Here is a 42,327-nt window from a genome sequence, read left to right as displayed (position 1 = left end):
GACGAGGCTGATCAAGCCTTCCAACAGTACCAGCCTGATCAATTACGGCGAGAGCTACCGGTCCGGAGATCGCATCAGCCCCTCTGTCGTCAAGAGAGCTGTTCTGCTTGACCCCAGCCATGGAGCTCAACGCCCCGCGTCGGAGCGCTCCCTGCTTCTGAAGGAAGCCACTAGGTCCGCTCGGGCTTGATCGGAGGCTTGGCTGATGGACGTCGTGGTTGCTTCGCTCAGTTGCCGCCCCATGGCGCGGCTTTGCGGATTATCAGTCCTCTGCCTCTTCGCCGGTCTCAACAGCGCTGTGTAATGTTCATTGTTTATGATGACGCCCCCGCTGTTCACGAGGTTGCTCCTGTCAAGTGTACTCGTCAGTCCGTCCTGGGCCTCGCGCTTCTTGCCCAAGTGCCGTTCAAACGGCGCTGGCGCGACTTGTTGAGCTCGAGAGATGGGTCCCTGCTCTCCTGCGTGGCCATGAGCTTGTGCCGCGGTCTGCGCAGCGGCGTCCCCAATGGCACGAGCCTCCATGCCGACTGCGTCTTCCGGACGAGCAGCAAGGGCAATTTCGCGCCCGAGTGCGAACTTCCGGACATGAGTTAGTGCACTGATTTCAGCGGTTTTCATATAGCGCTTGGCATCTTCATCCAGCGACCGCTCGTGAAGCCGATCCGCAATCCCCGGCTTTTTGTTTTCAACCAGGCATTGACTGAAACGTCTAAGAGCAGACCCATAGACCTCAACGGTACGGGGTTTCGGCCCGGTCGGCGCTGCCTCGTACGCTTTGATGAGAGCCGCTGTGTACTCTCTGATGAGCACGGCGTCGGCAGGGTGGGGATTCAGGGCAGGGCGGCCCACCACTGGCGCTCCGCCCGCCCACGTCTTGAGACGACCCAGTGACCCAGCCACGGCCGAGGGGCCGCCACCCCAGATCTCGTACTCCTTGCGATCCCGATCCAGCGACGAATCGTGAAGCCGATTCGCAATCCCCGGCTTGTTATTTTCAACGAGCCAATGACCAAAGCCGAAAAGAATATCTACATGGCGCTTGACCGTGATCTCCCCGACCTTACCGGCATAGAGTGCTGACCTCAGCCCTTCGACAAGGGTCGCATCGTTGGAATAAAGAGGACCCTTGTCGGGACCGGAGACCACTTTTGGGCGATCTGGCTGCACCGCCGCCGGCACAGAACGAGCATGGTCACGCAACTCGGACGGTGCGGGGGGATTCAGATCAACCACTGACGAATCCGGCGCATCATGATGGCGCGCCGTTGAGTGACCCGGCTGCAGCACCGAGGCACCCAGCATCGACCCACTGCCTCCGGCGTACGGCGCCGCGGCGTGTTCTTGTCCGCTCCCTTGCATCATGGGCTGCGCCTCCCATGGCAATGCACCCACTTGATGGGTGGGGGCCTGCATCAGCACGCGAGCGCCTGAATTGCCGATCTCGCTCAGCTGCGGCTCAGTGGCAACGTCCTGCAGACGACTGTTCGGGGTCCTTTGCCTCTTCGCTGGTCTCAACTCCGCTGTATCATGCTCACGGTTGATGAGGACCTCCTCGCTTGGTAGCTGGTTGCTCCTGTCCTGTGCAGCGATCCGCTCGTCCGGCGCGCGCTGGTCGCCGTCGCGCCAGCTCAGGGGACGAAAGGACCCTGCGGGATCCGAGGCTTGGTGATGGGGCCCAGTTGGCACGAAAGACGATGCCAGAACAGCGTCGTCTTCATTAGCTTTCCCAGGGGGGAGATACTCTGGCCAACTGTATTCCTCCTGCGGCCCGCTGTGCTGCGCAGCGGCGTCCCCCTTGCTCTCAAGACTTTGAGATTTAAATGGGTCCCCGGGAGCAACGTCTGGCGCTGACTGGCCGAGCCGCTTGATCTGCTGGTGAAACGTCCCAACGGCGCTTTCCTTAACCGCGTCTCGGGCCTGTCGGTCCATGAGTTCAAAGTTCGTGAGATTATTTGCCGTTCCGAATGTATTGTCACCCCTGAGGCGGGTTTGTAGTGCCTGCCGATTGACGACGAGGTTGTTGAGGTTCAGGTTATCTGGCTGCGATTGCAATCGCCCAACCAGCGCCCGCGTGCCGTCCACCACGTAGACTCCGCAATCCACCACGTTGCTCTGCTGGGCGATGCGGGATACGCCCACGCGGGTCTCCAGGCTGGCGCCCAGATTTTCTGCGAGCTCTTTTGCAAGCGTGTCATTGCATCCGTTGTAGGAGTCATAATGATAGGCAACCGGCCGCTCCCGGTCGCTGCGATCAACGAACAGCAGCGACCAATGGGTGCCGCGCTCCGCAAGAGTCTTACCGCCATCGCTCACTGGCACGAACAGGAAGTCGGCTGTGTCGTTACCGTTCTGATTATGGACGATGCGCTGGAATGCGCTTAGCTTGTCGCTCTCGGAGCCCAAGCGCAGATGATAATTGGCTACGAGGGGATCCACGAACCGCGTCCGGGCGGCGAGATCTGGATTGTTCCCCTGCAACTCCTGCTCCAGGAGCTGGTAATCCCTCTGGATATGTTCGTCGCCTAGCCATTCCAATGCGCGGAGCACCCGCCCGTCTTTAGCTTTCCCAGGGGGCCTCTCTGGCCGACCCAATGCCTCCTGCGTCCCGCTGCGCTGCGCAGCGGCGTCCCCAATGGCACGAGCCTCCATGCCGACTGCGTCTTCCGGACGAGCAGCAAGGGCAATTTCGCGCCCGGGTGCGAACTTCCGGAGATGAGCTAGTGCACTGATCCTCCGGTTACCACCGGAGTTCACATAGCGCTTGGCATCTTCATCCAGCGACCCCTCGTGAAGCCGATCCGCAATCCCCGGCTTTTTGTTTTCATGCAGGTATTCACTGAAACGTATAAGAGTAGATCCATAGACCTGAATGGTACCGCGATTCGGCCCGGTCGCAGGCGCTTCTTTGTACTCTTTGATGAGAGCCGCTGTGTAATCTCTGATGAGCGCGGCGTCGGCAGGGTAGGGATTCCGGACAGGGCGGTCGACCACTGGCGCTCCGCCCGCCAACGTCTTGAGACGACCCAGTGCTCTAGCCACGATCGAGGGGCCACCCCTGCTCTCGTACTCCGAGGGGCCACCCCTGCTCTCGTACTCCTTGCGATCCTGATCCAGCGACGATTCGTCAAGCCGAGCAGCAAATCCCGGCCTGTTATTGTCAAAGAGCCAACGACCAAAGCCGAGAAGAGAATTTACATGGCGCTTGACCGTGCTCTCCTTGACCTTACCCGCGTAAGCTGACCTCAGCCCTTCGACAACGGTCGCATCGTTGGAATAGAGGGGACCCTTGTCGCGACCGGAGACCCCTATTGGAGGATCTGGCTGCACCGCCGCCGGCACAGAACGAGCATGGTCACGCAACTCGGACGGTGCGGGGGGATTCAGATCAACCACTGACGAATCCGGCGCATGATGATGGCGCGCCGTTGAGTGACCCGGCTGCAGCACCGAGGCACCCAGCATCGACCCACTGCCTCCGGCATACGGCGCCGCGGCGTGTTCTTGTCCGCTCCCTTGCATCATGGGCTGCGCTTCCCATGGCAATGCACCCACTTGATGGGTGGGGGCCTGCATCAGCACGCGAGCGCCTGAATTGCCGATCTCGCTCAGCTGCGGCTCAGTGGCAACGTCCTGCAGACGACTGTTCAGGGGCCTTTGCCTCTTCGCTGGTCTCAACTCCGCTGTATCATGCTCACGGTTGATGAGGACCTCCTCGCTTGATAGCTGGTTGCTCCTGTCCTGTGCAGCGATCCGCTCGTCCGGCGCGCGCTGGTCGCCGTCGCGCCAGATCAGGGGACGAAAGGACCCTGCGGGATCCGAGGCTTGGTGATGGGGCCCAGTTGGCACGAAAGACAATGGCAGAACAGCGTCGTCTTCATTAGCTTTCCCAGGGAGCTCGCGCCCGAGTTCGGACTTCCGGAGATGAGCTAGTGCACTGATCCCACCGGAGTTGTTATAGCGCTTGGCATCTTCATCCAGCGACCCCTCGTGAAGCCGAGCCGCAATCCCCGGCTTTTTGTTTTCAACCAGGTATTCACTGAAACGTCTAGGAGCAGATCCATAGGTCTGAATGGTAGCGGGATTCGGCCCGGTCGGCGCTGCCTTGTACTCTTTGATGGGAGCCGCTGTGTAATCTCTGATGAGCGCGGCGTCGGCAGGGTCGGGATTATTCAGGACAGCGGCGCGGTCCAGCACTGGCGCTCCGCCCGCCCACGTCTTGAGATGACCCACTGCTCTAGCCACGTCCGAGGAGCCACTCTTGCTCTCGTACTCCTTGAGATCCGGATCCAGCGACTCCTCGTGAAGCCGAGCAGCAAATCCCGGCCTGTTATTATCAAAGAGCCAACGACCAAAGCCGAGAAGAGAATTTACATGGCGCTTGACCGTGCTCTCCAATGCTGACCTCAGCCCTTCGACAACGGTCGCATCGTTGGAATAAAGAGGACGCTTGTCGGGACCGGAGACCCCTATTGGAGGATCTGGCTGCACCGCCGCCGGCACAGAACGAGCAGGGTCACGCAACTCGGACGGTGCGGGGGGAGTCAGATCAACCACTGACGAATCCGGCGCATGATGATGGCGCGCCGTTGAGTGACCCGGCTGCAGCACCGAGGCACCCAGCATCGACCCACTGCCTCCGGCGTAGGGCGCCGCGGCGTGTTCTTGTCCGCTCCCTTGCATGAGTTGCGCCTCCCATGGCGATCGTAGAAGGTCCGCGTGCGGAATCGAGTCGAAATATCCCGACAAATCAGCGTCGACCATCTGCTTTTGCGACCGAGCCAGCGTTTCGGCCACCGCGGCCTCGCCAACCGCGGAGGGCGTCTCCTCAGCCCTGGCGAACGCTGGCCCGGCAGGCGCCGCCGGCACAGAACGAGCATGGTCACGCAACTCGAACGGTGCGGGGGGATTCAGATCAACCACTGACGAATCGCGCGCCGTTGAGTGACCCGGCTGCAGCACCGAGGCACTCAGCATCGACCCACTGCCTCCGGCGTAGGGCGCCGCGGCGTGTTCTTGTCCGCTCCCTTGCGTCATGAGTTGCGCCTCCCATGGCGATCGTAGAAGGTCCGCGTGCGGAATCGAGTCGAAATATCCCGACAAATCAGCGTCGACCTTCTGCTTTTGCAACCGAGCCCACCTTTCGGCCACCGCGGCCTCGCCAACCGCGGAGGGCGTCTCCCCAGCCCTGGCGAACGCTGGCCCGGCAGGCGCCGCCGGCACAGAACGAGCATGGTCACGCAACTCGAACGGTGCGAGGGGATTCAGATCAACCACTGACGAATCCGGCGCATCATGATGGCGCGCCCTTGAGTGACTCGGCTGCAGCACCGAGGCACCCAGCATCGACCCACTGCCTCCGGCGTAGGGCGCCGCGGCGTGTTCTTGTCCGCTCCCTTGCACCATGAGTTGCGCCTCCCATGGCGATGTATCCACTTGAGGGCCGGGATCATGCACTGGTTCGTCCATTTGCTTTTGCAACCGAGCCCACCTTTCGGCCACCGCGGCCTCGCCAACCGCGGAGGGCGTCTCCTCAGCCCTGGCGAACGCTGGCCCGGCAGGCGCCGCCGGCACAGAACGAGCATGGTCACGCAAATCGGACGGTGCGAGGGGATTCAGATCAACCACTGACGAATCCGGCGCATCATGATGGCGCGCCCTTGAGTGACCCGGCTGCAGCACCGAGGCACCCAGCATCGACCCACTGCCTCCGGTATGCGGTGCCAGGTGCTCGTCCCCCAGCATCATGGGCTGCGCCTCCCATGGCAATGCACCCACTTGATGGGTGGGGGCCTGCATCAGCACGCGAGCGCCTGAATTGCCGATCTCGCTCAGCTGCTTAGCTTTCCCAGGGAGCTTCTCTGGCCGACCCAATGCCTTCTGCGGCCCGCTGTGCTGCGCAGCGGCGTCCCCAATGGCACGAGCCTCCATGCCGACTGCGTCTTCCGGACGAGCAGCAAGGGCAATTTCGCGCCCGAGTGCGGCGTACGGCGGGAACTTCCGGAGATGAGCTAGTGCACTGATCCACCGGTTACCACTGGAGTCCAAATAACGCCTGGCATCTTCATCCAGCGACCCCTCGTAAAGCCGAGCCGCAATCCCCGGCCTGTTGTTTTCATGCAGGTATTGACTGAAACGTCTAAGAGTAGCCGCATAGTCCTGAGTGGTTTTGGGATTCGGCCCGGTCGCAGGCTCTGCCTCGTACTTTTTGATGAGAGCCGCTTTGTAATCTCTGATGAGCTCGGCGTCGACAGGGTCGGGATTCAGGGCAGCGCGGCCCACCATTGGCGCTCCGCCCGCCGACTCTTTGAGACGACCCAGTGCTCTAGCCACGTTCGAGGAGCCACTCTCGCGCTGGTACTCCTTGAGATCCTGATCCAGCAACGGATCGTCAAGCCGAGCAGCAAATCCCGGCTTGTTATTATCAAAGAGCCAACGACCAAAGCCGAGAAGAGAATTTACATGGTCCGTGACCGTGCGCTCCCCGACCTTACCGGCATAGAGTGCTGACCGCAGCCCTTCGACAACGGTCGCATCGTTGGAATAAAGAGGACGCTTGTCGCGACCGGAGACCACTACTGGAGGATCTGGCTGCACCGCCGCCGGCATAGAACGAGCATGGTCACGCAACTCGAACGGTGCGGGGGGATTCAGATCAACCACTGACGAATCCGGCGCATGATGATGGCGTGTTTCCCCGGGAACAACGTCCCGTACGAACACCGAGTCTGGGTTGCCTTGGTCCGGCGCGACTGGAGCCAGGGCTCTGTCGTGCAACGCTCGCGCTGACTGGCCGAGCCGCTTGATCCGCTGGTGAAACGTCCCAACGGGGCTTTCCTTAACCGCGTCTCGCGCCTGTCGGTCCATGAGTTCAAAGTTCGTGAGATAATTTGCCGTTCCAGATGTATCGTCACCCATGAGTCGGGTTTGTAGTGCCTGCCGATTGACGACGAGGTTGTTGAGGTTCAGGTCTGGCAGGTCTGGCAGGTCGGGCTGCCATCTTTGCAATCGCCCAACCAGCGCCCGCGTGCCGTCCACCACGTAGACTCCGCAATCCCACTCGTTGCTCTGCTGGGCGATGCGGGGTAAGTCCACGCGGGTCTCCAGGCTGGCGCCCAGCCTTTCTGCGAGGTGTTTTGCAAGCTTGTCATGCCATCCGCTGACGGAGTCATAATGATAGGCAACCGGCCGTTCCCGGTCGCTGCGATCAACGAACAGCAGCGACCAATGTTTGCCGCGCTCCGCAAGAGTCTTACCGCCATCGCTCACTGGCACGAACAGGAAGTCGGCTGTGTCGTTACCGTTCTGATTATGGACGATGCGCTGGAATGCGCTTAGCTTGTCGCTCTCGGAGCCCAAGCGCAGATGATAATTGGCTACGAGGGGATCCACGAACCGCGTCCGGGCGGCGAGTTCTGGATTGTTCCCCTGCAACTCCTGCTCCAGGAGCTGGTAATCCCTGTGGATATGTTCGTCGCCTAGCAATTGCAATGCGCCGAGCACCCGCCCGCTGGGGTCGCCGAAAACACCAAAAAACCCTTCGACCGCGGGGGACATCCCCTCAGGAAAGAGCTCTGGCGAGGCGGAATTGCCCGCCCGCAAGCTGGGCGGAGCGAATTCCGGTGGCCTCATTGGCACCTCCTCGCTTGGTAGCAGGTTGCTCCTGTCCTGTGCAGCGATCCGCTCGTCCGGCGCGCGCTGGTCGCCGTCGCGCCAGATCAGGGGACGAAAGGACTCTGCGGGATCCGAGGCTTGGTGATGGTGCCCAGTTGGTACGAAAGACGATGGCAGAACAGCGGCGTCTTCATTAGCTTCCCCAGGGAGCTTCTCTGGCCGACCCAATGCCTTCTGCGGCCCGCTGTGCTGCGCAGCAATGGCACGAGCCTCCATGCCGACTGCGTCTTCCGGACGAGCAGCAAGGGCAATTTCGCGCCCGAGTGCGGCGGACGGCAGGAACTTCCGGAGTTGAGCTAGTGCAATGATCCTCCGGTCACCACTGGAGTCCTTATAGCGCTTGGCATCTTCATCCAGCGACTCCTCGTGAAGCCGAGCCGCAATCCCCGGCTTGTTGTTTTCAACCAGGTATTCACTGAAACGTCTAAGAGTAGCTCCATAGTCGTGAATGGTTTGGCGATTCGGCCCGGTCGCAGGCGCTCCCTTGTACTCTTTGATGAGAGCCGCTTTGTACTCTTTGATGAGCACGGCGTCGGCAGGGTCGGGATTCAGGACAGCGCGGCCCACCATTGGCACTCCGCCCGCCGACTCTCTGAGACGACGCAGTGCCACAGCCACAGTCGAGGAGCCACCACTGCTCTCGTACTCCTTGAGATCTTCATCCAGCGACTCCTCATGAAGCCGAGCAGCAAATCCCGGCTTGTTATTTTTAAAGAGCCAACGACCAAAGCCGTAAAGAGAATTTACATGGCGCTTGACCGTGTCCTCCTTGGCCTTACCCGCGTAGAGTGACCTCAGCCCTTCGACAACGGTCGCATCGTTGGAATAAAGAGGACGCTTGCAGCCGCGACCGTCGGAGACCACTATTGGAGGATCTGGCTGCACCGCCGCCGGCACGGCGGAACGAGCATGGTCACGCAACTCGAACGGTGCGGAAGGATTCAGATCACCCACTGACGAATCCGGCGCATCATGATGGCGCGCCGTTGAGTGACCCGGCTGCAGCACCGAGGCACCTAGCATCGACCCACTGCCTCCGGCGTACGGCGCCGCGGCGTGTTCTTGTCCGCTCCCTTGCATCATGGGCTGCGCTTCCCATGGGGCCGCATCTTCGATGAGGCTCAGGTCTCCCTGAGACGGATGAGAATGGAACGGGTCTGGCAGAGCCGGAACGGCGGGGGCGGGAATTTGGGCAGCGGCTTGGCGCGCCTCGCCCGAGCGCTGCTCAAAGCCCTCTTGCCCGGCCTGTGCCGCTTGCTCTTGAGATGCCGGGGGCTGCACCTGCCGCCAACCTGTTACATTGGATAGGTCAAATTTGTGCCGGTTCACGCTAGCCTCACGTCCACAGATCAGCTGAGCAACCTACTCGGGCATACTTACGAGAAGCTGACGAGGTCCGCGGTCCCGGAGCGGGTAGGCCTAATTTTCTGCGCGCCGATTGCGCTGGCGCGACGTAGCCCGGCCTTTTGCCAGCTCGGCAGCTACGGCTCGCAAAGAGCGTCGTAAGGCTTGCGGAGCCGCCCCTCAGCTCCCGTCGAGGAGCAATCCACAATTCACATATTTGGAGATGGCTCGCTGGTTTACCGGTCTGCGAGCCCTGCAAGCCCATGCTTCAGATGCCGCCCTTGCAGAGGTATTTCATTTCGAGGTAGTCCTCGAGGCAATGGCGGGAACCCTCCCGCCCGATGCCGGACTGCTTCACTCGGCCGAAAGGCGCGGCTTCCGACGACATGCGTCCCGTGTTCATACCACTATGCCATATTCCAAGGCCTCGGCGACACGCCAAACACGCTTCCGTTTGAGGCACAAATGTGGGGGAAGGCCGTAGATCGTGTCGTTGGCCTCATGCACGACTTATCCGCATCGTCGAAGCAATCACAGGCGCCAGCCGCCCGAATGTCTCTTTCTTGCGCGATGGTCATCTCGCTGGAGACAGGACCGATAGTTCGACGTGCCATTCGCGCGATGCGTTTGCCCCCCGCATCGAATTCTGCGGCCTTTCGCGACGGCATGGGATTCGATTTTGGCCAGAGCCTGCCTGTCGATCAGCGCACCGATCGCCACTCCGGAGCAAAGCCCTCGCCAACGATAAGTGGCGGACTTTCTCCACGAACTCTCGACAAACACCTTCGTGAACGCCTGACTGGACGGGGGTAGCCATGCCGAACAGGTCGCATAACCACGCCATCGTTCGGCAACTGCAGCCGCGAAGCGTCTCGAACACATCGGCTCGATGCGGTTGCGTCCAGAATGCATCAGCGAGCGGCGGGAGTCTTCGCTATATTCGCCCCCGACATCCCGAAGTCCACCAGCTTGCCTGCCAAAAAGGGGTGTTGCATGAATAAACCCGCTTTCGTCGCCGTCAGCCGCGTGCCCAGGAAGGACGACAGTCTCCATAGCAAGAATGCGAGATGATCATCGTATTCAGCGGCAGCGTGCCGGCGAAATTGGGTGTTCGGCAAGCCAAATAGCGCGATGCAGAAGGATGGTGAGGATTTCGCGTCCGCCACTGCGATGCATAGAGCCACCCTTCGCAACCGACCAGCGCAACAAAGCTCGTTATGCGGCGCGTAGGTTCGTAGACGCTTATCCAGTATCGAGATAACAAGGCCGCTGCGCAGGAACGAACTCTGAGAGCGCACCCTGCGAGAGGTTGCGCTTGCTGACGCGGCTGTGGAAGAAGCAGGGGCTCGCGCCGAAGCGCATGATCACCGACTAGCTTCGCTCGTATGGAGCGGCAAAGCGACAGATGATGCCGGACGTCGAGCACCGGTCGCACAAGGGGTTGAACAACAGAGCGGAGAATTCCCATGTGCCGCCGCGAAAACGGGAGCGGATGATGCAGGGGTCCGATCGCCGGGAGGCCTGCAACGCTTCGTCTCGACCTTGTCAGCCCTCCGCAACCTCTTCGTCCCCCGCCCCAAACGTTCTGCTCTCGCCATACATGTTCATCGCTTGCAAGCCATCGCCGAATGGAAGGCCGTGACTGGAACGCCCGCAACGATGGATTGCTAACGGCGAACTCATGCTGGTCGGCAAGGCGATACTGGCTGGAGCATCAACTCGGCCGACGAGAGTGGCCACACCATCCTAGACAGGATCGGCCGATATGCCCGGCATCGCCGCTCTGCAAAAAGCACAGCGGGCATCCAGACGTTGCCGGGTTGACTATGGGTGTCCGAACCGCGAAAAGAGGCCGCTCTTTATGAGTGGCGTGCGCTGGCAGTCTAACCCCAAGCCCCCCGCCCGGGCTGCCGGCGCGCTTCTAGGAACATCGAGGTAGATGACAGACTCCGAACTACATTTCCAAAGCTATCGGTGGATTCACATTTCAAGCCCAATCGATTTCCTACAGCCAGGCGCGAACGTTCGATTGGAACGTTCAGAATTCACATCAAGGTGCACCGCTGTTGCGTCCCGAACAGGTGCGGCTGCTCGATGACGACTACGAGATTGTTCTCATCAAAGGTCTGCCACCATTAAAATTGAGGAAGGTGCGTTATTTCTCGGATCGCATTCTGAAACGCATCTTTGAAAGCCAGACAGGCGCCCTCCCGGAGCCGGCGCCCTTGACGGGAGCAGAGGGGGCGCTCTCCGCAGAATCTCAACTCGATGACCCGCTGTGTGAATTGGCGCAGGACTTTGACGATACAGTTTGATGTGAGGCTAGTATGAACCCGCGAAATAGTAATCCATCCCGTGTAACAGCTTTGTCGCAGGTGCAGGACGCCGGCTTGGAAGACGGGCAAGCGGTCCAGGCCCGGCGAGTGGGCTTTGAGCAGCACGTGTCCGAGGCGCTCCGGCCGCTGTTCGATGGTCGAGCTGACGAGCCTACCGGTCCAGAGGAGCTTCTGCGACTGGAACAAGGGTTTCGCGAGGTGCTTCAGCGAGGGCAGGATCATCAAGCCGCCTCGTCTTTTTTCAGCGATCCAAGGATGCCCGCTGGACGGGATGACCCCAAGGGAAGCGTGTCGGACGCTTTCGCAGCAGCCGGCTCTAGCCACGCCGGAGTCGAGGCCGCCGCCCCGCCAGTGTTAGCTGCCAGCCAACAGCAGATCCGGCCCTCGCCAGTTGCGTTTGACCGGCCGGTATCATCCTCGGCTGCTGCAGGCGTGCGCTTGTATGCCCCTTCGATGATCTCTCGGAAGACCAGTTCCGAAAACTGCGATCAGTTGCCCGCCTTGTGCTGCCGCCTCGCCGTCGAGGTCGAAACGCCCGCGAATCAATGGAAGGTCAGCGGGCCATGGGGGCAGAGTGCGACGGCGTCTACACCGCCTATTTGAGGGGAGAGGTACACTTGGCTTTCCTGTTCCAGCAGCATCCGGCCGCACACCGACGCGATGGGGAGCTAGAATTCAAATCGGACCTTCGCAAGGCACGCACCGCGGATCAAACGCCGTTCGTTTGGGAAAAATGGCTCAGTACCGACAAAGCTTCTGTAATGGCCCTAGTGGCCTCGGTCGCGCTCTTGGTCGCGATACAGTGGCAAGACCCCCAGATCAACGAGGCGGTCCTAAGCGAACTGCGGACGATTCAGATCAACTACGCATTGCTCCAGCGAGACGTCGCCCGCGCCGACATGGTATTGGACTTCCGTTCCGTTGCTTCTACCGGGCAAGCATTAAAAAGGAACCTTCAAAACTACCAACGCCTTGTTGAGATTTCGCCCAATGAGAGCTCCGGGGTGCACTCCAGGTTGGTTGCACAGCTCAAAAATTCCCTCGAAAACACAGAAGCTGCCATCTCGGCCTCGGCCGCGCAAAATGAGCTTCTGCAAAGCTCTCTCGTACGCTTTGCTCGCTCGGCTAATCGCCTTCGGGGGGGAGTGTCGAACAGGCCTGAATTTTCCAATCTGATCCTTCAATTTTCGGCCAGACCGGGATTCAGCCTCGCATTACAAATCGATCAGTCTCTCCGCCGACTTCCTCCTAGCCAGGACCAAGTCACGGAGGATGTTGCCCGCGAGGGCCGCGCTATCCTGTCCTCAATGTTGAGGTTGGACCGCGCTGTCAATCGGATCCCATCCTTCGACACGTTCGCCAAGGCTGCCGAATTGGAGCGAGAACATCTGAAAGCCTACAGCTTCGCCAGCGCGCAAGCGCAGCGTACACGGCTTTTCTTTGGCTTGGTGTCCATATGCCTCTGCTTGTTTGCGACCATTCGAGCCTCCACGCTGCATGTGCGGACGAACCGGTTGGAAAGGCGGTTAGAGCTTGAAGCGGCGATGAGTGAGATCGAAGCTTGTTTCATCGACAGTCAAGCAACGAAGGCTTCGCGGCGCTTCTCCACCGAAGCGGCGCTTAGACTCATTCAATGCGTTTTCGATGCCGATCAATGCGCGCTTGCTCTGGTGGATCCGAGTATCAGCAGGAATACCGAGTACTTTGTCGCGAACAAGCGCATGCGCGTCTGGAACGCCACGCTAATCCATGAAGTCGTCTCACTTGTACACCCGGAACAGCCAGTGTTTCGCGTCGTTCCGGCGTCGGAAGTGGTTCGGACTGCCGTAGGCACTACCGGTGTTTGTCAAATTGTTGGTTGCAGGGCCTCCGATCAGCAGGCTGCGGTTTGTATCCTTGTTTTTGAAGGAGATCGCTCACCACCATCCACAGACGACCTCCTGGTTCTGGCGAGCGCTACTGTGCGTTTAGGCAACCATCTTGAAATGCAACGTGTACACACGGAACGTAACCTTTTTGAGAGTCGATGGGAGCATGCGGAAAGGCTGACGGCTGTCGGCACAATCGCAAGCGGCGTTACACATGAATTCAATAATGTTCTAGGAGCAATAGTCGGCTACGCAGAGATGGCTAAAGGTCTTGTGCGTCGCCCCTCGAGAATTCGGGGCCACATCGGCCAAATTATCTTGGCCAGCAACCGAGCCAAACTGATTATTGATCAAATTTTGTCACTAAGCCGAAATCGGAAGCGCGTGACGATGCCTTTCGACGTCTCGGAGAGTGTAATGGATCTCGCGCCATTGCTGCGGGTTACACTTCGTGCGGATGTTCAGTTGAACTTCAAGATCAACGAGTCGCAAACGGTGATCGAGGGCAGCCCGACCGAGATACAGCAGATCCTTATGAATCTATGCAAGAACGCGTCGGAGGCTCTCTTGAATGAGGGCCGTGTCGAGATTAGCGTTTCTCGCGCTCGCGTCTGTCAAACGAAGCCCGTGGCTAAGGGCACCTTGAAACCGGGAGATTACGTTCTCCTCTCCATCAGCGACGATGGCCAAGGAATCGCAAGTTCGGTGCTTCCGCATATCTTTGAGCCCTTTTTTACCACGCGCTCTCGCGTCGGCGGGACCGGACTGGGTCTTGCTGCAGTGGACCGCCATGTGAGCGCGCTCGCAGGATGCCTTGACGTCACCTCGGCTGTTGGCCGAGGTACACGCTTCGATCTCTACTTACCGGCCTGCGCTGAGGAGCAGGTCAGAGCTGATAGCGCTTTCGGCCCATGCGATGGATCACTTGGCAACGGAGAAATCATTGCAGTCGTTGACGCCGATCCAGCAGCGTTGGAGATCTACAAGGATAAGATCGCCGCGCTGGGTTATAAGCCGGTCGGCTTCGCGACCTTCGAGAGTCTTTGCGACTGGATCGAGAGCGGGAAGGCAGCCGACCTCCTAATTTTCGATAAAGCGACTTTCCTCGGGCCAGGACAGCCCGAAGCCGTACGTACCACCCTGATGACGGTGCCCATCATCGTCGTTGGTGGAAGCGACCCCATGCCGATCACATCTGGTAATCAGACCTTCGTCCTTTGGCTAGCCAAACCGGTCTCGTCCAGGACGATGGAGCATGCAATTCGTAGGATGATAATGGCATGATGCCGCCGACGCGCTCAGGATACCGAGCTACCGAGGCAGTCGGAGGCGGAGCCGGCTGGGATCCAGCAAATACAAGAGCGTCGGACGATCTCTGCGCACCCGGCTCATGGCGAGTTCCCCTCGAACACTGTCGTCGGCTCCGCCCAAGGAAGGGCTCCCCGACCACGGCAAACCTGCCGCCGTGCTCGTGACCGTCAAGGACAAGTCGCCGCGCGATGGGGTCTGCGGGCCTCCATCCTTGACAAGTCACTGCGCGCTGGCGGCGACAGGCAACGGGTAATATAAGGTCGGGACGAGGAGATGGTCGCCAATCGGTCACGCAAGATGGTTGACGAAATGACTCGAGAGCAAAGCTTGACAATCATCGCCCCATTCACGCCAGACTTCTCCTGTGCGTTCATCATCGGCTACGGCTCCTCGCTGCCCCGACAAGGCTATCGCCGCCCGGCCGGGCAAGCGATATCCAAGGTTCCGACGTGTTCCTTTCATGCTAGATTGACCTAGGCCCCGGCAGGGCGGGAGCATGAGGCTGGGTTCTCGGTCGCGGATCTGTGAGGCAAGCACGGGGTAAGCGACGGCTCGACCCACCATTGGGAAGGCCGGCTTCGGCACGGAGGTGCGGCCTCGGCGTTGAGAGGCATCGGATCGGGTGTAGCAGGACTTTCGAACTAACTGCCGACAACACACTGGATAGGCTGTTCTCGTCGTTCGGTCCAGTTCACCAACGCCTATGTCGACATTTTACGGCGCTTCACTACTAACCGGGCACCGCACGATGGCAGCTCGTTCTCTCCGGCAAAAGATACCCCCTGTGTTAGCTTCCGTGTGTCTGCTTGCCCTCACCTGCGGGATACGTAAGGCCATCTCTAAAAGCATCGAATGCGGCAGCGACAGCGCGAATCCCAAAGCGATGCTCCCGCCGTACGCGGACAAAACCGTTTTCGAAGTCCACTATTCCGTCCTTGGCCAGCATCGCCAAACGCTCATCTGAACCGCGAAGACGGATCGGATCAGATCCGTGGGCGACACAGATTGCCGGCACGTCAGCCTCGAAATCGCACATTAATCGCTCGATAATTGCGGCTCGCACGCGGTCGTCGTCTGTGAGGCGATGGCCCTTCGATGTAGCCAGTCGGCCAGCTGCGATGTGCTGGATGTAGGAATCCCGTGTAACTTCGTTTTGAACGTATCCCTGGCCGGTGCGGCCGATAGCCGACGCGCCGAAACCGATCAGGGTTCTGCAGGTGTCAGCCGAGTAGCCCAACGAGTTACGTCGCAGGCGACCTGTTTCCTGTGCCAGCGCGAGCTCGTCGTCCGGAAAGGCGAAATGGTCGAGCCCGATCTGTCGGTAGCCGGCGGCAATCAGCCTCACGGCGACAGCCGCATACTGTTCAGCGCGGGCAGCGCTGTCGGGAAGAAATTCCGCCTCGATGAGGCGCTGGTTCTTTATTTGGGATGGGATATGCGAGTAGCCGAACAAGGCAAGCCGGTCGGGGCGCATGGCGACCGCTGCCCTCGCCGTCTCGACCCACGACACCACCGTTTGACGCGGCAGGCGTCCCATGGTGATAACAAACCACCTTGCCGCTGAGCTCGCCTGTGTCTTTGCGTTATGCCAGTCCGTTCCGCTTAGATGTCTTGGCTGTTCCCGCCGAGACCTCACGCGCACCGTTTTATTCCCACCATCCCTCCCCGTCAGCTCCGCCTGGGAAATTCTGCCAGCTTGCCGGATCCGACGAGATAATGCAGCGCTGGGACGGACTTTGCTCGCCAGCTAGCGACCGTGGTGATCTCTGCCAAAAGGACGAGGCCATGAACGCGATCGGCGCTAACGGTGGCGGTTTGTATAAGCCTTGGGGTGGGAACTGGGCCTTCTATGCTGGCGCCACATACAAGCTCAACGAGACAACTTCGTTCTACCTTCGGCTCTCCCGGTGACCAGCTCTCAGTAGCGTCGCGGCAAACGTTGCCTATGGGCTTCTTTTCGATTTCACAGCTACGGCGACTCCAAACTCAGCAGTCGGCAAGATGGAAGCTTCCAACGGGAACTGCCCAATGCGAACAAGAAGAGCAGTGTCGGCAGTAATCCTGCGCCTCGAACGCTCATCCTAACGCCGTGAAGCGTAGAGCTCCGAGGTTGAGCAGACCAAGCCCGCAACACGCTCTAAGAAAACGGCGCATACAAGCCATACGAGATTGCAGCCTAGCCTCGGGGCCGGACGTTGTTTCATATCAGACCGGTGGGGATGAAGCCTGCCATCCAGCACCCGGTCAGTTTCAGGTCAAACTTGAACTCCCAGTCGGGTCAGAACGCGATCAACTGGCAGTCCGACGCACTTAAAAATGACAAATGGATCGCCTGCTTTTGGGCCATCCATGGGGAATTCGGGCGCGAGAGAACAAGCTCACACAGCATAAGCGAAGCTCCAGGCGAATCTTGCGCTGGCCGAGGCAGAACCATGTTTAAAGCTGCCTGTTTTCCACCTCGAACCTGTCTGAGTCCGGCCGATCATCATAGATCGGCCAAAGCATCGGCCAGATGGCTCCCCCAATTACGGTTTGTGCATAGTTGCCAGTACGATAGGCCTGCCGAACATCGGCCATGATCATCATCGGCAGCATCGATTTGTGTCCAAGCCTGGCGACGTCGGCTGTTTTGGGCAAAAGCCTGCACTCGCGTACCGCAGCCAACCTCGCCCATCTCGTGCGCATCATGAACACCTACTACAGCAACCTGATCGAAGGCCACGATACGCGCCCGCGCGACATCGAACGGGCGCTGGTCGGAATTTCGATCGAGACGAGAACCGCCGCAATCTGCAGCTCGAGGCGGCCGCGCACGTTCGCGTGCAAGCCGAGATCGACCGCCTGGCTGCCGATGGGCAGTTGCCGGAACCGGCATCGGTAGGTTTTCTTCGATGGCTGCACGCGGAATTCTATCCCGATGCCGAAGCGCCCATGCTGACCATCAAGGGTGCCGGCCGTGAGTTCGTCATGGCGCCAGGTGAGTGGCGATCGAAGCCAGAGCATGACGTCGCCATCGGCCGGCATGAACCGCCTTCGAGCGATCGCGTCAACGATTTCATGCAATACTTTGCCATGCGTTATCGCTTCGATAAGCTGGGCAAGGCCGGACGCATCCTGACCATTCCTGCCGCGCATCACCGCTTCAACTACATTCACCCGTTTCCGGACGGCAACGGACGCGTCAGCCGATTGATGAGCCACGCCATGGCCCTCAGGCCGGGGTCGCCGCGCACGGGCTGTGGTCGATCTCACGAGGCTTGGCACGTGGCGTGAAAAGCCGAACGGATTACAAGAGCATGATGGATCATGCCGATATGCCCCGCCAGGGTGATCTCGACGGACGTGGCAACCTCTCCGAACGCGCACTCGGCGATTTTACCTTATGGTTCCTGCAGGCGTGTATCGATCAGGTGAGCTTCATGACCGGACTGTTCGATCTCGACACGTTGGCCAAGCGGCTGTATCGGCATGTGGAGCGCAGTGGTCTGAAGCCCGAAGCCGGCCGCCTCGTGGAGGAAGCGCTCACGCGCGGTGAGTTTGACCGCGGCGAGGCATCCCGTATTAGCGGACTACCCGAACGTACGGCGCGTCGAGTGTTCAATGACGTAATCGCGCTCGGACTATTGGCGTCGGAAACGCCAAAGGGCCCAGTGTCCCTACGCTTTCCGGCGGACGCTCTGGACGCGCTGTTTCCGAAGCTTTTTCCGGAAACGTAAGAGCATAGGGCGCTCACGATCTTAGGTCACTTCTCCTCGGAACCGGAAAGATTTTCACCGGATCACCCGCGGGTTCGTCATTCCGCGTTCTGAGACACGGGAAAAGCCGGCGCACTAGAGCCGAGGCCGCCGATGCAGACATATTTGGTGTCGAGGTAATCCTCGATGCCCTGATGTCCGCCTTCCTTGCCGAGGCCGGATTCCTTGACGCCGCCGAACGGCGCCTCCGGCGTGGTGATGAGGCCTTCGTTGACGCCGACCATGCCGTATTTCAGCCCTTCCATGACGCGGAAGGCGCGGCCGAGATCGCCGGTGTAGAAATAGCAGGCGAGGCCGAATTCGGTGTCGTTGGCGAGTGCTATCGCCTCCTCTTCGGTCTCGAACTTGAACACCGGTGCGACCGGGCCAAAGATCTCTTCCTTCATGAAGCGCATCTTGGGCGTCGCATTGGCGATGACCGTCGGCTGGAAGAACGAGCCGCCGAGCGCATGGCGCTTGCCGCCGGCAACGATCTTGCCGCCCTTGGATGTGGCGTCGGCGATCAGTTCTTCGACCTTCTCGACCGCCTTCTCGTCGATCAGCGGCCCCTGCTGCACGCCGTCCTCGAGGCCGGAGCCGACCTTCAGCCCATTGCTGGCGGCAGCGAGCTTCTCGACGAACTTGTCATAGACACCAGCCTGGACAAGGAAGCGGTTGGTGCAGACGCAGGTCTGGCCGGAATTGCGATACTTGGCGGTGATCGCACCAGCGACCGCACGCTCGAGGTCGGCGTCATCGAAGACAATAAACGGCGCGTTGCCACCGAGCTCCATCGACACTTTCTTGACGGTGACCGACGACTTCTGGATGAGAAGCTTGCCGACTTCGGTCGATCCGGTGAAGGTGATCTTCGACACCAGCGGATTGGCGCAGATCTCGTCGCCGATCTCGCTTGCCGAACCGGTCAGGATGTTGACGACGCCCTTGGGGAAGCCGACCTCCTCTGCGAGCGCACCCCAGGCGAGGCCCGAATATGGCGTCTGCGAGGCCGGCTTGACCACTGCGGTGCAGCCGGCGGCGAGCGCCGGGCCGAGCTTGCGGGCCAGCATCGAGGACGGGAAATTCCACGGCGTGATGGCGGCGATGACGCCGACCGGCTCCTTGGTCACCAGGATGCGGCGGTCCGCCCATGGCGAAGGCACGACATCGCCATAGGTGCGGCGACCTTCCTCGGCGAACCACAATATGTAGGCCGCGGCAGAGCCAATCTCGCCCTTCGATTCGAACAGCGACTTGCCCTGTTCGATGGTCAGCAGTTCGGCCAACACGTCCTGATTGTCCATCATCGCGTCATGCAGCTTGCGCAGCAGCTTCGAGCGCTCGAGCGCGGTCGTCTTGCGCCAGGTCTTGAAAGCTTCCGCGGCGGCTTCAATGGCGCGGCGGGTCTCGGCCCTGCCCGACTTCGGCACGGTGCCGATCTTGAGACCGGTGGCCGGATTGTTGACGTCGACCGTCAGTCCGCTGTCGGCCTGCACCCACTCGCCGTTGATGAGATTGGCCTGGCGCATGAAATGGCTGGTTTTCTGAAGCATGGTCTGGCCTCCGTTCGGATAAGACAATCAGGATCCTGTATGCTGGCTGCGGCTCGCGCTTGCCCAAGCGCCTTTCGCGCGGCCGGCCCCTCCAGCGACGTCTCGCCGCCTCGCCGGGCGGGTTCATGCCGACTGGTCAGTCCGCGCATGGGCCGCCGCGGTCTCATCAAGAGCCGCGCGAATGCCATCAACCATGTAATCGATCTCTTTAGGGGCGATGACGTAGGGCGGGCAGATTGCCAGCACGTCGCCCATGTTGCGGATCATGACTCCGTGCTCGCGGCACCGCCGCTCGACATCGGTGCCAATTCGCAGCTCCGGCGCAAAGGCGCGACGGGTGGCGCGATCCTCGACGATCTGGATCCCCGCTATAAAACCGCGGCCGCGGACCTCGCCGACCAGTGTATGGTCGTTGAGCGCGTCCGCGAGCGCTGCATGCAGATAATCGCCGAGACGGCGCGCCTGGCTCACGAGATCGATCTCGCGGTAGATCCTGATCGCCTCGGCGGCGACGGCGGCTGTCACCGGATGGCCGGAATAGGTGAAACCGTGGCCGAACACGCCGACCTTGTGGGCCTCGTCGGCGACGCACTGGTAGACCTTGTCGGAGATAATGACGCCGCCAATGGGCAGATGACCGGATGAAAGCCCCTTGGCGACCGACAGCATGTCCGGTTCCATGCCAAAAGTCTGGCTGCCGAACCAATTTCCGGTGCGTCCGAAACCGCAGACCACCTCGTCGGACAGCATCAGGATGTCGTATTTGCGCAGCACCGCCTGAACCTTTGGAAAATAATTCTCCGGCGGTACCAGCACGCCGCCGGCGCCCATGACTGGCTCTGCGATCATCGCGGCAATCGTCTCTGGCCCCTCCGCCAGGATCAGGGCCTCGAGTTCCTGGGCCAGGCGCGTGGCGTAGTCATGCTCCGCCTCGCCCGGCAGACCGTCGAGATAGTGGAACGGCCGCGCGGCGAATATGACGGGAAGCGGCGGCAGGTTGAAGGACTTGTGCATGTGCGGCAGCCCACTCAGCGCCGCGCCCATGATCGTACTGCCGTGGAAGGCGCCAAACCTGCTGATGATCTTGCGTTTCTCCGGACGTCCCCGCGCGGCCTGGTAATACCAGGCGAGCTTGACCATCGTGTCATTGGCTTCCGAACCGGAGCCGACCAGAAAAACGCGCGCGTGGTCGAACGGCGCCAACGCGGTAAGCTGTTCGACGAGTTCGACGGTGGGCTCATTCGAGCGGTGATTGAAGGTGTGATAGACGGCGAGCTTGCGCATCTGGCGGTCAGCCGCGGCGGCCAGCCGGCTGTCGCTGAAGCCGAGCGAGGCACACCAGAGTCCGCCCATGCCCTCGATATAGCGGTTGCCCGCGTCATCCGTGACGGTCGCGCCTTCGCCGGCCACGATCGTCAACGGACCATGATCCTCATGCAGGCGTGGATCGGTTTGGGAATGAAAGTGCCTGGCCATGTCCAGCACGCGCGATTCGTTGTTCATCAAAATTCTCCTTGCGACCAGATAGGCGGTTGCTTCGGCGAGGAATATCTTATAACTTATAAGTTGTCGAGAAAAAATGATCCCGAGAGTGAAGCCCAATGGCCAACCCGCCCACTCCTTCAAACAACGCCCTGCCCCCCGACGCGGAGCGGATCGCCCTGTTGCGCGACAGGGCAGAGTTCGTCCGGCTCGAGACGCTGCGCCTTATCCAGATCGCCAAGGTGGGCCACTATTCGTCGGTGTTCTCCTGCGCGGAAATATTCGCCACGCTCTACTACGATGCGATGCGGCTGAGGCGCGGCGAGCCGCAATGGCCGGATCGCGACCGCTTCCTGATGGGCAAGGGACATGCCGCGGTCGGCCTTTACCCGCTGCTGGTCGACTGGGGCTTCTTCTCCAAGGGCGTTCTCGACGGCTATACCCGGCTCGGCAATCCGCTTGGCGATCATCCCGACATGCGCAAGGTGCCCGGCGTCGATTTCAGCTCCGGCTCGATCGGCCATGCCCTGTCCGGCGGCCTCGGCATGGTGCTTGGCGGCCGTGCGGCCAACCGGCGCTTCGATGTCTATGTCCTGCTCGGTGACGGCGAGATGCAGGAGGGCCAGGTCTGGGAAGCGGCGCTCTCCGCCGCCCACCATAAGGCCGGCAATCTGATCGCCATCGTCGACCGCAACGGATACCAGCTCGACGGGCAGGTCGACGACATCATCGGCATCGAACCGTTGGCCGACAAATGGGCGGCGTTCGGCTGGCAGGTGCACGAGGTCGATGGGCACGACGTCGTCGCTCTCGCGACGCTGCTGCGACAGTTGAAGGCCGAGGCAGACCGCACCCGGCCCGTCTGCATCATTGCCAAGACCTCCAAAGGCAAGGGCGTTGGTTACATGGAAACCGAACCCGGCTGGCATCTGGGCTATCTCGCGCCATCGGACGAGGCCTTGGCCGCCGAAGAGATCAAGCGTGGAGGCAAAACACAATGAACGGCCCGATCGATACCAACTCCTGGCAGTACCGCCAGATCAACGCGCGTGCGCCTGGCCTGAGTTATCTGGCCAACGCGCTCATTGATCTGGTCGAAGACGGTTATCCGGTCGTGGCCGGTACGGCCGACCTTCAATATTCCAACGGGCTGGTGCGGTTCGCGCAACGCTTTCCCGAACGCTTCACGCAATTTGGCATTTCCGAGCAGAACATGGTTTCGGCTGCTGCCGGCATGGCCAGCACCGGCGCCATGCCGTTCGTCGCTACATTCGCTTCTTTCCTGGCGCTGCTGTGCTGCGAACAGATCAGAACCGACGTCGCCTATTCGGCGCTGCCGGTGCGGCTGATCGGTCATCATGCCGGTATTTCACTCGGCTTCTACGGCACCTCCCACCATGCGACGGAAGATCTTGCCATCATGCGAAGCATCGCCGACCTCACGGTCGTCGCGCCGGCTGACGGCCCGCAACTGGCGGCCGCCGTCAAGGCGTCTGTCAATCATGCCCAGCCAATCTACTTCCGCATTGGCCGCGGCCAGGAACCGCTGGTCTATGAAGACGACGGCGTCGACTTCCAGTTCGGCAAGGCGATCGTTCACGGCGAAGGATCGGACCTGACCATCATCGCCTGTGGCTCGATGGTCCATCCCTCAAGGGAGGCTTACCGCGCGCTGCGCGCGGCGGGCAAATCCGTCGGACTGATCGACATGCATACGGTGAAGCCAATGGATACGAAGGCAGTGCTCTCGGCCGCGGCTCACTCCCGCTTCATTCTAACCATCGAGGAACACAATATCCTGGGCGGTCTGGGCGGCGCCGTGGCGGAAATCCTGGCGGAGGCGGGCAGCCCGGCACGGTTGATACGCCATGGCATCCGCGACGAATACAGCCTGATTGCGCCGCCAACGCATCTCTACAAGCACTACCGGCTGGACGCGGCGGGAATCGAGGCCACCGTTCTTGAAGCCCTCGGCTGAGCCGGCGGACCATAGCCATGCACGGACATTGCGATGACCGATCAGAATAACACCGCCCGACTCATTGAGCGCGCCGGTGCGGTGATGCCGGGCGGATTGCTCAGCCCGAGCCGCAGGCTCGGCGCGCCGCATGTATTTGCCCGGGCGCAGGGTGCGTTTCTCTACGACGTCGATGGACACCAGTACACCGACTTCCACTGCGGCTTCGGCGCCAATGTGCTTGGCCACTGTCATCCGGCGGTGCGTGAACGCATCGCTGCGGTCTCCCAGGACATCGATCTTGTCGGCGCGGGAACGATGCGGCTAGAGATCGAGGTGGCGGAGGCGCTGGTCGACTGCATCCCTTGCGCGGATCTCGTCGCCTTCTGCAATTCCGGATCGGAGGCGACCTATCACGCCCTGCGCCTTGCCCGTGCCGCCACCGGTCGCAAGCGCATCATCAAGTTCCAAGGCGGCTATCATGGCTGGCACGACTATGTCGCCATGAACGTACAGTCGCACGCGCAGGCGATCGGCAAGTACGATCCCATCAGTGCTGGCATCCTCGAGGATGCCGCCCGTCACACCATCGTGCTGCCTTACAACGATGCCGGCGCCGTCGAGGATTATCTCAAGGCCAATCCAGGCGATGTCGCGGCGATCATCATCGAGCCAATCGCTCACAATATGGGGTCGGTGATCGCGACGGATGTTTTCCTGCGCGAGCTGCGTCGCCTGACCAGCGATCATGGTGTCGTGCTGATCTTCGACGAGGTCATCACCGGCTTTCGCCACGCGCTCGGCGGCTATCAGTCGATCGCCGACGTCACGCCTGATCTCGCGACCTTCGGCAAGGCGGCCTCCTCAGGCTATCCCGTTGGCGTGGTGGCCGGTCGTCGCGATCTCATGGCGCTCGTCGGCCGGACCGGGGAAGGATCCGTGTTCATGGGCGGTACTTTCAACGGCACGCCGTCGACGCTCGCCGCCATGCAGGCGACGATCGAGGAGCTGTCGAAACCAGGCTTCTACGACCGCCTGTTTGCCCTCGGCGCTTTCATGCGCACGCAGCTGGATGGCATTATCGATCGCCTCGGCCTGCCCGCGCAGAGCGCCGGGTTTGGCTCGGTCTGGCTGATCTATTTCCTCAGCGGTCCTTACCGCGACTACCGGGACTTGCTGGGCAACGACGATGTTTTCGATCTTGCATTCCGCAGAGAGATGGTGGCGAACCGGCTGATCGGCCAGCCGCTTCCGCTCAAGCGTCTCTACCTGTCAGGGAGCCATGACCGGGCGACAGTCGAGAAATCGCTGGATATCATCGAGACAATCCTGCGCAAGCTCTCCGCTGGGAAACCCGCCAGCTCCTAGCCATGTTTCGCAACGGACTTATAGGATATAAGAGCGTCTCGCACTATCCGTTGTCGATTCGGTGCGGCCAAGATTGCAGCGGTGGACCATGAGCACGATGCAGCCAATCGAGCAAGGCAGTCTGTCGGCGAGAACTTATATCTCGCTGCGCGAAGCCCTGATCGCCGGCAATTTCCGGCCCGGCGAAAGACTGTTGATGCAGGATCTGGCGCAACGGCTGGGCACCAGCGTCACGCCTGTGCGCGAGGCCTGTTTCAGGCTCGTCAGCGAGCAGGCGCTGGAACTGCGGTCAGGGCGGTTCATCACCGTTCCAGAGCTGACCCGGTCGCGTTACTGGCAGGTCCGGCTCATTCGCATCGCGCTCGAGGGACTAGCGGCCGAACTCGCCGTTGAGCATGTTTCGGAGAAGGACATTGCAAAACTGGTCGAGATCCATCGCGATTTCGTGGCCGGCGAAACGTCCGGCGATGCTGACCGCGCCCGTCGCGCCAATCGTGAATTCCACTTCGGCGTCTACCGCCTGTCCAAGATGGATATGCTGATCGCCCAGATCGAAAGCCTGTGGGTCTCGATGGGCCCTATCCTTAACGTGTATTATCTGCAGGCCGAGAACGATTACATCGGCGCGGAGGAGCACGAGACGCTGATCGAAGCGTTCCGGACCCGCAACAAGAAGGTGGCGCGTAAGGCGATCGAACGCGACATCGTGCGCGGTGGCATGAACCTGTTGCGGTATTTCGACGAGCAGGACGCGGCCGCCAAGCGGGCGTGATCGAAGCCGCCGGTCATTTGCTGGCGACCTCTCTTCGCGCTGGCTCAGGCCGCCCGAAGGCGCGCGGTGGCATCCTGGTCGACGACCCAGACGCCCTGCTCGGCGTCCAGCACCAGGGCCACCTTGTAGGATTGGCGAGCCGCTTCGCTCGTCAGCCAGCCGCGGTCAACGCTGGCCGCGACACGGCGGACATCGCGCTTGGTCGGGTCGCCGTAGCCACCGCCGCCACAGGCAACGAACTCGATGCGCTCGCCGGCGCGACACGCCTCCTCATGGAACGCGGGCAATTCCACCAGCTTGCCGTCCGTGCCGCGCTTGGCACTATGACTGGCCTTGGCGTCACCGCCGCCGAGCACGCCGCGCGGCGGAAAGGTTGTGCCATCGGCCGAGTAGACCAGTGTCATCTCGTGGTCGACGGGATAGAAGACACCGCCCACCGCGGGAGCACCCTCGAACTCGCCAATGCCTTGGGTATCCGCCACCACGCCGCGCGATTCAATGATGATGGGATACATGGATTCGTCCACCTCCACGGAATCCAGCGCGATCAGGCCGCCATTCGCCGGCCCGCAATATGTCAACCAGCCGTCATAGCCGTGACGCGCCCCGCCGCCGGCGTAGCCAATGAAGACCTGGTTGACGTAGGGCTGCCCGTCCTTGAACGGATCCTTGCCTGAAATCACGCCGATCCCCGCCGGCAGGTGCGAGCCGCTCTCGGCCTGGCCATAGGGTTCTCCCATGGTCGAGAACACGCAATTGCCTGCAATGATCAAGCGGTCGTTGACATTGGTGGTCGCCACGGAGGTGCCTACGGGGTAGCGGGGTTTGCCGACCACGCTTCCCTCCCGCATCAACACCTTGATCCGGCTCTTGGCGCCCTCGTTGTGCGGGATGCCGTCGTCGAGATTGTTGAAGACGCCAATCCGGCAAGAGCCCGTGCAGGTGTTTTCCGAAAGGTTGAGACCACCAGGGACGTTATCCATGTTGTCACGCACATCGACCGTGATCTCGCCGGCTTCAGGGTCGACATCGATGGTGATCCGGACCGGGATGCCCTCCTCCGCCACGCTGGGGACCGGGTCATGGCGGACCTCGTAGGAGAACTTGCCCTTCGGCAATTTGGCGATTTCGGCCATGGCGCGACGTGCACCGTAGTCGAACCAGTCCTCGACGAAATCCAGCAGCGTGTCGCGGCCGTATTTTTCAAGCAGTTCCAATAGACGGCGTCGACCGGTCCTGCAGGCGCCGATCTGGGCGCGCACGTCGCCCAGCCAGATGTCTGGAACACGGTTGCGCATCATGCCGATGCGCAGGATGTCCTGCTTCTCCCTGTGCTGTTCGACCACGCGCACGCAGGGAAAGTGGATGCCTTCCTCATAAACGTTCTTGGCGAATGGCAGATAGGTCGAAGGCGTCGGCGCGCCAGTATCGGCGTGATGGGAAAGCGCCACGGCCCAGAACAGCGGCTTGCCATCGAAAAAGATCGGCATCGCCATGATCAGGTCGGCATGATGGGTGCCGCCAGTGTATGGGCAGTTGTTGAGGAAGATGTCGCCGTCGGCGATATCGTCGAACAACTCCGTTATCGGACGGGTCGCCAGATCCATCGACATGACGTGGATCGGCAGCGCGTCCTCGGTGGAAACGAGGCGGTGATCATAGGTCAGGATCGCACAGCTCAGGTCGCGGGCGTTCTTGATCACCGCTGAGCGGCTGGCCCGCATCACGACCAGCGTCATTTCCCGCACGACCGCCTCGAACCGGCTTTTGAGAACCGACATCAGGAACGGATCGACGCGGCGCATTGGTGTCTCCAGGCGAATGACAGGTGAATTCATTTTACGGTGCCTTGCTCGGGAAGGTTGGTGTCAATCGACAGTCACGACAATGTTGCCCTGCGGGTCGACGCGCCCGCGATGCTTGTCCTTGAGGAAGGCGGTGAACGTCGTCGCCTCAACCAGGCAGGGGCCGTCAAGCGCCGCCCCCGCGCCCAGCTGGTCCATGTCGTAGACGGGCAGAGAGCTCGTCCGCCGGGTTTCGTGCAAATAAGCTGGCCGATGGGTCTTGGCGACCGGCGCTGTCGCCTGGTCGGCCAGCCTGAAGTCTTTCCAGGCATCCTGATTGGCCCGCTTGCCCACCGCGCGCAGCTTCCAGTTGGTGAATTCGACGACGTCGCGGTCGGATCTGATTGAATAAATGCGTTCGTGCATCTGATGGAACGCTTCGACGAGAATTGGGAGTTTTTCCGCGTCGAGACGTGCCTCATCGGCCTCGAAATGGACCTCGATCTCCCAGGACTGGTATTCGTAGCGACCAAGAAAGGAGAACTCGAAACGCCGCAGCTCGGGCTCAACACCGGCCTGTTCGAGGAATGCTTCGCCCGACACCTTCAACCGCGCCAGGATGTCGGAGACGCCGGCGGCGTCGAAGCGCCGGGTCGAGGTTAGGAAAACCGCGCTTTCCTCGCGCGTGATATCAGAGATCAACCCGCCGAACGCGCTCAACCCAGCCATGAAGCGCGGGATCATGTAGCGTTTCAAGCCCAATATGTCGGCCATCTCGGCGATGTGGATGGCGGTCGCGCCGCCGCCGCAGACAAAGAAACTGTCGCGTGGGTTTATGCCCTCGCGAATGGTGATTTCCTCGATGGCCCCGACCATGTTGTGGTTGCTGGTGGTCTGGATGGCGTAAGCCGCGTCGAGCAGCGGGATGCCGAGCCGCGTCGCGATGCTCGCGACCGCTTTCTCGGCCAGATCGCGGCTGATCTTGATCCGGCCGCCGAGAAAATAATCCGGGTCAATGATGCCGAGCACGACATTGGCGTCGGTGACCGTCGGCGCGGTGCCGCCCGCTCCGTAGCATGCTGGCCCCGGCCGCGCGCCAGCGCTTTGCGGCCCGACACGAAGCAGGCCGCCATCGTCGACCCAGGCAATCGACCCGCCGCCGGCGCCAACCGATCTCACATCGACTTTCGCGATCCCCAGCGAGTCGTCGTGGATCATGCTGTCCGGGGTGACGATGATCTGGTGGTCACGCAAAGCCGAGACGTCGAAGGTGGTGCCGCCCATGTCACCGACGATGACGTTGGCTTCGTCGCTCAGCGCCAGCGCGGCCATCGGCGCCAGCGTCGGCCCCGACATGACGCTGTAGATTGGCCGCCGCAGCATCTCGGCGGGAGGCATCATTCCACCGACGCAGTTGGCGAGCAGCAGCTCGCCCTGGAAACCCGCCTGCGAAAGTGCTTGCCGCAAGTCCTCGATGTAGGTGCGCACGATCGGATTGATCGACGCGTCGATAGCGGCCGCGATGATGCGCTTGTACTCGCGCGACATCGGATTGACTTCATGGCTAAGCGTGACCGGGATCTCCGGCCATGCCTGCGCGATGATATCGCGCACCGTTGTTTCATGGATGGGATTGACGACCGACCAAAGCAGACCGACCGCTATCGCTTCGACCCCATAGCGCCGGAAGTCGGCTATCGCCGCCTCGACATCGGATCTCGACAGAGGCGTGAGCTCCCGCCCGCGCGCATCGACGCGGCCCCGCGCCGTCTTCGTCAGGTGGCGCGGGACATAGGGCTCGGGATAGTCGAGCCGCCACTGGAAGGCGCCCTTGCGCGGCCCCTCGCGCAGGACGAGGATGTCCTGATGTCCTTCGTTGAGGATCAATCCGACCTTGACGGTCTTGCGCTCGACCAGCGCGTTGGTCGAGACGGTCGAGCCGTGTACGATCAAGTCGATCTTGGTCATGAACGTCGCGGGATCGAGCCCGTATCCGGCCGCCGCCACGTGCAGCACGTTGATGAATCCCTTCTCGAATTCGCCGGGCGTGGTGGGCGATTTGAAGATCGAGATTTTCCCACCGGGCTCGGAAATCAGGCAATCGGTGAAGGTTCCGCCGATGTCGATGCAGACTTGATAAGCCATTTAAGGTCCGAAGCTGTTAGCGTTTCTTGTAATCGCGGCCCAGTATCAGGCTGGCCAGAATGATGAGGCCCAAAAGAACCTGCTGCAGATAGCCGTCGACCTGCATGAGGTTCATGGCGTTGGAAATGACCGTGATGAACAGGGCACCGAGCAGAGCCGCGGTGACGCCTCCCTCTCCGCCGGTGAGGCGCACGCCACCGACCACCGCCGCCGCTATCGATTCCAGGGTCAGGTTGCCGCCGAGATTGGGCTCGCCCGATCCGGTCCGCGCGGTGAGCAGCATGGCGCCAATCGCGGCCAGCAGCGAGCAGACCACGTAGTCGATCGCAACGACGCGTCCGGTGCGAACGCCCGCCGCCTTCGCCGCGCGAGGGTTGGCGCCGATGAGATACAGGCCGCGCCCGAACACGGTGAAGCGCAGGACCAGGAACAGCAGTGCGAAACACAGCGCGGCGAACAGGATGGGCACCGGAATGCCGATCAGCCGTCCCTCCGCCAAGGCGTCCGTGAAGGCTTCGGGAACGCCCGGCACGGGAAAGCCGCCGCTGACGGTTGACGCCAGTGCCATGACAATGTTGGCCATGCCAAGCGTCGTCACCAGTGGATTGATGCCGATACCGGCGATGAGGACGCCGTTCAGCCCGCCGATCAGCAGCCCGACGCCAAGGCCAGCGGCGATCCCCCACAGGATGGGCATATCGCCGCTTCCGGTCATCACCATCGCCGATATGACGCTGACGAGCGAGACGGTAAAGCCAAGCGACAGGTCGAAGCCGCGCGTCAGCAGCACCATGGTCTGCGCCATGGCAAACAGTGCGAGATAACTCGTCTGGATCGCGATGTTCCAGAGATTGCCGCTTGAAACAATGCGCGGGTCGAGCAGACCGAGACCCAGCAGGGCCAGGAATACGAGCCCCGGCAGCTTGGCCTGCGACGCGAACTGGCGGATGTCCGGGCGAGCGCGGTCAAGAACAACCGGAGCCGCCATGTCTGGACGATCAGACATTGGCCCGCCTCCCCTGAACAATTCGGTCGAAAGCCAGTGCGCCGATGAGCACCGAACCCAGCACCAGCGTCTGGAATTTGCTGTCGATCTGCGTGAGGTTCATCGCATTGGCGATGATCGCCAGGCACAGCGCCGCCATGGCGACGTTCTCGGCGCGGCCTGAGCCGCCGCGCAATGAAACGCCGCCGATCACCGCCGCTGCGATCGTCTCCAGTCCGAGCGTCCCGCCGATCGTCGACTGGCCGGAACCGATACGGGCGGTGATCAGCACGCCGGTGAGTGCGGCCAGGAGACCGGAGAGCACATACGCGGTAATCAACACACGGTGTGTGCGCACTCCCGACAGTCGGGCGGCGCCGACGTTGCCGCCGACGGCGTAGAAGTGGCGCCCGAGCGCGGTCCGACGCTGCAGAATGATGGCGATGGCGATCACCACGATCGCCAGCAGCAAGGCCGGCGGCAGGCCAAGCACCTGCCCTCGCCCGATGGCATAGACGAAGGCGTCGGAAACGCCATAGATCGGGATACCCTGCGTGTAATAGAGCGTAAGTCCCGCGACGATCGACAACGATGCCAATGTCACCATGAAAGGTGATAGGGAAAGGCGCGCCACCAGCGTGCCGTTTACCAGGCCAACACAGGCGCCGCAGGCCAAGGCCAGCGCTACCGGCATCAGCAGCTGGAGCCCATGCGCGTCGGGCATCGCGGCCATCGCCGCGGCTGTGACCACTGAGGCCAACGCCATGGTGGCACCGACCGACAGATCAAAACCGCCCGTGGTCATGACGATCATCTGGCCGATCGCCGGAACCGCCAGGAAGGAGAAATTGCGCAGGACGTTGAGGATGTTCAGGCGGTTCAGAAAACGCGGTTCGATGATCGCGGCCGCGGCCGCAACCGCGACCAGAAGCAGGATGACGATCCCGCCGGTTTCCAGAAAACGGCGCCGCAGCGTGTCAGGGCTCATGCTGCCTCCGTGGCGCCGGTTTCGGCGTCGAAATAGTGACGCAGCACAGTGGCCTCGGTGATGCCGTCGGCTTTGAGTTCGGCGACTATGCGCCCTTCGCGCATGACATAGACGCGGTTGGCCAGGTGAACGAGCTCTGGCAGTTCGGACGATGACAGCAGAATAGCCGCGCCATTCTCGACCAGGCTTTTCATAAGCCTGTAGACCTCGCTTTTAGCGCCGACGTCGATGCCGACCGTCGGTTCATCGAAAATATGGACCGAGACAGGACGCATCAGACCGCGCGCCAGCACGAGTTTCTGCTGGTTTCCTCCCGAAAACGACGACGCCGCGCGTTCCGGCGCCATCGGTCGTAGACCCAGTGTCTTCAATGGCGCGGCTATTGCCCGGCGCTCGCGCCAGAACTTGAGCAGTCCGGCCTGGGACAGTCTCGGGTCGTCGAGCGCGGCCATGGTCACATTCTCGCGGCCTGGCCGGCCAAGCGCCAGTCCCTCGGCGCCGCGATCGGCCGGGTAGTAACAAAGTCCAGCACGCAACATGCTGTGCGGCACTGGCGCTCTGACCACCTCGCCATGGAGTTCGATCTCACCGGACGTCACACGCTCCAGGCCGAATACGGCTCGGCAAAGTTCGCTACGACCGCAGCCAACCAGGCCCGCCAGGCCGACGATTTCGCCAGCTCTGACCACGATGGAGGCATCGGATAGGGTGCCGGAGACACTGATCCCCCTGGTCGCCAGCACGATTTCGGCGGGGCGCTGGCTAATTGATGGATAAAGTCGTTCGACCGGCTGGCCGACCATCATCTCGATCAGGGTCGCGTCCGATGCCGCGGCGATGGCCACTGTGTCGATCTTGCGCCCTCCTCGCAAGACCGTGACACGGTCCGCGAGCCGACGGATCTCGGCCATGCGATGCGACACATAGATGATGCCGACGCCCCGCGCCTTGAGGCCCGCGATTGCGGCGAACAGTTTTTCCGCTTCACCGTCGGTAAGCGACGCGGTCGGTTCGTCGAGGATGAGGATCTTGGCATCCGAAAGCATGCCTTTGGCAATCTCGACCATCTGCTTTTGCGCCCGGGTCAGCGTTTCGATCTTGCTGTCCAGCTCCACGTGAAAGCCAATGTCGCGGAAGCGTTCCTCCGCGCGGGCACGCATCGCGCGCCGGTTCAGGAAAAGCCTTCCTTTGATCTCGCGTCCAAGAAACAGGTTCTCCTCGACCGTGAGGTCGGGGACGAGACTGAATTCCTGGAACACCGCCGCCACCCCGGCATCGCGGGATTTCTGCGGGGTCAGCGCGGAAACGGTTTGGCCGTCGATACGGCACGAGCCTTCGGTCCAGCCATAGGTTCCCGCTATCAGATTGATGAGCGTCGACTTGCCGGCGCCGTTTTCGCCAAGAAGGGCATGGACCTCGCCGCTCAACAGCGAGAAATCAACGCCGTCAAGCGCCACCACACCCCCGAAACGCTTCGTCATACCCGTAAGTTCAAGCATCGCTGACACCACCGAACTCGAAGCAAAAAGGGCGGCAGGCCAAGGCCGAGGTCTACCGCCCATCGTAGATGCGACTATTGTACCGAAAATTCAGGCTTCCACCCATCGGGCGCGAAAATCTGCGTCGGGTCGATCTTGTCGACGTTGTCCTTGGTCACGATGCCCGGCGCGACCAGCAGAATCTTTTCATAGTCCTTCTTTTCCAAGGCGCGCACCGCGAGGTCGACGCTGATGCGGCCCATCATGACCGGATACTCGGCGGCAAAGCCAAGCACCTTGCCTTCCTTGACCAGCTTCAGCATCGTCTGGTTCTCGTAGGACGACATGATCACGACATCGTCGCGGCCGGCGTCGGCGACGGCACTGACGGCCGCTTCCGCCGCCGCGGCCCCGCCCCAGATGACATTGAGATCGGGATAGGTCTGCAACGCGTCCTCGACGAGGCGTAGGCTCTGCGGAACGCCGGGCTCCCCATAGAGCTCGGCCGCTAGCTTGATGTTGCCGGTTTTGGTGCTGTCGCGGAAGCCCGCCATATAGCTCTCAGCCCAGCCCGATCCCTGCGGACCCGGCAGGCCGATCGCGGTCGTCTTTTTGTCGCCGAGATACTTCTTGAGGTACTCACCCTCCTGAAAACCCTTCTGGTAGGTATCGGGAGTGATGCGCGCGGTGATCGGGGTTTCCAGGATCGGATTGGCGACGGCGATCTGGACAAGACCCTTGGCGTCGCCCTCCTTCAGCTTGGCCGCCAGACCGGCTTCCGAGATGGCGGCGACGAGGATGCCCTGGGCGCCGGATGCGACGCAATCGTCATATTGCGACAGCTGCTTTGGCAGTGCGTCATAGCCGCCGGCCTGCAGGACCGTCACTTTGACACCCAGGCGCTTTGCTTCTTCGACGATGCCGTAGTCGACCGAGACCCAGTAGCTGTCCTTGAGGTGCGGAAACAAGACGCACAGGTTCCAGGGCTTCTCGGCCTTTTCCAGCGGCACATAGTCGAGTGCCTCGACTTTTTTCAGATCGCCGCCTTTGGCCGCGTTGATCTTGAAGGGCCACCAATCCTTGGCTTGGGCGGCGTTGGGCAGGACGGCCACGCTGGTGACGAAAGCCGCCGCGAGCATGGATTGGAAAGCGCGAGTCTTGGTCATGTGATTCCCCATTTGTTTCGTGTGTTCCCGGGTGGGGAGCCGACGAATTCGCCGGCTCCCCGGTCTGCCTTGGGAGCAGAGATATCTGCCGATGCGTGGAAGTCACCTTTTCGGCGAATGCGCCTTGGGGTCGTCCGCGCTGTCGCTCATTCACATCGCCACCGTACTACTTATAAGTTATAAGTCAACAGGCTTTCATACGCTGGTGCTAATTTCAGGCAGGGTGAGCGTCTTCAATCCCGCGCCCTCGCCGCCGTCGACCGGCATGACGATGCCGTTGACGAAGGATGAAGCGCGCGACAGCAGCCAGGCCACGGCCTCGGCGACGTCTTCGGGAGTTCCCAATCGACCCACTGGAATGCGGCTTTCCAGCAGAGCCCTGCGGCCAGGAATGGCTAGCGTGCCCGTCATCATCCTTGTTGCGATCTGGCCGGGGCAGACGGCATTGAAGCGAACGTCGCTGATCTCCAATGCCAGCGACAAGGTCAAGGCGATCAGCGCGGCCTTGGAGGCCGAGTAGATGGCCAGACCCTCCTCGCCCATCAGCCCGGCCACCGATGACATCATCACCACCGATCCGCGCGCCGCGCGCAGGCCTGGCAGCGCCGCGCTGGTGAAGACGAACGACGAGCGCGCATTCACCCTCATGATCTCGTCCCAATCGCTCAGGGTGGCGGTCTCAAAAGCCCCTCGCCCCGTCATGCCGGCGTTGTTGACCAATCCGGCTATCCTTCCGTTACCGAGCATCATCGCGGTATTGATGACCGTTCGGCATTGGGCTTCGTCGCGCACATCACAGGCGATGAAATGTGCATTGGCGAGGCTGGATACGATTTCTCGTGCGGCAGCCTCGTCGCGACCCGTGAAGACGACGGCCGCGTTCTCCTGCTCGGCAAGGCGCCGGACACAGGCGGCGCCGATGCCATGCGTGCCGCCGGTTACGACATAGACACTCTCTTTTTCTCTCATGGTTCAGCCTTATGAATGATTGGCCCAACGAGCCAGGTTGCGCTGTCACGCTTCCAGCAAGGCTCGCGCAATTCGGTTGTGGTCCCGCCCACGGTGGGGTGGCTCACTGCGCGCGTCGATCGTGTTCACGGGCGTGGCGCCGCCGGTGGTCGGATAAAGGCATGTCGGAGCACGCAGCCTGCGCCGCGTTCAGTCAGTGTAAGTCGCGCTGAAAACCAAGCTCCAGCACGCCCGAAGCGTCATGGCCTCGACGAACCGCGGCGGTCCGGCGCTGACAAGACACAGTCTTTGATGATGTTGAAACCCGGGCATCCAGTGGCGTTGCGATCGTAAGCTTCGAAGACACCCATTGTCAGGTGGAGCCACAGAAAAATTCTTATCGTGGAACTGCGGCATTCGGCTATGCGAAAATATCACTGTTAACCCTCGACGCCCCCCGGCGATGCTGCTCATCATTCGACGGCCCACAAATAGACTTCCAAGCTAGGTAGTGAGGGTCACGAGACGCGCACTCCGCAGACACGAACAAACGCTGTGACGCGTCCCCTGCCCAAAGTCTGTGTTAACTTATAACTTATAAGGCGACTGTCAAGAATAGCGGCTGTGGTGTTCTGGCGTTGAGGGACCGGTTAGGCTGCGGCTGATGGAAAGACATGGCTGCATGGCGATGGCAGTGCGGTTCCGGACTGCCATTATGCGACTTTCGAGGCACAAATCATGAACATGGGACGACGGATATTTGGTTCGAACTCGCGAGCCCGTTCGAGGGGAACGGCCCAAAGTGCTACCTAGACTACTCTGAACTCGCGGCAGCGTTTGCCGCTGACTGATCAAATGCCAGCCGCAATCGCTCCATTTCCGGGCGACTGTGTTCGCGGGCGGCAAAGGATCCCACGGCAAGCGCCGGGCTGAGGCATGGATTTTCGCAATGTTGCCATGCTCGTCTGGGCGGCGCCACCCACAAGAAGCTTGATCCTATGAATCGGAATATGCAATTGCACGCGCCGGTGCGGCGATGCATCGAACGTTTTGATCCGGCTGGGACGCCGTGTACGAAATGCCGCCTTCGGCCTCATCGCGGTCATCGACGGTAAATGGCTCGATCGATCCGCCGGCCGACAGGTGGAGAGGGATAAGGAAGGACTAGCAACCGACGCGCACGGATTTGGGGATTCAGCCGTATGAGGTAGCGAAGCACGGTCAGAATATCCGCCGTTGTGCCGTTCCAACGCAGCACCCGAAGTTGGTTGACCGGCTTGTAGATACCGGCGCCCCCGGCGATGGCGTCGAGGGCGACTAGTACGAGGGCGAAATAGCCATAGGAAAAGGTATTGTCATTTGTCCACCGATCGAATGATACCGCGAAGAGGCGTGGCGCGGCACGCCATTTCCGAAGGATCTCCACCATTTCGGGATCTTCCTCGAGCTGGTCTCGAATATCGTCGAGAAAACGCCGCTTCGTGCGCGCCTTGAATTCGCTATGCAGATCGGCGAATGCAACATCGAAGCGCGATTTCCTCGCCATAGGCCCCCTGCGTCATTGAATGTTTGATCGACTAGCGTTGGACTAGAGTTGTTGTTTTCGGATTGCTCCATTGAACCGCCGTCGAGGACAGCGAAGAAGTGTTTGTCGTCAGCGTCAAGATCTCGAAGCTTGACGAATAGCTCTGAGGCGCCAGGATAGCCCTGAAGCCGCATAAGCCCCCGAACTTCGCGGTTCCAGAGCGCCTGGATCGCGGAGCTGTCTCCTACGGGTTTATTCCAGAGCTTGACGTAGTATAGGTCTCCAGCATCTTCGGCCTGCCACAGATCAGGAACTCCTCTCTTGGCGTCCCCACCTACGATCCGACGGATCAGTCGATACCGCCCCACCCTCTGTTCAGCCATCCGATCCCCACCCAGAAATGTTACTCGCAAGACGTTGGGCATCGGTTTGAAACAATGCGCACAGGATTTGTTTCATCTATTTCTTCGCAATACTAGCTTGAGTTGTTCGGTCCTTCTGCGCCGCGGTCAGTCGGCCCGAACCGGCCCAACCCTCCACTTTGGTACCGACACCGACGATAGCAATTAAACGGCCGCGGTTCCGCTAGTGCGGGGCGAGTCCGACCTGCACCGGCCGGCCAAACGTCAAGACCATTCCTGGTCAAGCTCTCGAGTGGGGACGAGGCCACCATCGGCTTCCCAGGTCGGTATGCTCGTAGCGTATATCCTGCTAGACTTGATCATCAGCATCGTACGTGCGTTCCGAGACCCCGCACTCAAGGCACACGTCGCCACCATGGTTCTCGCTGTAGGTCCAGCCACCCGCCCACCCGCAGTTGGGACAGAATTCATAGCAGTCGAGTTCGCCCCATAGCCATGGACTAGCATATTCCGGAACCGCGTCCCTATCATAGGAAATGATCTCAAAGGCATCTTGTCCGACAGAGATGTAAGCCCTCGATGAAAAGAGCTTCAGGGCAGAAATAACGTCGTCTGCCGACAGGAAAAACCATTCTCCCGAATCTGCCTTGTGGTCGAATATGAGGTGCAACCGCCGTTCGACCACGCGGTCTTCGGAAATCGATCCGGTCCGAATTTCTCCCATCAACGCAACTCTACGCCGATTGCCAGTCTGCAGGTTGGCTATGCGGCGATCGACCGCCTGCGAGCGTCCGACCTTCACATAAAGACGGCCGGCAAGGCTGTTGTCCAATTCAGTGATAAAATAGACGGTCATTGTAGCATTCAGGATATTCAGCTACGCGCTTCAACCCCGCTGCACTCCCAAAAGAAAAATTGCTAGCGAGGAACGGCAGCAGCGCGGTCACCTACTCTCTCCAGCCAAGTGCACGGAGCCACGCATCGACCTGACCAAATGCATCCTGCTGCCATTGTTCGGCGGTGCGTTCCCCGAGAATTTGGGTGTCCTGCACGAACTGGCGGACGCTAGTGGGGCCAAAACTATCAACCGCCTCGAACTTGCCGGCAATAAACCCGAAGCCCTCTTTGCCTTCCTTGTGAGCGAGAACCGGCTCGCAATCCGCGGCAAGTGCATCGGGGCCACCTGGATAGTTTCGAACGCAGTAATAGATGTCGTATGCATCCTTCCTCTTCAGGCGGTTCTCGATTGCGTAGCCCTTCATTGCGAGGAGGGCGGGGATCGATGCGACGGCGATGTTGACGTGGTTCGCGCCTCCATCCGGCATCTCGCCCGAAATCGCAACGAGGTTGTAAAAGCGTAAGGCCAATTCGGCACCCGATGCCCGCTGCACGGCAAAATGCTCGATCAGCGGCGGTTTGTTCTTTGTGAAGACGGCGTCGAAAGGACGCAAGAAGTCGACAACCACATCGATCGGACCTCCACCATCATCGACAGGCACTGTCCGAACAAGCTGGAACAGACGGTGATCGTCACGCTGCTCATACCCATTCCCCATAAGTGCCTCGACAAGTCGGGCGTATTCGCCATCTCCAAGTGCCTCGGTATCGAGGCCTAGATCGACGTCGAGAGTTCCGACATGCGGCATTTCTTCGTTTTCTAGGAGGAGCCAAGGCACCGCGCCGCCAATCACGGCGAACTTGCCTTTGAAACTGCCGAGTATCTGACCAATTTCCAGTAGAACCGATTTCACGGCCGCGGTGGTGCGGTCGTCGTAGTCGGCGGCCGATTGCGGATCGGGCGGTACTACTGGAGCCATTGCAATTTCTCCTGCCGCAAATGGTCAGCGGCTTCCTGTCCCCTCTCCCCGGATATCACCAAATCAAGGTAAGTTTGAACAGGACTTGTGCAAACGACGCCGGGCGCCGGCTCGATTGTATCAAGCAGTGGCCCTTCATCCTTCAGGATCGTGATCACAACGTTTTCACCCTTCGCCGCCGACGACAGCTTGAGGGCATGCCGCAGACGGTCGAGACCTCCGCTATCTGCGTAGAAGAACTGGCTGCCTACCCGAGCATATGGCGCAATCCATTGCGCTGCCGAGAACGATGCGAGGATCGCTCGGTCAATTCGATTCGACGCACCAAGCACATCGCGAACGACCTGGTCGAACGCTTTGCCGTGCAAGGTAGTGTAGAAGGTTTGGCGATCACCCGCTGGCGGCTCATAAGAGTTCCGCCAAGCGTCCAGAACCGCTGCCGGCCGAAAAAGCGACATGCCATCGTCGCCGATTTTCGCCCACTCCCGATCCACAAGCGCAGCGCGGACATTGCTGACGTGGCCGAGACTGACACCGGCTGCTTCCGCAAGCTCGGTGACGCGCCAGGGATGGTGTGGATCGCGCAACATCACTCTCAGAACCTGCGCGGACTTCGGTTTGAAGATCGACTTCAACTCGCGGCGTTCGATTGCGGGTCGGGTCGGAACCTTACGCTCAATAAATATGCCGTCGAAAGCGAGCCGGCAATTTCCCTCGAAATCGAGGAAGCCCACATTTTCTTCCTGGCAAAGAGCCTGTGCTTCTGGAGAAAGAAAGGGCGCAATGAACACAGGAATTGCGCCTTTTCCTATGTGGTTTACCGCCCTTCGCACCTGGAGTAGGCCCGAGTGAACGTGGCGCGGCTGTCCGCTCGACTTGACCTCACAGACGAGAATATGTGTGCGCCCGAAGGCGCTGATATACGCAAGAATATCGATTTCGCGATCGAAAGCGTCGGCTTCAACCTCTACATTCTCGATGGAAACGGGCGGAATATCGTTTAAGACGGCCCGCAGAGCGTCCGCAGCTTGATGCTCAATGCTTTTCAATGAGTCGCCCGATTTCAGCATCCGCTGAAAATGGCTGACCTACTGAAATATGTCAATCGCAATTTCACAAAATGTGGCGGTTTCAGCGGATGTTGAAATTCGACCAAGAGTGAAAATCTTGAGTTAGCTTCGCCCGTGCCCCAATCAATCCATCTTATGTCGATGGCCGCGACCTGAGTATCGAAAGGCGTCAACTAAAGGCGCCTTCACCAAAATCATCGATAGCGCGCCAGACGCCTGCGAACCTCGGGTGTCAAACGGCTTCCAAAACTGACCCTCGATTGGAGTGCGCCCCTCGGACCGGACAAGGTCAAGCCGCAGTTTTGACCATCTGCCGGGCGTGTTGGTCCTCGAACTGTTGCGGGCTGAGATAGCCGAGCGCTGAGTGCAATCGGCGGGTGTTGTAAACCTCATCAATGAAGCGGGGAAGGTCCTCAGCGACGTCGGCGAAGGTTTCGTAGGCCATCGGATAGACGGCTTCGACCTTCATCGTCTTCATGAAGCTTTCCGCTTTCGCATTATCGTAGGGATTGCCGCGCCGGCCCATCGATCCAATAAGATCGTGCTCGGCGAGAACGTTGCGGTAGAGGAGTGCGGCATATTGCGAGCCTCGGTCCGAGTGATGGACGCAGCCCGGCGGGGGTTTTCGTCGTTCGATTGCCGCCTTCAATGCTGCAACGGTCAAGCGCGCGTCGATCGACCGACCGATGGCGTAACCAACGACCTTGCGTGACCAGGCATCCAAAATGACTGCAACGTAGACGAAGCCCACCGCAATCGTCACGTATGTTATGTCGCTCACCCAGAGCTGGTTCGGGCCGTCGGGTGTCACGTTCTTCGCCAAGTTCGGGAAGACCGGCAACTCGTGATCGCTGTCCGTAGTGGCGATGAAGCGCCGCCTGATCCTGGGCTGCAGATCGTGCTCGCGCATCAACCGTCTGACCTTCTTGTGGTTGACGACGATGCCGCGCTGCCGCAGCGCCGCCTGCATGCGGCGATAGCCGTAAGCTTCGAAGCTGTCGGAGATCTCACCCATCGTCTCGACGAGCGCTGTGTCATCCACGGCGGTTTCGGGCTGATCGTAGTAGGTTGATCGCGCGATCCCCATCAGCCGGCATCCTTCAGCGATGGAGACATCGCCGGGCCGGTGATCACGGATGTAGTCCCGCTTCTCGGACGTGGTGCGCTTTTCAGAGCCCCCTTTAGAAACTCAATTTCCAAGGCTTGCCGGCCTACCAGCCGCTCCAGCGCTGCGATCCGCGCCTCATAGGTCTGCATAGTGTCGGCCGCCGCCACGTCTTCGTCGAAGGAGCCAGCCTCGTATTTCTGAACCCAGATGCGGATCAGGTTACGCGGCAGTTCGTGCCGCTTGGCGAGACCATGCAGCGTCTCGCCGGACAGGAACTCCTGTGCTACCTGACGTTTGAACTCGATGCTGTGCGTGCGATAAGTCACCATGGGCTTCCATCCTTCGAAAGCCCGGCTTCCAAGTCAATTCTGCTTGTTCATCCTGTCCGGCCCGAGGGGCGCACTCCAGATCGGCGTCCAATTTTCACTCAATCCGACCGTGCGTGGCTTTCCCTGATACACCCCTCTCTCCCTTCAAGTTTCGGCGAACAGCTATGTCCTGCGTTGATTTCGGATGGTGAGCGAACTTGCGACCTCAAAGCGATCGGGTTTGAACCCATTGGCAGCAACGGGGCTGGACCAGCGCTGGAGCCGCTTTTGATCATTAAGAATGGAAAGAGCGCTTTATCCCAATTAGGCAACGTATAAATGCATTCCTCAGACGATATTTAATCAGAAGTTGCTTTTATGTCACTTTTATGGACTAACAGTTGGACAACTGCACATTTCTACTCGGACAAACTGTACATAACGGCGGCCAAACACGCTTCGCGCACGTTAATGCTTGGATTGTGCACAGGCTCAATCGCTGATCCGAGCACGAACTCAATCGTGTGATTACACCGCGGAAAACGCTCGAAGCGCAGATCAGCGACCGCCGCCCCCGCTCACTTTTCTCCTGGGCGCTGACGGAAGCGTGGCTTTTATGAGCGTTCGATTATAATCCGAGTGACTATAAGGGGAAGTCAATCCCCCGCGTCGCATTTTCGCCGAGTTCTGCCGTGTCATTGAAAGGCAGCACCGCGAATGACAAAGCTTTGCCCGGTCTTTTGAGGTGAATAGCAGCTCTATCTCTGCCAATAATACGTGGGGTCGAGCCACGTAGCCGGCGCCCGCTATCTTCGAGGATTCCCGCCCCCGTGCAGGGTTACTTGAGGCCCCGGTCACTCCACAATGGCAGAGCCTCTCGGACCGCCGAGCGCGGCTTACTTGTGCTGCCCCAGGGTCAGGTGCGCGAACGTCGCTTCTGAAACATGCCGAGTGTAGACCGAAGGTCTAAGCCTTTCATAGAGCAGCCGAGTTGACAGGCGAAATGGCCTGTTACACGCTGGTTAAATCGATTAGGATGTTTCGCAGGGAAAACTCTGCCCAACCCAGGCAACCATGGACGATCGCCCAAAAGCAACACGCAACGGTAGGGCCGCCGCCAAGGCCAAAGAAGTCGAAGCGGAGCTGATTGCCGTTGTCGTGTCCGTCAATGACGGTGAACCAGCGGTTCTCACCATCGGGCAGGGGGATTGCCTGCCCTCGGGGCCGTTCGCGCTGGAGCATCGATC

Annotated in this window: 25 protein-coding genes and 3 pseudogenes; 10 read left to right on the top strand and 18 right to left on the bottom strand. The window is 60.6% G+C overall.

Annotation, left to right across the window (positions count from 1 at the left end; genetic code table 11):
* Positions 1-126: 126 nt before the first annotated feature.
* Together NKI73_RS29410 and NKI73_RS29405 are read right to left on the bottom strand one after the other, a co-directional pair.
* Positions 127-9,000 carry a Ulp1 family isopeptidase gene (locus NKI73_RS29410; protein WP_352634999.1) on the bottom strand — a complete coding sequence of 2,958 codons (8,874 nt, stop codon included), beginning with the start codon at positions 8,998-9,000 and terminating at the stop codon, positions 127-129.
* Positions 9,001-9,283: 283 nt separating this feature from the next.
* Positions 9,284-9,418 (bottom strand): aldehyde dehydrogenase family protein, encoded by a 135-nt coding sequence (locus tag NKI73_RS29405; RefSeq protein WP_352634997.1) that lies wholly within the window; start codon positions 9,416-9,418, stop codon positions 9,284-9,286.
* 909 nt (positions 9,419-10,327) lie between these two features.
* Here NKI73_RS29405 and NKI73_RS29400 point away from each other — a divergent pair.
* The 3 genes and pseudogenes from NKI73_RS29400 to NKI73_RS29390 form a co-directional block, all read left to right on the top strand.
* Positions 10,328-10,686: pseudogene (locus tag NKI73_RS29400) on the top strand (DDE-type integrase/transposase/recombinase); the annotation flags it as partial.
* Between the two features lie 272 nt (positions 10,687-10,958).
* Positions 10,959-11,330: pseudogene (locus NKI73_RS29395) on the top strand (type IV secretory system conjugative DNA transfer family protein); the annotation flags it as partial.
* A gap of 638 nt (positions 11,331-11,968) precedes the next feature.
* A complete protein-coding gene (locus NKI73_RS29390; RefSeq protein ID WP_352634995.1) occupies positions 11,969-14,503 on the top strand; it encodes a two-component system VirA-like sensor kinase in 2,535 nt (844 codons plus the stop codon).
* Between the two features lie 814 nt (positions 14,504-15,317).
* Here the strand turns inward: NKI73_RS29390 and NKI73_RS29385 are convergent.
* Positions 15,318-16,058 (bottom strand): annotated as a pseudogene (locus NKI73_RS29385) (oxygen-independent coproporphyrinogen III oxidase); the annotation flags it as partial.
* Between the two features lie 1,047 nt (positions 16,059-17,105).
* Between NKI73_RS29385 and NKI73_RS29380 the strand changes: the two are divergent.
* The 3 genes from NKI73_RS29380 to NKI73_RS29370 are packed head-to-tail and all read left to right on the top strand — an operon-like array spanning position 17,106 to position 18,246.
* On the top strand, positions 17,106-17,411 hold the full coding sequence (locus tag NKI73_RS29380; RefSeq protein ID WP_245271846.1) for a hypothetical protein: 306 nt from the start codon (positions 17,106-17,108) through the stop codon (positions 17,409-17,411).
* 50 nt (positions 17,412-17,461) lie between these two features.
* A complete protein-coding gene (locus NKI73_RS29375; RefSeq protein ID WP_352443272.1) occupies positions 17,462-17,803 on the top strand; it encodes a Fic family protein in 342 nt (113 codons plus the stop codon).
* Positions 17,804-17,826: 23 nt separating this feature from the next.
* Positions 17,827-18,246 (top strand): Fic family protein, encoded by a 420-nt coding sequence (locus tag NKI73_RS29370; protein ID WP_023737287.1) that lies wholly within the window; start codon positions 17,827-17,829, stop codon positions 18,244-18,246.
* Positions 18,247-18,323: 77 nt separating this feature from the next.
* On the opposite strand, the gene NKI73_RS29365 is transcribed toward NKI73_RS29370, so the two are convergent.
* Positions 18,324-19,817, bottom strand: a complete 1,494-nt coding sequence (locus tag NKI73_RS29365) for an NAD-dependent succinate-semialdehyde dehydrogenase (protein WP_023747617.1) — start codon at positions 19,815-19,817, stop codon at positions 18,324-18,326.
* Positions 19,818-19,940: 123 nt separating this feature from the next.
* A complete protein-coding gene (locus tag NKI73_RS29360; protein WP_023747618.1) occupies positions 19,941-21,320 on the bottom strand; it encodes an aminotransferase in 1,380 nt (459 codons plus the stop codon).
* Positions 21,321-21,481: 161 nt separating this feature from the next.
* On the opposite strand from NKI73_RS29360, the gene NKI73_RS29355 reads away from it, so the two are divergent.
* The 4 genes from NKI73_RS29355 to NKI73_RS29340 all read left to right on the top strand — a co-directional run bounded on the left by NKI73_RS29355 (position 21,482) and on the right by NKI73_RS29340 (position 25,396).
* Positions 21,482-22,300, top strand: a complete 819-nt coding sequence (locus tag NKI73_RS29355) for a transketolase (protein WP_245271849.1) — start codon at positions 21,482-21,484, stop codon at positions 22,298-22,300.
* A complete protein-coding gene (locus tag NKI73_RS29350) occupies positions 22,297-23,277 on the top strand; it encodes a transketolase family protein (RefSeq protein ID WP_023747620.1) in 981 nt (326 codons plus the stop codon). Before NKI73_RS29355 ends, NKI73_RS29350 begins: the two co-directional genes overlap by 4 nt.
* Positions 23,278-23,310: 33 nt before the next feature.
* On the top strand, positions 23,311-24,624 hold the full coding sequence (locus NKI73_RS29345; protein WP_023747621.1) for an aspartate aminotransferase family protein: 1,314 nt from the start codon (positions 23,311-23,313) through the stop codon (positions 24,622-24,624).
* Positions 24,625-24,712: 88 nt separating this feature from the next.
* A complete protein-coding gene (locus tag NKI73_RS29340) occupies positions 24,713-25,396 on the top strand; it encodes a GntR family transcriptional regulator (RefSeq protein ID WP_023737066.1) in 684 nt (227 codons plus the stop codon).
* A gap of 44 nt (positions 25,397-25,440) precedes the next feature.
* Here the strand turns inward: NKI73_RS29340 and NKI73_RS29335 are convergent, their stop codons facing one another.
* From NKI73_RS29335 to NKI73_RS29275, 13 genes are all read right to left on the bottom strand, one after another.
* Positions 25,441-27,201 carry a hydantoinase B/oxoprolinase family protein gene (locus tag NKI73_RS29335; protein WP_023747622.1) on the bottom strand — a complete coding sequence of 587 codons (1,761 nt, stop codon included), beginning with the start codon at positions 27,199-27,201 and terminating at the stop codon, positions 25,441-25,443.
* Positions 27,202-27,264: 63 nt separating this feature from the next.
* Complete coding sequence (locus NKI73_RS29330) at positions 27,265-29,325, bottom strand: hydantoinase/oxoprolinase family protein (protein WP_023747623.1); 2,061 nt, start codon at positions 29,323-29,325, stop codon at positions 27,265-27,267.
* A 16-nt stretch (positions 29,326-29,341) separates the two neighbouring features.
* Positions 29,342-30,331 carry an ABC transporter permease gene (locus NKI73_RS29325; RefSeq protein ID WP_031204409.1) on the bottom strand — a complete coding sequence of 330 codons (990 nt, stop codon included), beginning with the start codon at positions 30,329-30,331 and terminating at the stop codon, positions 29,342-29,344.
* Complete coding sequence (locus NKI73_RS29320; RefSeq protein WP_023685593.1) at positions 30,324-31,298, bottom strand: ABC transporter permease; 975 nt, start codon at positions 31,296-31,298, stop codon at positions 30,324-30,326. The genes NKI73_RS29325 and NKI73_RS29320 overlap by 8 nt, the downstream gene beginning before the upstream one ends.
* The gene (locus tag NKI73_RS29315) at positions 31,295-32,797 is read right to left on the bottom strand and encodes a sugar ABC transporter ATP-binding protein (protein ID WP_023685594.1); all 1,503 of its coding nucleotides are present in this window, start codon (positions 32,795-32,797) and stop codon (positions 31,295-31,297) included. The genes NKI73_RS29320 and NKI73_RS29315 overlap by 4 nt, the downstream gene beginning before the upstream one ends.
* A 74-nt stretch (positions 32,798-32,871) precedes the next feature.
* Positions 32,872-33,942 carry a TMAO reductase system periplasmic protein TorT gene (gene torT, locus NKI73_RS29310; RefSeq protein ID WP_033000535.1) on the bottom strand — a complete coding sequence of 357 codons (1,071 nt, stop codon included), beginning with the start codon at positions 33,940-33,942 and terminating at the stop codon, positions 32,872-32,874.
* A gap of 195 nt (positions 33,943-34,137) precedes the next feature.
* On the bottom strand, positions 34,138-34,911 hold the full coding sequence (locus NKI73_RS29305; protein ID WP_352634989.1) for an SDR family NAD(P)-dependent oxidoreductase: 774 nt from the start codon (positions 34,909-34,911) through the stop codon (positions 34,138-34,140).
* A 1,081-nt stretch (positions 34,912-35,992) separates the two neighbouring features.
* A complete protein-coding gene (locus tag NKI73_RS29300) occupies positions 35,993-36,436 on the bottom strand; it encodes a hypothetical protein (RefSeq protein WP_352592915.1) in 444 nt (147 codons plus the stop codon).
* A gap of 690 nt (positions 36,437-37,126) precedes the next feature.
* Positions 37,127-37,633 (bottom strand): GIY-YIG nuclease family protein, encoded by a 507-nt coding sequence (locus NKI73_RS29295; RefSeq protein ID WP_031204411.1) that lies wholly within the window; start codon positions 37,631-37,633, stop codon positions 37,127-37,129.
* Positions 37,634-37,724: 91 nt separating this feature from the next.
* On the bottom strand, positions 37,725-38,594 hold the full coding sequence (locus NKI73_RS29290) for a nucleotidyl transferase AbiEii/AbiGii toxin family protein (RefSeq protein WP_023685599.1): 870 nt from the start codon (positions 38,592-38,594) through the stop codon (positions 37,725-37,727).
* Complete coding sequence (locus tag NKI73_RS29285; RefSeq protein WP_245263163.1) at positions 38,582-39,643, bottom strand: type IV toxin-antitoxin system AbiEi family antitoxin; 1,062 nt, start codon at positions 39,641-39,643, stop codon at positions 38,582-38,584. The genes NKI73_RS29290 and NKI73_RS29285 overlap by 13 nt, the downstream gene beginning before the upstream one ends.
* A gap of 310 nt (positions 39,644-39,953) precedes the next feature.
* Positions 39,954-40,772: an IS3 family transposase gene (locus NKI73_RS29280; protein WP_352635001.1), complete on the bottom strand. Its 819-nt coding sequence runs from the start codon at positions 40,770-40,772 to the stop codon at positions 39,954-39,956.
* Entirely contained in the window at positions 40,751-41,101 is a 351-nt protein-coding gene (locus tag NKI73_RS29275) for a transposase (protein ID WP_352612007.1), read from the bottom strand. Before NKI73_RS29275 ends, NKI73_RS29280 begins: the two co-directional genes overlap by 22 nt.
* Positions 41,102-42,327 lie beyond the last annotated feature (1,226 nt).

It is taken from the genome of Mesorhizobium sp. M0496 (genome assembly GCF_040321205.1).
Taxonomy (GTDB): Bacteria; Pseudomonadota; Alphaproteobacteria; order Rhizobiales; family Rhizobiaceae; genus Mesorhizobium.
Note: the sequence above shows the minus strand (reverse complement) of the source record. Positions and strands in the feature narration are given on the sequence as shown.

Excerpts from the sequence above, each read along its gene's own strand:
- NKI73_RS29320 (WP_023685593.1), bottom strand. The coding sequence starts at position 31,298 with ATGAGCCCTGACACGCTGCGGCGCCGTTTTCTGGAAACCGGCGGGATC.
- torT (WP_033000535.1), bottom strand. The coding sequence starts at position 33,942 with ATGACCAAGACTCGCGCTTTCCAATCCATGCTCGCGGCGGCTTTCGTC.
- NKI73_RS29305 (WP_352634989.1), bottom strand. The coding sequence starts at position 34,911 with ATGAGAGAAAAAGAGAGTGTCTATGTCGTAACCGGCGGCACGCATGGC.
- NKI73_RS29365 (WP_023747617.1), bottom strand. The coding sequence starts at position 19,817 with ATGCTTCAGAAAACCAGCCATTTCATGCGCCAGGCCAATCTCATCAAC.
- NKI73_RS29350 (WP_023747620.1), top strand. The coding sequence starts at position 22,297 with ATGAACGGCCCGATCGATACCAACTCCTGGCAGTACCGCCAGATCAAC.
- NKI73_RS29295 (WP_031204411.1), bottom strand. The coding sequence starts at position 37,633 with ATGACCGTCTATTTTATCACTGAATTGGACAACAGCCTTGCCGGCCGT.
- NKI73_RS29375 (WP_352443272.1), top strand. The coding sequence starts at position 17,462 with ATGCTGACCATCAAGGGTGCCGGCCGTGAGTTCGTCATGGCGCCAGGT.
- NKI73_RS29330 (WP_023747623.1), bottom strand. The coding sequence starts at position 29,325 with ATGGCTTATCAAGTCTGCATCGACATCGGCGGAACCTTCACCGATTGC.
- NKI73_RS29345 (WP_023747621.1), top strand. The coding sequence starts at position 23,311 with ATGACCGATCAGAATAACACCGCCCGACTCATTGAGCGCGCCGGTGCG.
- NKI73_RS29300 (WP_352592915.1), bottom strand. The coding sequence starts at position 36,436 with ATGGCGAGGAAATCGCGCTTCGATGTTGCATTCGCCGATCTGCATAGC.
- NKI73_RS29360 (WP_023747618.1), bottom strand. The coding sequence starts at position 21,320 with ATGAACAACGAATCGCGCGTGCTGGACATGGCCAGGCACTTTCATTCC.
- NKI73_RS29340 (WP_023737066.1), top strand. The coding sequence starts at position 24,713 with ATGAGCACGATGCAGCCAATCGAGCAAGGCAGTCTGTCGGCGAGAACT.
- NKI73_RS29380 (WP_245271846.1), top strand. The coding sequence starts at position 17,106 with ATGATCATCATCGGCAGCATCGATTTGTGTCCAAGCCTGGCGACGTCG.
- NKI73_RS29315 (WP_023685594.1), bottom strand. The coding sequence starts at position 32,797 with ATGCTTGAACTTACGGGTATGACGAAGCGTTTCGGGGGTGTGGTGGCG.
- NKI73_RS29405 (WP_352634997.1), bottom strand. The coding sequence starts at position 9,418 with ATGAACACGGGACGCATGTCGTCGGAAGCCGCGCCTTTCGGCCGAGTG.
- NKI73_RS29325 (WP_031204409.1), bottom strand. The coding sequence starts at position 30,331 with ATGTCTGATCGTCCAGACATGGCGGCTCCGGTTGTTCTTGACCGCGCT.
- NKI73_RS29370 (WP_023737287.1), top strand. The coding sequence starts at position 17,827 with ATGATGGATCATGCCGATATGCCCCGCCAGGGTGATCTCGACGGACGT.
- NKI73_RS29275 (WP_352612007.1), bottom strand. The coding sequence starts at position 41,101 with ATGGTGACTTATCGCACGCACAGCATCGAGTTCAAACGTCAGGTAGCA.
- NKI73_RS29335 (WP_023747622.1), bottom strand. The coding sequence starts at position 27,201 with ATGCGCCGCGTCGATCCGTTCCTGATGTCGGTTCTCAAAAGCCGGTTC.
- NKI73_RS29290 (WP_023685599.1), bottom strand. The coding sequence starts at position 38,594 with ATGGCTCCAGTAGTACCGCCCGATCCGCAATCGGCCGCCGACTACGAC.